The sequence below is a fragment of the Nocardia brevicatena NBRC 12119 genome (genome assembly GCF_000308495.1).
Classification (GTDB): domain Bacteria; phylum Actinomycetota; class Actinomycetes; order Mycobacteriales; family Mycobacteriaceae; genus Nocardia; species Nocardia brevicatena.
The window spans coordinates 1-57671 of record NZ_BAFU01000050.1; the positions used below are offsets into that span (position 1 = coordinate 1).

General features: G+C 68.1%; 53 protein-coding genes, 1 tRNA gene and 1 pseudogene (1 of these 55 running past the window's edge). 29 read left to right on the forward strand and 26 right to left on the reverse strand.

Going from position 1 to position 57671, the window contains the following annotated elements; genetic code table 11:
• Nucleotides 1-199: 199 nt before the first annotated feature.
• Together ON20_RS10915 and ON20_RS33020 are read right to left on the reverse strand one after the other, a co-directional pair.
• A complete protein-coding gene (locus tag ON20_RS10915) occupies nt 200-538 on the reverse strand; it encodes a hypothetical protein (protein ID WP_040835037.1) in 339 nt (112 codons plus the stop codon).
• 167 nt (nt 539-705) lie between these two features.
• Nucleotides 706-1629, reverse strand: a complete 924-nt coding sequence (locus ON20_RS33020) for a DUF2637 domain-containing protein (protein WP_051162171.1) — start codon at nt 1627-1629, stop codon at nt 706-708.
• A 500-nt stretch (nt 1630-2129) separates the two neighbouring features.
• Here ON20_RS33020 and ON20_RS34290 point away from each other — a divergent pair, with 500 nt between their 5' ends.
• The gene (locus tag ON20_RS34290; RefSeq protein WP_083864835.1) at nt 2130-2417 is read left to right on the forward strand and encodes a helix-turn-helix domain-containing protein; all 288 of its coding nucleotides are present in this window, start codon (nt 2130-2132) and stop codon (nt 2415-2417) included.
• 228 nt (nt 2418-2645) lie between these two features.
• Complete coding sequence (locus ON20_RS33025) at nt 2646-3923, forward strand: hypothetical protein (RefSeq protein ID WP_157228791.1); 1278 nt, start codon at nt 2646-2648, stop codon at nt 3921-3923.
• Nucleotides 3924-3997: 74 nt separating this feature from the next.
• On the opposite strand, the gene ON20_RS10930 is transcribed toward ON20_RS33025, so the two are convergent.
• Nucleotides 3998-4071 (reverse strand) — tRNA-Pro (locus ON20_RS10930).
• A 166-nt stretch (nt 4072-4237) separates the two neighbouring features.
• Between ON20_RS10930 and ON20_RS10935 the strand changes: the two genes are divergently transcribed.
• Complete coding sequence (locus ON20_RS10935; protein WP_245547169.1) at nt 4238-4660, forward strand: SgcJ/EcaC family oxidoreductase; 423 nt, start codon at nt 4238-4240, stop codon at nt 4658-4660.
• 7 nt (nt 4661-4667) lie between these two features.
• On the opposite strand, the gene ON20_RS35685 is transcribed toward ON20_RS10935, so the two are convergent.
• On the reverse strand, nt 4668-4853 hold the full coding sequence (locus ON20_RS35685) for a dihydrofolate reductase family protein (protein ID WP_051162175.1): 186 nt from the start codon (nt 4851-4853) through the stop codon (nt 4668-4670).
• Nucleotides 4854-5238: 385 nt separating this feature from the next.
• Between ON20_RS35685 and ON20_RS10945 the strand changes: the two genes are divergently transcribed.
• Nucleotides 5239-7095: a Na+/H+ antiporter gene (locus ON20_RS10945; protein ID WP_040835039.1), complete on the forward strand. Its 1857-nt coding sequence runs from the start codon at nt 5239-5241 to the stop codon at nt 7093-7095.
• 101 nt (nt 7096-7196) lie between these two features.
• Here ON20_RS10945 and ON20_RS10950 read toward each other — a convergent pair whose 3' ends face one another.
• Nucleotides 7197-8099, reverse strand: coding sequence for a universal stress protein (locus tag ON20_RS10950; RefSeq protein ID WP_040835040.1), 903 nt, complete (start codon nt 8097-8099; stop codon nt 7197-7199).
• 165 nt (nt 8100-8264) lie between these two features.
• On the opposite strand from ON20_RS10950, the gene ON20_RS10955 reads away from it, so the two are divergent.
• Nucleotides 8265-8768 carry a GNAT family N-acetyltransferase gene (locus tag ON20_RS10955; protein ID WP_040835041.1) on the forward strand — a complete coding sequence of 168 codons (504 nt, stop codon included), beginning with the start codon at nt 8265-8267 and terminating at the stop codon, nt 8766-8768.
• On the opposite strand, the gene ON20_RS10960 is transcribed toward ON20_RS10955, so the two are convergent.
• From ON20_RS10960 to ON20_RS10970, 3 genes are all read right to left on the reverse strand, one after another.
• On the reverse strand, nt 8756-9844 hold the full coding sequence (locus tag ON20_RS10960) for a lycopene cyclase family protein (protein ID WP_051162177.1): 1089 nt from the start codon (nt 9842-9844) through the stop codon (nt 8756-8758). The two genes, ON20_RS10955 and ON20_RS10960, sit on opposite strands and share 13 nt — an antisense overlap.
• 180 nt (nt 9845-10024) lie before the next feature.
• Entirely contained in the window at nt 10025-10987 is a 963-nt protein-coding gene (locus ON20_RS33030) for a hypothetical protein (RefSeq protein WP_157228793.1), read from the reverse strand.
• 78 nt (nt 10988-11065) lie between these two features.
• Nucleotides 11066-12523 carry an NAD(P)/FAD-dependent oxidoreductase gene (locus tag ON20_RS10970; protein WP_051162181.1) on the reverse strand — a complete coding sequence of 486 codons (1458 nt, stop codon included), beginning with the start codon at nt 12521-12523 and terminating at the stop codon, nt 11066-11068.
• Between the two features lie 229 nt (nt 12524-12752).
• On the opposite strand from ON20_RS10970, the gene ON20_RS10975 reads away from it, so the two are divergent.
• Nucleotides 12753-14234, forward strand: coding sequence for a cytochrome P450 (locus ON20_RS10975; protein ID WP_040835042.1), 1482 nt, complete (start codon nt 12753-12755; stop codon nt 14232-14234).
• A 96-nt stretch (nt 14235-14330) separates the two neighbouring features.
• Here ON20_RS10975 and ON20_RS10980 read toward each other — a convergent pair whose 3' ends face one another.
• On the reverse strand, nt 14331-15224 hold the full coding sequence (locus ON20_RS10980) for a serine hydrolase (protein ID WP_040835043.1): 894 nt from the start codon (nt 15222-15224) through the stop codon (nt 14331-14333).
• A 55-nt stretch (nt 15225-15279) separates the two neighbouring features.
• Nucleotides 15280-15477, reverse strand: coding sequence for a hypothetical protein (locus tag ON20_RS10985; protein ID WP_245547170.1), 198 nt, complete (start codon nt 15475-15477; stop codon nt 15280-15282).
• A 302-nt stretch (nt 15478-15779) separates the two neighbouring features.
• Between ON20_RS10985 and recC the strand changes: the two genes are divergently transcribed.
• The 4 genes from recC (at nt 15780) to ON20_RS11005 (ending at nt 25732) form a co-directional block, all read left to right on the forward strand.
• A complete protein-coding gene (recC, locus tag ON20_RS10990; protein WP_040835045.1) occupies nt 15780-19214 on the forward strand; it encodes an exodeoxyribonuclease V subunit gamma in 3435 nt (1144 codons plus the stop codon).
• Nucleotides 19172-22702, forward strand: a complete 3531-nt coding sequence (locus ON20_RS10995; RefSeq protein ID WP_438803401.1) for a UvrD-helicase domain-containing protein — start codon at nt 19172-19174, stop codon at nt 22700-22702. The genes recC and ON20_RS10995 overlap by 43 nt, the downstream gene beginning before the upstream one ends.
• Nucleotides 22703-22775: 73 nt before the next feature.
• Nucleotides 22776-24668, forward strand: coding sequence for an exodeoxyribonuclease V subunit alpha (recD, locus tag ON20_RS11000; protein WP_040835124.1), 1893 nt, complete (start codon nt 22776-22778; stop codon nt 24666-24668).
• Nucleotides 24669-24760: 92 nt separating this feature from the next.
• Entirely contained in the window at nt 24761-25732 is a 972-nt protein-coding gene (locus ON20_RS11005; RefSeq protein ID WP_040835047.1) for a VOC family protein, read from the forward strand.
• Nucleotides 25733-25756: 24 nt separating this feature from the next.
• Here the strand turns inward: ON20_RS11005 and ON20_RS11010 are convergent, their stop codons facing one another.
• The gene (locus ON20_RS11010) at nt 25757-26431 is read right to left on the reverse strand and encodes a TetR/AcrR family transcriptional regulator (RefSeq protein WP_306306843.1); all 675 of its coding nucleotides are present in this window, start codon (nt 26429-26431) and stop codon (nt 25757-25759) included.
• 187 nt (nt 26432-26618) lie between these two features.
• On the opposite strand from ON20_RS11010, the gene ON20_RS11015 reads away from it, so the two are divergent.
• On the forward strand, nt 26619-28190 hold the full coding sequence (locus ON20_RS11015; protein WP_040835049.1) for a succinic semialdehyde dehydrogenase: 1572 nt from the start codon (nt 26619-26621) through the stop codon (nt 28188-28190).
• A 41-nt stretch (nt 28191-28231) separates the two neighbouring features.
• Complete coding sequence (locus ON20_RS11020) at nt 28232-29059, forward strand: SDR family NAD(P)-dependent oxidoreductase (RefSeq protein WP_040835050.1); 828 nt, start codon at nt 28232-28234, stop codon at nt 29057-29059.
• On the opposite strand, the gene ON20_RS11025 is transcribed toward ON20_RS11020, so the two are convergent.
• Complete coding sequence (locus ON20_RS11025; protein ID WP_051162183.1) at nt 29043-29891, reverse strand: putative protein N(5)-glutamine methyltransferase; 849 nt, start codon at nt 29889-29891, stop codon at nt 29043-29045. The genes ON20_RS11020 and ON20_RS11025 overlap by 17 nt on opposite strands.
• Before the next feature lie 82 nt (nt 29892-29973).
• Nucleotides 29974-30834, reverse strand: coding sequence for a YdcF family protein (locus ON20_RS11030; RefSeq protein WP_051162196.1), 861 nt, complete (start codon nt 30832-30834; stop codon nt 29974-29976).
• Nucleotides 30835-31011: 177 nt separating this feature from the next.
• Here ON20_RS11030 and ON20_RS11035 point away from each other — a divergent pair, with 177 nt between their 5' ends.
• Nucleotides 31012-31863 (forward strand): bifunctional 5,10-methylenetetrahydrofolate dehydrogenase/5,10-methenyltetrahydrofolate cyclohydrolase, encoded by an 852-nt coding sequence (locus ON20_RS11035; RefSeq protein WP_040835052.1) that lies wholly within the window; start codon nt 31012-31014, stop codon nt 31861-31863.
• A 66-nt stretch (nt 31864-31929) separates the two neighbouring features.
• On the opposite strand, the gene ON20_RS40960 is transcribed toward ON20_RS11035, so the two are convergent.
• Complete coding sequence (locus tag ON20_RS40960) at nt 31930-32511, reverse strand: phage tail tip lysozyme (RefSeq protein WP_438803403.1); 582 nt, start codon at nt 32509-32511, stop codon at nt 31930-31932.
• 96 nt (nt 32512-32607) lie between these two features.
• Between ON20_RS40960 and ON20_RS40965 the strand changes: the two are divergent.
• The 6 genes and pseudogenes from ON20_RS40965 to ON20_RS11065 all read left to right on the forward strand — a co-directional run.
• Nucleotides 32608-32997 (forward strand): annotated as a pseudogene (locus tag ON20_RS40965) (hypothetical protein); the annotation flags it as partial.
• 621 nt (nt 32998-33618) lie between these two features.
• Nucleotides 33619-34101 carry a cation:proton antiporter regulatory subunit gene (locus ON20_RS11045; protein WP_040835126.1) on the forward strand — a complete coding sequence of 161 codons (483 nt, stop codon included), beginning with the start codon at nt 33619-33621 and terminating at the stop codon, nt 34099-34101.
• 7 nt (nt 34102-34108) lie between these two features.
• Entirely contained in the window at nt 34109-35299 is a 1191-nt protein-coding gene (locus tag ON20_RS11050) for a cation:proton antiporter (protein ID WP_040835054.1), read from the forward strand.
• A gap of 183 nt (nt 35300-35482) precedes the next feature.
• Complete coding sequence (locus ON20_RS11055; protein ID WP_040835055.1) at nt 35483-35854, forward strand: hypothetical protein; 372 nt, start codon at nt 35483-35485, stop codon at nt 35852-35854.
• A complete protein-coding gene (locus tag ON20_RS11060) occupies nt 35854-37392 on the forward strand; it encodes a hypothetical protein (protein WP_040835056.1) in 1539 nt (512 codons plus the stop codon). Before ON20_RS11055 ends, ON20_RS11060 begins: the two co-directional genes overlap by 1 nt.
• Nucleotides 37393-37396: 4 nt before the next feature.
• Nucleotides 37397-38191, forward strand: a complete 795-nt coding sequence (locus tag ON20_RS11065; RefSeq protein WP_040835057.1) for an ESX secretion-associated protein EspG — start codon at nt 37397-37399, stop codon at nt 38189-38191.
• A 172-nt stretch (nt 38192-38363) separates the two neighbouring features.
• Here the strand turns inward: ON20_RS11065 and ON20_RS39845 are convergent, their stop codons facing one another.
• From ON20_RS39845 to ON20_RS11075, 3 genes are all read right to left on the reverse strand, one after another.
• Complete coding sequence (locus ON20_RS39845) at nt 38364-38606, reverse strand: SDR family oxidoreductase (RefSeq protein ID WP_051162185.1); 243 nt, start codon at nt 38604-38606, stop codon at nt 38364-38366.
• Complete coding sequence (locus ON20_RS39850) at nt 38522-38773, reverse strand: SDR family oxidoreductase (protein ID WP_083864837.1); 252 nt, start codon at nt 38771-38773, stop codon at nt 38522-38524. The genes ON20_RS39845 and ON20_RS39850 overlap by 85 nt, the downstream gene beginning before the upstream one ends.
• Before the next feature lie 187 nt (nt 38774-38960).
• Nucleotides 38961-39536 carry a TetR/AcrR family transcriptional regulator gene (locus ON20_RS11075; RefSeq protein ID WP_040835058.1) on the reverse strand — a complete coding sequence of 192 codons (576 nt, stop codon included), beginning with the start codon at nt 39534-39536 and terminating at the stop codon, nt 38961-38963.
• A 99-nt stretch (nt 39537-39635) separates the two neighbouring features.
• Here ON20_RS11075 and ON20_RS11080 point away from each other — a divergent pair, with 99 nt between their 5' ends.
• Nucleotides 39636-39974, forward strand: a complete 339-nt coding sequence (locus tag ON20_RS11080; RefSeq protein ID WP_218002498.1) for a hypothetical protein — start codon at nt 39636-39638, stop codon at nt 39972-39974.
• A 157-nt stretch (nt 39975-40131) separates the two neighbouring features.
• Entirely contained in the window at nt 40132-40512 is a 381-nt protein-coding gene (locus ON20_RS40510; protein WP_438803404.1) for a nitroreductase/quinone reductase family protein, read from the forward strand.
• On the opposite strand, the gene ON20_RS11085 is transcribed toward ON20_RS40510, so the two are convergent.
• On the reverse strand, nt 40424-40774 hold the full coding sequence (locus ON20_RS11085; RefSeq protein WP_040835059.1) for a hypothetical protein: 351 nt from the start codon (nt 40772-40774) through the stop codon (nt 40424-40426). The two genes, ON20_RS40510 and ON20_RS11085, sit on opposite strands and share 89 nt — an antisense overlap.
• Nucleotides 40775-41010: 236 nt before the next feature.
• Between ON20_RS11085 and ON20_RS11090 the strand changes: the two genes are divergently transcribed.
• The 3 genes from ON20_RS11090 to ON20_RS11100 all read left to right on the forward strand — a co-directional run bounded on the left by ON20_RS11090 (nt 41011) and on the right by ON20_RS11100 (nt 46198).
• Nucleotides 41011-42630, forward strand: coding sequence for an AIM24 family protein (locus ON20_RS11090; protein WP_040835060.1), 1620 nt, complete (start codon nt 41011-41013; stop codon nt 42628-42630).
• Nucleotides 42631-43063: 433 nt separating this feature from the next.
• Nucleotides 43064-44620, forward strand: coding sequence for a phytoene desaturase family protein (locus ON20_RS11095; protein WP_040835061.1), 1557 nt, complete (start codon nt 43064-43066; stop codon nt 44618-44620).
• Between the two features lie 129 nt (nt 44621-44749).
• The gene (locus ON20_RS11100) at nt 44750-46198 is read left to right on the forward strand and encodes a three-helix bundle dimerization domain-containing protein (RefSeq protein WP_086008965.1); all 1449 of its coding nucleotides are present in this window, start codon (nt 44750-44752) and stop codon (nt 46196-46198) included.
• Nucleotides 46199-46226: 28 nt separating this feature from the next.
• Here the strand turns inward: ON20_RS11100 and ON20_RS11105 are convergent, their stop codons facing one another.
• Both ON20_RS11105 and ON20_RS11110 read right to left on the reverse strand, forming a co-directional pair.
• The gene (locus ON20_RS11105) at nt 46227-47147 is read right to left on the reverse strand and encodes an LLM class F420-dependent oxidoreductase (RefSeq protein WP_040835129.1); all 921 of its coding nucleotides are present in this window, start codon (nt 47145-47147) and stop codon (nt 46227-46229) included.
• Between the two features lie 212 nt (nt 47148-47359).
• Nucleotides 47360-47566 carry a hypothetical protein gene (locus tag ON20_RS11110; protein WP_040835062.1) on the reverse strand — a complete coding sequence of 69 codons (207 nt, stop codon included), beginning with the start codon at nt 47564-47566 and terminating at the stop codon, nt 47360-47362.
• A 410-nt stretch (nt 47567-47976) separates the two neighbouring features.
• On the opposite strand from ON20_RS11110, the gene ON20_RS11115 reads away from it, so the two are divergent.
• Nucleotides 47977-49371: a metallophosphoesterase gene (locus ON20_RS11115; protein WP_245547173.1), complete on the forward strand. Its 1395-nt coding sequence runs from the start codon at nt 47977-47979 to the stop codon at nt 49369-49371.
• Here the strand turns inward: ON20_RS11115 and ON20_RS11120 are convergent.
• A complete protein-coding gene (locus tag ON20_RS11120; protein ID WP_040835064.1) occupies nt 49334-50611 on the reverse strand; it encodes a phthiocerol/phthiodiolone dimycocerosyl transferase family protein in 1278 nt (425 codons plus the stop codon). The genes ON20_RS11115 and ON20_RS11120 overlap by 38 nt on opposite strands.
• Nucleotides 50612-50761: 150 nt before the next feature.
• Here ON20_RS11120 and ON20_RS11125 point away from each other — a divergent pair, with 150 nt between their 5' ends.
• Nucleotides 50762-51544 (forward strand): siderophore-interacting protein, encoded by a 783-nt coding sequence (locus tag ON20_RS11125; RefSeq protein WP_040835065.1) that lies wholly within the window; start codon nt 50762-50764, stop codon nt 51542-51544.
• A 63-nt stretch (nt 51545-51607) separates the two neighbouring features.
• Here the strand turns inward: ON20_RS11125 and ON20_RS11130 are convergent, their stop codons facing one another.
• Both ON20_RS11130 and ON20_RS38735 read right to left on the reverse strand, forming a co-directional pair.
• On the reverse strand, nt 51608-52384 hold the full coding sequence (locus tag ON20_RS11130) for a M50 family metallopeptidase (RefSeq protein ID WP_051162186.1): 777 nt from the start codon (nt 52382-52384) through the stop codon (nt 51608-51610).
• Nucleotides 52385-52911: 527 nt separating this feature from the next.
• Complete coding sequence (locus ON20_RS38735; protein WP_245547174.1) at nt 52912-53175, reverse strand: hypothetical protein; 264 nt, start codon at nt 53173-53175, stop codon at nt 52912-52914.
• Here ON20_RS38735 and ON20_RS38740 point away from each other — a divergent pair.
• On the forward strand, nt 53156-53572 hold the full coding sequence (locus ON20_RS38740) for a hypothetical protein (RefSeq protein WP_245547175.1): 417 nt from the start codon (nt 53156-53158) through the stop codon (nt 53570-53572). The genes ON20_RS38735 and ON20_RS38740 overlap by 20 nt on opposite strands.
• A 292-nt stretch (nt 53573-53864) precedes the next feature.
• The gene (locus tag ON20_RS11140; protein ID WP_040835066.1) at nt 53865-54845 is read left to right on the forward strand and encodes a hypothetical protein; all 981 of its coding nucleotides are present in this window, start codon (nt 53865-53867) and stop codon (nt 54843-54845) included.
• A gap of 54 nt (nt 54846-54899) precedes the next feature.
• Here ON20_RS11140 and ON20_RS11145 read toward each other — a convergent pair whose 3' ends face one another.
• The 3 genes from ON20_RS11145 to ON20_RS36280 form a co-directional block, all read right to left on the reverse strand.
• Nucleotides 54900-55994, reverse strand: a complete 1095-nt coding sequence (locus ON20_RS11145) for a DoxX family protein (protein ID WP_040835067.1) — start codon at nt 55992-55994, stop codon at nt 54900-54902.
• A 14-nt stretch (nt 55995-56008) separates the two neighbouring features.
• Nucleotides 56009-56620, reverse strand: coding sequence for an MFS transporter (locus ON20_RS40970; RefSeq protein WP_438803402.1), 612 nt, complete (start codon nt 56618-56620; stop codon nt 56009-56011).
• 166 nt (nt 56621-56786) lie between these two features.
• Nucleotides 56787-56939 carry a hypothetical protein gene (locus ON20_RS36280; protein ID WP_157228796.1) on the reverse strand — a complete coding sequence of 51 codons (153 nt, stop codon included), beginning with the start codon at nt 56937-56939 and terminating at the stop codon, nt 56787-56789.
• A 415-nt stretch (nt 56940-57354) separates the two neighbouring features.
• Between ON20_RS36280 and ON20_RS11155 the strand changes: the two genes are divergently transcribed.
• Nucleotides 57355-57671 carry the 5' end (the start) of an NAD-dependent epimerase/dehydratase family protein gene (locus tag ON20_RS11155; protein WP_040835069.1) on the forward strand. Its footprint extends 661 nt past the window's final position, so only the first 317 of its 978 coding nucleotides appear in the window; the start codon lies at nt 57355-57357; its stop codon lies off the right edge, out of view.

Sequence of the window (57671 nt, forward strand, 5' to 3'; positions counted from 1 at the left end):
CTAATGAACCTGTGCTCACACCCCATGGTGGGTGGGCACGACATCCCAGCAGCGATCCGTCCTCCCGGCCGACCGACAGGGGCACGATCTCAGTCTGGGACTCGAAGTCCTGGTCCAACGTGTGCTCACCTGCCGGCCGCTACCAGTAGCGAGTCTGCCCGACCGAGAAGCGGTGGGACGGGCTACCCGCTAGATCTCATTAGGTCCAGCGGCTCACCTCGGGGTCTTCGACTACCACCGTGAGAATGGCGGGGATGAGCGCGAGCACGGCGGGGATCAGCAGTAGCAATCCGACGACGGTGAGTCGGCCACTGGGTTTCCGGGCGGGTCTCGTGCAAGGCTTTGGGCCAGTGCGGTCGTGTGGGTGCGTTCGATACTTGGCGGTACCGAAGACGGGCACCAACCCTGCGGTGGTGACCCCCACTCCTGAGTACTCGTGGGTGTCGTAGCTGGTTGACACGCCGTCCGCGTGCAGGGCGGACACGCTCTGGACGAAGTCGATGTGGCCGCAGTGCGGGCAGGTGATGTCGAGGTCCATGCCGGGGTTCCCCTCCCACGCCGCACGATGGCAGCGCGCGTGTGGTGCCGATACCTGCAACGAAGACTCTCAACGGTATCCAACACCCTGAGGCGCCGACTGTCGAGCGGTTGCGGTGTTTCGGCACACCTCACAGCATCTCTAGCGTGCTTGCGCACGAGGTCATCTCACCTGCGCGCACCAGGGGTGGGTGCAGCTTCGCCTGCGTCCGTTGTGGGCGCGGGGGCGAGGACCTGCTCTGTGATGGGCTCCGCGTCGGTCGCGACGGTGCGCAGCAGATCGACCGCGTTCGTGTACTCGGCTGCGTCCCTGAGAATTCGACTGATCGTCGAGCGATTCTTGTTCAATTCTTTGGCGATCCGTGTGCGGGTCCAACCGTCGATGTGGTGATGTATCAGCACTTGCGCGACAACGGTCGGGTCGCGGCGTCGTACGGGATCGCGCGCACACAGCATCCGTGCGAACGCGGTGAACTCATCATGTTGGGCCTCGGGGTCGGAGGCCGGGGTGTGCACGCTGGTGGATGCGCGCACCGGCGCAGCCGATACCGCGTGCGCACGGGCGGTGACGGTGTGGGTGGCCGATGGTTCGGTGGATGGTGTCGTGCCGGTGTGCGCACCACGCCCGCGTGGGGTTCTCGAGTGCGCCAAGGCCAAGAGCGCGATGGTGGATTGGGCCATGGAGCCTTCGATGATCAGAGGCCACAGCCACGCCTCACCGTGGGGGACTCCGGCCATGACGGCCAGCGAGCGTAGCGCGGTGAATGAAAGCCAGAACGCGCCCGCAGCGATCACCACGGTCATGGCGGTCGCCACGAGATGGGTGGCGCGAGCGGAAGCGTGCGCACACAGCAACACCGTGACTCCGTGCACGGCGGCCAGCAGCGCCAACGGTGGGACCACCGCGACCGCCGCCGAGAGGGCGGGGAGTGCGTTGCTGTGCAGGATGGCCTGGGTGGCGTTGCCAGTGATACTGACCGCGGCCGCCGTACCGAGCACGGTCCAGAAGAAAGCATGCGCACGGCCTCCGACCGTGCGGACTGTAACTGGTGCGGGCACGTCGGTGACCGACGCGGTGCTATCGATGGTCATAGATGTCCTCTGGAGAACGCATGGATCGAATGAGCCTGTAGCGGTGGGTTTATGGGAGGCGGTGGGAGTGTTGACAGTGCATGCGCTGAGGCCCTGGAGCAGCGCGTACGAGACGGAGGGGAAATGTCGAACCACTCTTCAGGGGAGTTCGGGTGCGGTACGCTGGAGTACGGGACGATCAGCAGACGGGCAAGAGGAGTCCGTCATGTCGAAATCTGATTGCCCACCTCTTCTTTCTGCTGCAGCCCGCTTCGAAGCGGATGAACGGCGAGGCCATTTTTTCGAACGACCGTCGACGCGTATCCGGTGCAGCGAGCGGTGCGAGCCAAGAAGCACGGTCGGCGTCCTGAAGAGCCTCGTGGCACGAGCCGTGCTCGCCCGCAGATGGCTACCACGGTTCGTGGTGGCAATGTGTGCGCGTGACGGAGCGATCGGTGGCGGCATGCTCCGCCAGGCTCTGTTACGCCCGCGATCGGAAGCTCGTACCGAGGTGTGCCGGTATGCGGCGTGATACTTCCTCGGTGCCCCCTACCTCCCTGCCCGGTCGTGCTACGGGTGAATCCCACGAGGGCTCCGGTAGGAGTGCAGCAGCCGACAATGTGTGGCTGAGCAGCGAGGAAGTGGCTCAGCGTCTGAAACTTCCGGTGAAGACATTGGCCTCCTGGGCTGCCGCCGGGCGAGGCCCCCGCTATGCGCGGATGGGCAGATACCGGCGGTATCGGCTGGAGGACCTGCTCGCTTGGGAACAGGAGCAACTCGATCGCAGCAGCGGTGCTACCGACCGTTAGGTCATATCGCGTGAGGCGGGCATGGGCGACCGCACCATGTCGAGCTACAGCTAACCATTGGCAAATAAAAAGTGTTTGAGATCGTGCTCAAGGCCTGCTTCACTCTGGTCTCGCCATATCGAAGACGCTGGGGATTTTGCGGCGAACGGGGAGTTTTCTGTGTCGAAGCCCGGCGGATCCGGGGATATAGCGAATTTCTGGCAACAAATGGTTGAGTGGAGGTTGGTGATGGGCGGCAGGCTGCCGAAGCCAGTGGGCACCTTCGGGGTGCCGACCAAGCCCAAGAGGCAGAAGAACGGGCGCTGGCGCACCACGGTGCGTTTCTACAGCGCGTGGGGACCTCGCCAGATCGAACGCATGGGCTCCAGCGCCGACGAGGCACGTAACCGGCTCGCTGAAGCGATGCGGAACTACAGCGAGCAGCACGGTCATGCGCGCATCACATGCACCACCAAGCTGATCGATCTTGCTGCCGAACTGCTCGCGGAGATGGAACGCGACGACGCCTACACCGCCGGCAACATCGAGGACTACCGCCGCGAGATCTACGTCTCACACGACAAGCGCGCCGACCCAACCACCGTCAAGGTCGAGAATTCGGTGGGACGGCTCCAGATCTGGCAGGCCGGCGCCGGTGAACTCGACCGGCACCTCAAACGCCTGGTGGCGATGGGGCTTCGCCGCAAGGCCAAACAACACAAGATCATCCTGCGTGCGATGATGGGCATCGCCGTGCGCCACGGCGTCATCGATACCAACCCCATCGACGACGTCGCCCCCTTCACCCGGCGCAGAAGCCCGGCCCGCGGCAAGATCCGCGATCACAGCGCCCTGCCGGCCTTCCGTGCCCAGGTCCGCGCCTGGGCGAGCGGGGAAGCGATTCCCGGCACCCCCGCCTACACCCGGGGTCCGTCCCGCGACTGGACGGTGGTGTGGATCGTCGACGTCATCACCGGAACCGGGATGCGCCCCCATGAGGTGTTCGCCCTCTTGCTCGCCGACATCAACCTCGACGCCGTCGACCCCTACCTCGACGTCACGGGCACCCTCGTCGAGGTCAAGGGCGCGGGCACCGGCGGATGGCTCCGCAAACCCACCCCGAAATCCGACAATGGGTGGCGGCGCATCCTGCTGCCCGATCGCACTGTCGAGGCGATCCGAGAAGCGATGAAAGACCTCGAGGTCACCGCACGGCCCGACCCGAGGGGCTGCTGTTCCCGGCCCGTAACGGCGCGCCGCGCAACCCGAACAACTTCGGTCGGACCTGGCGTGCCGCCCGCGGGGACAACTTCGCCTGGGTCACCCCGCGCACCTTCCGCAAAGGCGCGGCCACCGCGGTCGACCACGCCTACGGCGACCCCGAACGCGCCGCCCGCCAACTCGGCAACACCCGCGAGGTCGCCAAGACCCACTACATCGACACACCCGAGGTCGTTCCCGACAACCGCGAGGTCCTTGAGCGCTGGGCGCGGGGCCGGTAGGGGTGAAAACGTGAGATTTTTGTGAGATCGTGCTGGAAACGCTCAGATCACTACAACGAGAAAACCCCTCCGACCGCAGGTCAGGAGGGGTTTTCGTTGTCGGGCTGACAGGATTTGAACCTGCGACCACTTGACCCCCAGTCAAGTGCGCTACCAAACTGCGCCACAGCCCGTTGTGTCCCTCTCGGGACGCTCGAAGAGATTACCGCAGTGTGGTTCCAGAGAGCTAATCGCCTGGTAGAAGTGGGTGTTTTGGAGTGCCCGCCGCCAACTCCTTGACGTGAAGTTATATTGAGGTTGCAGAGTCGGTGCATGGAATCGAAGACGGTTACACCGCTAATGCTCGCGAACACCACCGAGGATCATGCCGAGGACATCGCCGCGATCGAGCAGATCATCCGCAATGTCGAGACCGCGTACAACACCAACGACGCCGAGTTGATGGTCGCGGACTTCGCCGCCGACGCGTCGGCTGTCAACGCGGCTGGTGTGCTGATCACGGGCCGGGAGGCGTTGCTCGAGGCGAGCCGGCGCGGGGTGGCCGGGTTCTTGAAGGATCAGTTCGTCCGATACGAACTCGCCGATATCACCTTTCTGCGGTCCGATGTCGCGATCGCGCACAAGGTCGCCCGGGCCGTGACGGCCTCGGGTGACCCCATTGATATCGATCATTCGATGATCGCGCTGTATGTGCTGGTCAAGAAGAATGGTCGGTGGTGGACGGCGGCTCGACAGAACACACTGGTCCCGGCGCCCGAGTGAGTCGGGTTCAGAGGCGGCGGACGTGGTAGTGGAGGTGGGTGACCCGCAGGTCGGGGATGATTGCCGGGTCGTCGAGGACGATGGGTGCGTTGGCGAGTTCGCCGGCGAAGGGGGTGTCGGAGGCGAGGAAGATCGGGACGAGGTCGATCCGCAGTTCGTCGATCAGGTCGGCTTCCAGGCATTGCCGGGTCATGGTGCCATCGTTGACGCCGACCGCCTTGTCGCCGCCGATTCCGCGGGCGAGTCCGACGGCGGCGAGGACACCGTCGGTGACGAAAGTGAAGGGGGCGTCGGGGTTGGCGCTGGGGTGTTGTACCGGGTCGGCGTCGTATCAGGCGAACAGTTCGTCGAAGCCGGTTTCGTCGGGTCCGGCGATGAAGCCGTCCAGTGACATGCGCGCGTCCGCGAATACTGTGCCCATGGTGTGCCTCCGTTGTCGGTGAGTTATCGGCAGAGACGACGGAGAAATAGTGAACTAATCGATTCAGTAAAAAGTATTCGGGCCGGATTCCGGCGGGACGGCTCGCTGGGCGGAGTGCGGGCGTTTCCCTGAATATCCGTTCTGCGAGAATGCCACGGTGCATATCGCCGTCGGATTGGTCGTACTCGTCGCGTCGGCGGCCGCGGTGGCAGCGCTGGCGCGACGGTTCGGTGTCTCCGAACCCCTGGCGCTGACCCTGGTCGGGGTGGCGGCCTCATATTTGCCGTTCGTACCGGCGGTGCATCTCGAACCGGAGATCGTGCTGCTGGGGCTACTGCCGCCGCTGCTGTATACCGCGGCGATCCGGACATCGCTGGTCGACTTCCGGACCAATCTCGAATGTATCGCGCTGCTGTCGGTGGGGCTGGTGCTGTTCAGCACCTTCGCGGTGGCCGCGGTGGTGTGGTGGCTGCTGCCCGTGCCGTTCGCCGCGGCGGTGGCGCTGGGGGCGGTGGTCGCACCGCCGGACGCGGTGGCGGCGACGGCGGTCGCGCGCCGGATCGGGATGCCACGCCGGATTGTCTCCATTCTGGAGGCGGAATCGCTGTTCAACGACGCCACCGCGCTGGTGGCGTTGCGCACCGCGATCGCCGCATCGGCGGGAGCGGTGTCGGTGTGGTCGGCGGGGGCGGATTTCCTGATGGCTGCCGGTGGGGGTGCGCTGGTCGGGATCACGGTGGCGTGGCTGCTCGGGATGTTGCGGCGGCGGATCACCGACCCGGTACTCGACACCACCTTGTCGTTCCTCGCCCCGTTCGCGGCGTATCTGCCCGCCGAGGAGGTCCACGCCTCGGGTGTGATCGCGGTGGTCGTCTGCGGGATGATCCTCGGCCACCGTGCACCGGTGTGGCAGAGTGCGGCCTCGCGGCTCGCCGAACATACCAACTGGCGCACCGTCCAGTTCATCTTGGAAAGCGCGGTGTTCCTGGTTATCGGGCTGCAGGTGCGCGGCATCGTCGACGACGCGTGGAGCAGCGGGCTGGACCATACAACGCTGGTGATCACCGTGATCGCGGTATTGCTCGCCGTCGCGGTGTCGCGGCCGATATGGGTTTTCGGGTGGATGCTGGTGCGGCGCGCCATCGGCCGGCCCGGAGAGCCGGTGGCCTATTCGACGGTGGTGTCGTGGGCGGGGATGCGCGGTGTGGTGACGCTGGCGGCGGTGCTGCTGCTGCCGCAGGATACTCCGCAGCTGCCGGTGTTGAAACTGCTCGCGCTGGTGGTGGTCGCGGGCACCCTGTTACTGCAGGGGCCGTCGCTGTCGTGGTTGGTACGACTGTTGGAGTTGCGGGGGCCGAGCCGCGCCGAGGACGCGCTGCGGGAGGCCACCCTGTTCAGTCAGGCCGCCACCGCGGGACTGGAGGCGCTCGATCGGGCCGTTGGTTCGGGTACGCCCCCTGAGGTGGTGCGGTCGCTGCGTGACCGGTCGGCCATGCGCACCAACGCCGTTTGGGAACAACTGGGCCGTCCGGAATCCGAGCAGGCGACCCCGACCGCGGAATATCGGCGGTTGCGGTTGGAGATGTTGCGCGCGGAACGGGAAGCGGTGTTGCAGGTGCGGGATTCCGGGGAAGTGGACTACGAGATCCTGCAGCATGTGCTGTCCCGGTTCGATCTGGAGGAGTCCATGATCGACCGGTTCGACGATATCGAGGAACCGGACCGCGCCGAACCGCTGGTCGGCGACGCGTCCGTCGCCGACTGCGCGCATCTGCGGGCCGCGCCGCTGCTCCGTGAAACCGTCGCGCCCGAGCAGTGCGCCGAATGTGTGGTCGAAGGGCAGCGCTGGGTGCATCTGCGTATGTGTCTGACCTGCGGGAATATCGCATGTTGCGATTCCTCACCCGGACGTCACGCGAGTCGGCACGCCGCGACCACGGGCCACCCGGTTATCCGCAGTGTGGAGCCGGGGGAGGCGTGGCGCTGGTGTTACGTGGACGAATTGTTGGGTTGATGCGGGTGTGCACCCGACCGGCCGTCGTCGGCCGCCGGCCCACGCCGAAATGTAGTCGGGAGGTTCGGCAGGGCCGTCGGTTCGGTTTCGGGCCGGTGGAGTCAGCGGGTGTGAGTGACCATCACCGGGCAGCGGGCACGTTGGACGAGGGCATGGCTGGTGGAGCCGAGCAGCAGACTGCGGAACCCGCCGCGGCCCCGGCTGCCCACGACCACGAGTTGCGCGGTCTCCGACCATTCGAGCAGATGCTGTCGCGGCGACGACGGATATACCCGCCGATGCACCGTGACCTCCGGGTACCGCTCCTGCCAGCCCGCCAGACGTTCGGCCAGGACCGCCTGCTCGGCGGAGGTGAGGTCCGCGACCGGGATTTCGATCATGGCGGTGCTCGCGTATTCGGCGAAGATGAGATCGCTCCAAGCGTGCACCGCCACCAGGTCGGCCTTGCGTTCGGCGGCCTCGGCGAAGGCGGACGCCACTGCGGCGTCGCTGACCCGGCTGCCGTCGACACCGACCACCACGGGGCCGTTGTGCCGGCCATCGGTTTCCCGTACGGCGACGATATTGCCGCTACCGTGGGCGGCGACCGACAGCGTCGTCGAGCCCATATGCGCGAGCGTGCCGCCGGGGCGGGAGCCCAGCGCCACCAGATACGCGTCTTCGGACAAACCGATCAGCAGCGCCGCCGGGCTGTCTTCCGAGAGTTGGGTCTCCACCGGCAGATCCGGGGCGACCTCCCGTGCGGTCCGACGCGCGCCGGTCAGGACCGCCTCCCCGTGAGCACGCAGCGTTTCGATCGCTTCGGGCACCATCGGTTGGTAGGCGACGAGCATGGATCTGGCGGGGGCCGCATTCATCCCGTGGGCGAGCAGAAGCCTGCGCCCCCGCTGGGCGGCCACCTCGGCGGCCCAGCGAACCGCCAGGTCCGAGGCGGGAGAACCGTCGACACCTACCACGACCGCGGCGGATACCAGCTGAGGCGGACCCTCGACGTGTTCGCTCATGCCACGAGTATCCCCCTGGCACTCTTTTCGAAACGTTCCGCGAAGTTCACGGGCCGCGTATCAGGCGATTCGCATATCTACCGCATGGGGTGTCACCGGGGACCTTCCCTGCGGCGCGCCGGGAGGACACTTGTCCGACAGGGCTTCTGTGTCGATCATGATCACGTGTTGATATCGGATGGGGTAATCGGTCTACGTCCGATCGAGGTCGCCGACGCCTCGGTGCATATGGCCGAGGAAGACGGTGAAATACTGCGGCGGTTCTACGGGGGAGCGAATCCGGCGACGAAAGTGGCGACCTGTTTCCGGCAGTGCGCGGACGAATGGGCGTCCGATGGGCCGAACAAGGTGTTCATGGTAGTGAATACGGCCGGGCAGCCGGTCGGGACCATGGCCATCGAACTCGCCCGGGAATTCCTGGCCGTGCGGCAGGCCAATGTGTGCTACGGGATATACCCGGCCCGGCGGCATCAGGGGATGGGCGTGCGGACGCTGGTGCTGGCCTGCCGTTACCTCGCCGGACACGATATGGCGGACGAGGCGGTATTGCGAGTCCATCCGGACAACAAATTGGCGGTGGCGGTGGCGCACCGGGTGGGTTTCACCTACCACCACAGCAGTGAGGACCCGGTGTACGGGAGGTTGGACTGGTTCCTTCAGGCTCTCTGACCGGGTGGGGTCGGTGAGAGAGTCGGTAATGCGAGTGTCGCGACGGCCAACCGGGTCCGGGTCGAGGTGGGGAGCGCGGCGAACAGGTGCGTCATGGCGGTGAGTGTGCCGGTGAGGTCGGTGCGGCCGGACAGGTAGGCACGCTGATCGGGGAGTGGGAGATCGAAGAAGGCGTCGAAGAAGGCCGGTATCTCGGCGGGTGGTAGGGCGAGCAAGGTCCGGAGGCCGGCCAGCCGGAGTCGGTGCACCGTGCGCGCCGCGGTAGGCCACGCGGAGCGGCCCGCGGCGACCGTGTCGGCAGCGGACAGGGCGGCGGCGACGCTGTATCCGGTGGCCGGATGGAGGAACGCGCCGGCCGCGCCGAAGCGGGACCGACCCGGACGCCCGCCGGTCATCGGGAAACGGACTCGTTCGACGCGTTCGTCACCGCGTACCGGGATACCGCGTGCCCGTAACCGGTGGTGTAATCGTCGCGCGAGCGTGGCGGGAGGCGGCGCCGGGCGCCCGACCAGGCAGGTTTCCTCGAACAGGGTGGTGCCGTCGCCCAGCGGGATCACGTAGAGGAACGACGGCGGAGCGGTCGAGGAGGCGCCGTTGTCGGCGCGCCAGTCCATGAACAGTGATTCCCCGGAGCGGTCGAGGGCCAGACCGTAGGCGGTTTGTTCGGCCCGGTTCGGGGCGCGGGTGATACCGCGGGCGTCGACGACGCGGTCGCCTCGGACGGCGGCGCCCGAGGCCAGTGTCACCGTATGCCGACCGACCGCGGCCGCGCGGGCGGTGATCAGCCTCGCGCCTGTGATATACAGGGATTCCTGGAGCCGGCCGGTGTCGAATACCGTGTAGGGGCGCGGGATTCGATGCGCCCGCCGGCCGTGGGCCACGGGCTCGGGCACCGTCGCGGCGGTGGTTGTGGGGTCGAGCCAGCCCGGCAGCTCGTCCGACCACGCCGCATAGGTGGCGGTCCAGCGGCGGCGCGGATTCGGATCGACCACAGTGACCGTTAGTCCCCGGACCAGACAGCGATGGGCGAGCGCGCGGCCGGCCGGGCCCAGTCCGCAAATGACGATATCGCTCACCGCACCCCTCCGGCCAGCGGATGGTGTCCGTGACGCAGCTGTTCATCGACCACTCTCGGATCGAACCATGTGGTGCGGCGGTAGGAGGGAGCGGCACGCGCGGCCGGGGACCGGGCGCAGCCATCGTTCGGCGAGAACCGATGTGTCGCCGAACGACGGCTGACGGGTGGAGCGTGTGCGTTACGGTGCCGCGGGGGTGGGCACGGCCGGTGTTTCGGCGGGCGGGGCTCCGTACGGCGCGGCGGCCAGGCCGTCGGCCGCGCCGACAGCGCCGCCGACCGCCGCACCGACGGCCATGGCGGGGGCGGCAATGACCGCATAGCCGATGGCCCCGCCCAGGATCGGGCCGATGAGAAGGCCGATCGGCAGGAACGGTATGCCCGAGATGAACCCGGCGACCGCCCCGACCATCGCGGAGGTGGCCGCCAAGGGAGAGGCCACCGTGGAACCGACCGACGCCCCGATGGCGGCCGAACCGAGGGTCTGGGCGGCGATACGGTCGGAGCGGCTGCGTTCCATACCGACCGAATCCAGGAATGTGGCGAGACCGGCCTCGACTTGGGCCGCGCCCTCATTGATCGGCGTCGGATCGATGCCGGGGGAATCCATGACGATATTGCCGACGCGGAGCTTGCCCGGGGGCGCTTGGATCGGTTCGACCGCCGGCACCCGGACCGGCGCGTGGAGTCGGCCGAGTGGTGCCAGGTAGCTCTGGTCCGATCCGGGGCGCGCCACGGGGGTGGCGGTGGGAGCAACGGCCGTAGCGGTTTGCGCTACAGGGGCCGCGGCGAGGGGAGCGGCGAGCGTGTCGGCCGGCGTTATGGGCTGTGTACCGACAGGAATGTGCAGCGCGGGGGTGGGCTTGCGGTGCCGCGGGCCGATGGTGCCCTCGGGGGCGGTGAGGGGGAGCGGTGCCGGTACCGGCTCGAGGCCGAGGTGCGTCACCGCGTCGACGACGGCCCTGGTGACCGCGTCGGAGACGATCCGCGCCGGGTCGGGTTGTTCGACGCCGAGGGGGTCGGGTTGGGGCGCGGCGTTGGCGGTGCCGTTACCGACCAACGCCATGACGAGCGGGAAAGCGCCCGCTACGACGATCGACCCCACCGTGCGCCGCGGCGGAGCGACAACGCTGTGTTTGCCCATGTTGGCCTTTCCTCCGGAGGAAGTCCCGTGTTTGTACGGCATTCGGATCCGGATGGGCCTGCGGATGGGCCGATTCGCTCAGCCGGCCTTATCGCTTATCTCTGTAGCCCCGGTTCCGGTCGGTTCGCCGGCACCGGATTTCGGCCGGGGGCGGTAGCCGAGGGTTCTGCGCAGGGCCGCCTGTTCGTCGGCGTCGTTGCCGGTGCCGTTTATCGCCTCCAAGGCCAGGCGGGCGAACACCCACTGTTCGGTGGCCGCCATCTGGCCGCGGCCGTGGCCCAGGAAGGTGACGAACCATTGGATCACCGTGACGATCCGGCTGCGGTAGCCGATCAGGTAGTACAGGTGCAGCCCCAGCCAGACCAGCCAGGCCAGGAAGCCACCGAACTCCAGTTTGCCCACCTGGCAGACGGCGCTGAACCGGGAGACCGTCGCCATACTGCCTTTGTCGAAGTACTGGAACGGTTTGCGTTCTTCCGGTGTGTGGCCTTTCAGTCCGGCCTTGATCTGCTTGGCGGCGTAGGTGGCGCCCTGGATGGCGCCCTGGGCCTGGCCGGGGACGCCGGGCACCAACATCAGATCGCCCACCACGAAGACGTTCGGGTGACCCTTGATGGTGAGATCCGGTTCCACGATCACACGGCCCGCCCGGTCGACCTCGGTGCCGTCGGAGCGCTCGGCCAGCATCTTGCCCAGCGGGCCGGCCTGCACACCGGCCGACCACACCTTGCAGGCCGCTTCGATCCGGCGGACGGTGCCGTCGGCGTCCTTCACCGTGACCCCGCGCGCGTCGACATCGGTGACCAGGGCGTTGAGCTGGATCTCCACGCCCATTCGTTCGAGCCGGCGTTGGGCCTTTCCGCCGAGGTTGGGGCCCATGGGCGCGAGTACCGCGCCCGCGCCCTCCACCAGGATCACCCGTGCCTCCCGTGGATCGATGTTGTGGAAGGTGCCTTCCAGGGTGCGGTCGGACAGTTCGGCGATCTGGCCGGCCAGTTCCACGCCGGTGGGGCCCGCGCCGACCACCACGAAGGTGAGGAATCGGTCGCGTTCTTCCTGGGTGGTGGCCAGTTCCGCCTGTTCGAACGAGCCGAGGATGCGACCGCGCAACTCCAGGGCGTCGTCGATGGTCTTCATACCGGGGGCGAAGGTGGCGAAATGGTCGTTGCCGAAGTACGACTGCTGTGCGCCGGTGGCCACGATGAGGCTGTCGAACGGGGTGACGGTGTCCCGGTTGAGCAGCCACGAGGTGACCGTGCGGGCCTGTAGGTCGATATCGGTGACCTCACCGAGCAGTACCCGGGCGTTCTTCTGTTTGCGCAGCACCAGCCGGGTGGCCGGGGCGATTTCGCCGACCGACAGGATGCCGGTGGCCACCTGGTAGAGCAGCGGCTGGAACAGGTGGGTGGAGGTCTTGGAGATGAGGGTGACGTCGACGTCGGCGTGTTTGAGGTGTTCGGTCCCGAACAGGCCGCCGAAACCAGAGCCGATCACCACCACCTGGTGCCGGGCGTTTCCGACAGGTTCAGTGCTCATCGTCGCTCCTCGCCAGACCGGGCGGTGTCCCGGTGATCTCTGCGGACACCGCTCACGGTAGTCGTCCTGCCGGTGAGCGTCATGGTCGGACGGGGGTCACGCCGGGGTTCCGGTGGGACATCACGGCCGAGCGGGTGTCGGCTGCGCGGCGTCATGGCGATTCGATGGAATTTCCGAGATGCGTGACACAGAGAGAATACGATGGACTCTATATCTCAGGAGGTTCGTCATGGTCACCGTGGCCCGTGCCACGTCCGCGTCGCGCGCGCATATCGATACCGAGAATTCGTCGCTCATCGAGCCGCCCCGGAAGAGTGTGATCGACCGGGTCCTCGCCCGGGTGCCGGAAAGACCGCGAACCCTGGCCACTCCGCCGCAGGGCAGTACCGCCCGCCCGATCGGCGGCGACGCGGGTCTGCCGTATGTGGGGCGCAGCCTGCACTACATGCGGTGGGGTCCGGCGGAGATGATGGATCGCTACCGCCGCTACGGACCGGTGACCCTCAACAGTGGTATGGGGCTGGATCGGGTCTTGGCCGCGGGCCCGGAGGCGCTCGACGAGGTGCTGGGCCGGCGCCGCCGCGATTTCGGGCAGGGGTGGGACTATTTCATCGGTCCGTTCTTCCGACGCGGGCTGCTCCTGCTCGAATTCGATGAGCACATGTTCCACCGCCGGATCATGCAGCAGGCGTTCACCCGGGAACGCCTCGAGGCGCATCTGGCCGAGCTCACCCCGGTTGTCCGCTCGACGATCGAACGCTGGGTACCGCCCGGCCGCGGCGCGAGCGCTACGGTGCGGCTGTTCCCCGCGATCAAGGAGATGGCCCTCGATATCGCCGGAGAGACCTTCATGGCCGTCGAGGTCGGTGACCAGCGGCGCGCCCTCACCAAGGCGTTCGTGGCGTGCACCCACGCCGGACTGGCGATAGTCCGGTATCCGCTGCCCGTCGGGAAATGGGGAGCCGGGATCCGCGGGCGCAGAGTTCTGGAAGACTACTTCTACTCGATGCTCCCGGAGAAGCGGCGCAGCGATGCTCCCGACTTCTTCTCCGGGCTGTGCCACGCGCGCACCGAGGACGGCGAGGTGTTCAGCGACGCCGATGTGGTAAACCATATGATCTTCCTGATCATGGCGGCCCACGACACCAGCACCACCACGGCCACCGCTGTCGCCTACTACCTGGGCAAACACCCCCAATGGCAGGAGAAGGTGCGCGAAGAGGTGCGGGCACTGGACTCCGCGGGCGGTATCCCGACCATCGCCGACCTGGACCGACTGCACAACCTGGATCTGGTCCTGAAGGAGAGTCTGCGGTTGATGCCGCCGGTACCGGGAATGGTGCGCCGCGCCGTCCGCGATACCGAGATCCTCGGCCACTATATACCCGCGGGCACCCCGGTCGACCTCGCCTATCAGGTCAACCACCTGCTGCCCGAATACTGGACCGATCCCGAGATTTTCGACCCGGAGCGGTTCGGTGAGGCACGCCGCGAGGACAAATCGCATCGCCTGGCGTGGATGCCGTTCGGCGCGGGGTCACACAAATGTATCGGCATGCACTTCGGCAGTTTCGAGGTGAAGACCATCATCTCCGCCATGGTGCGCGACTACCGCTGGCATATCCCGGACACCTACCGGATGCCCTGGGGGTTCAGCACCATTCCGTATCCGCGCGACAACGCCCCACTGCATCTGCAGCGGCTCGCCTGAACGGCAGGTCTTTCGCCGAATACGCGGCCGGGCCTGTTCCACGAGTTCGGGGAAACAGGCCCGGTGTCTGCCTCGTAGGTGGGTTGTACCCGGGAATCAGCGTCCGGCGAGCAGGATCTCGGCGACCCTGGTGTCGGTGGCGGAACCCTCCGTGTAGCCGCCCTCTCTGCCCATGGCGGTCATGATCGCGAGCGTGTAGCGCTCACCGGGACCGGCGAAACCGACCGAGTTGACCACCCAACCGTCCTGTTCTTCCGACCACCCGTTCTTCAGGCCGGGCCGCATGCTCGCGCCCGCGCCCCATACACCCCAGTGCTGGTTGTGGTCGACCGACCGCATCCGGTCCAGTAGATAGTTGCGGTCATCGGGATGCATCCGGTCCAATACATGCGACATCAGCCGATCCAGGTCGGCGGCGGTGCACTTCTGGAACGCCCAGTGCGGGCCGGGACCGGTCGGATTGGGCTGCGGGGCCAGACCGGTCATCCCGTTGGCGCGGAAGGCGTTGTTGAACGCCATCCGGTCGATGCCCGCGTATTTGTTCCAGAGCATGTCGGTGGCCTGGTCATTGGAGGTGGCCAGCATCGACTCCAGGAGACCGCGGTCTTCCGGCGACAGGTTGATCGCGCCGACCCGGGCCCGGTTCAACAGGTCGGAGGCGATGGCGAGTTTGATGGTGGAGGCGGTCCACACCATGTCCTCGGCATGATCGCCGGCGTAGACGGCGCCGGTCTGGCGATCGCGCAGCACATAGCCGGTGACGCCGGGACGGGACGCTATGTAGGCGTTGGCGTTCTCGATTCGCGCGGCCATATCGCAGTCGAAGCCGTTCGCGCAGCCCTGGGTGAGCGCGGGCGGTGCGGCGGCGGCATGGGGATGGGCGACTGGGGCGCCGGTGACGGCCATCGCGGCGGCCGCGACAACGCATGCGGACGCGGCGAGGCGGGGAGCAGCCTCGGTGACAGACAGATAACGCACGAGCGTACACATTGGCACACTGCCGTCTGCCGCGCATGTTTTCGAGGTGAACGGGAGTGTCGCGCGCTCAGCGATGTGCCGCGGAGACCCCCGCCACGGTGCGCCCGTTGAGTCGATGGCAGTGTTCGAATGCCTCGGTGTGCCGATCGCGCGGCCACCAGTGCAATACCACCAGACGGCCGTAGTGGCGCGAGTTGACCAACTCCCACCGGTCGCCGATCCGACGGACGGTGAATCCATCTTTCGGGACCAGGGGAATCACCATCGCATCCATGAGTGTGAACCAGCCTTTCGTGCAGACCCCGACTTCCTCCTCCCGGGCAGCACTGTGGCACAGCGGCCGAGCGGAACCGCCGCGACACGACCGAGTATCGGCGTCGCATGTGGGACACGTCACGTGCGGACGGGTCGATTCCGGGTACAAGGGCCTCGGCGACAGCGGCCGGTGGGGGCGCGATGGTGTCCGTCGGGTGTCGGGCGTATAACGGGTGGACGATGCGCCCGCACCGAGACGAGCGGGCCGGGCGCGGAGGGTGGTGATCGCCGGGACCGGACGAAAGGGCACACATGCCGCTGCACATCCACCGCGCCGAGCGCGCGGACGTGCTCGCGGCGGCGCTGGCCGAACTGTTCACCGCCCCGCTGCCGGATCCATTCGCCACGGAGGTGGTCGCGGTACCCGCCAAGGGGGTGGAACGGTGGCTGGCGCAACAGCTTTCGTCGGCGCTCGGTGTCACGGCAGCCGGGTTCGGCGACGGGGTCGCAGCGAATATCGCCTTCCCGTCCCCGGGCGCGCTGGTGGCCGAGGTGCTCGCAGCAGCGGCCGGTATCGCACCGGACGACGATCCGTGGGCACCCGATCGTATGGTGTGGACGCTGCTGCGGATCATCGACGAATCGGCGGGGGAGCCGTGGTGCGCGGTGCCGGCACGGCATCTCGGTGTCGCACGGCCGGACGCCGGCGCGGAGCACCGTCGGAGCCGCCGCTACGCCACAGCCCGGCGGCTGGCGGCGCTGTTCGACGGCTACGCGAGTCGGCGCCCGTCGGTGCTCACCGAGTGGGCGACGGGCGCCGATACCGACGGCGCGGGGCGGCAACTCCCGGACGATCTGCGTTGGCAGGCGACCCTCTGGCGCCGCCTGCGCGCGGCCATCGATATCCCCGGGCCGGCGGAACGGCTGACCCTCGCCTGTGATCGGCTGCGGGCCGAGCCCGACGTGGTGGATCTGCCGGTGCGGCTGTCCCTCTTCGGGGTGACCCGGGCGGCGGCCGATCAGCTCACGGTCGTCTCCGCCCTGGCGGCGCACCGCGACGTGCATCTGTGGTTGACGCATCCGAGTCCGGTCCTGTGGGACCGATTGTCGCGGTGGGTATCCGGGAACGCCTCCGGGAATGCCGAGAGCGCGGGCCACGCGGACGGCGGAGGAACGGATCCGGGTGCCGGGGCCGGTGCCGTCGCGCCGGTGCGGCATCCGCTGTTGTCCGCGCTGGGGCGGGATATTCGCGAACTCCAGCAGCGACTTCCCGATATCGCGAGCGATACCCATCACGGCACCGCGGCGAAGTACGCGCCGGACGGGTCGGGGAACGATTCGGGGTGCGAACCGCCAACTCTGTTGCAGACCCTGCAGGAGCATATTCGCGACGATCGGTGGCCGCCGGAGATTCACGGCGGCGACGGCACAATAGCGGTGCATGTGTGCCACGGGCCCGCGCGGCAGGTGGAAGTGCTGCGGGAATGTCTGCTCGGGCTGTTCGCCGCCGATCCCGCCCTGCAACCGCGGGATGTGCTCGTCATGTGTCCCGATGTGGAGGCGTACGCGCCGTTGGTGCGGGCCGCGTTCGGCCCGCGGTCCGCGGAAGCGGTGGACGCCCCCGAGGATTCGGAGCACCCGGCCCACCGGTTGCGGGTGCGGTTGGCCGACCGCGGTCGCGCGGCGGCCAATCCGCTCTTGGTGGTGGTCGGACAGCTGCTGGATATGGCGGACGGTCGGGTCACCGTGACCGAGGTCCTGGATCTGGCGGCAACCGAAACGGTGTGCCGCCGCTGCGAATTCGACGACGACGATATCGAGCGGCTGCGGGAATGGGCGGTCGAGGCCGGGGCGCGGTGGGGAATCGGGCAGCGGCAGCGGCAGGCGTTCGGACTGGCCGAATTCGCGCAGAACACCCTCAACAGCGCCGTGGACCGAATACTGCTGGGGGTGACCGCGGGCGAAACCTCCGCGGACTGGCTCGATCTGGCGTTGCCGCTCGGCGATGTCGACAGCAACGACGTGGACCTGGCCGGCCGGTTCGCGGAATACGTGGACCGGTTGGCGGTGGTATTACGGGATCTGCGCGGTCCGCGCCCGGCCGCGCAGTGGTCGGCGATCCTGGCCCGCGCGCTCGACCTGCTCACCGATGTGCCCGAACCACAGGCCTGGCTGCGCACCGAGGCGCATCGAGAACTGGCCGCCGCCACCGCGCACGCCGGCGATATCGAGTTGCGGCTCGACGATATCGCGGCACTGCTACGGAACCGGCTCGCCACCCGGCCCACCCGCACCAACTTCCGCACCGGCGAGCTGACCGTATGCACCTTGGTGCCGATGCGATCGGTACCGCATCGGGTGGTAGTGCTGCTCGGGGTGGACGACGAGGTGTTCCCGCGCGCCACCACGGTGGACGGTGACGATGTGCTGGCGCGGAATCCGCAGCCCGGCGAGCGGGACGCGCGGGTCGAGGACCGGCAGCTGCTGCTGGACGCGATCCTGGCCGCGCGGGAGAAGCTGCTGCTGCTCTACACCGGCGCCGATCCGGTGACCGGCGCCCACCGGCCGCCCGCCATCCCGGTGGCCGAACTGTTGGACGTTCTGCGTGCCCATGTCGGGCCGGACGGTATGGCACGGGTGGTGACCCGACATCCGCTGCAGGCCCATGACCCTCGCAACTTCCGGCCGGAGCGGCCCTTCAGTTTCGACGCGGTGGCGTTGGCCGGGGCGGTGGCATACGGGCAACCGCCCGCACCGCGCCCGCGTCTGTCGGACACACCGCTGCCTGCGATGGAACCGGCCGATATCGGACTGGCCGAACTGATCTCGTTCATCGAACACCCGATACGCGGCTTCCTGGGGCAGCGGTTGGGGCTGCGGGTCCCGGACCGGGACGCCGAGGTCGACGACCGGCTTCCCATCGAACTCGACGGACTGGCCGGCTGGCAGCTCGGCGAGCGCCTGCTCTCGGCTCGGCTCACCGGCGCCGATCCGGCCGACCTACGTGCCGCGGAGTGGCGGCGCGGAACCCTGCCCCCGGCCGGACTCGGCGGTGCTGTACTCGACGAGGTGGAGCGCACCGTCGAAACCCTGGTGCGGGCGGCGCGCAACGATTACGAACCGCCGCCGCGGGCGGTGGACATCACCGTGGACCTCGGCGGTGGACGCCGGCTCACCGGCACCGTTCCCGAAGTCCACGGCGACCTCCTGGTGCGCACCACGTATTCGCGGGTGTCGGCCAAACACCGGATCGGCGCATGGGTGGCGCTGCTGGCGTTGGCCGTCGGCGACGACACCCGGGGCCGGCCTTGGCGGGCGGTGATCACCGGCCGCGGCAGATTCGGCCGCCCGGCCTGGCGCTGCGAGTTCACCGCGCCCGCCGTCCCGGAGGCTCGCGAGATCCTGCGCGACCTGGTGGCATTGCGTGATTCGGGTCTCACCGAACCGTTGCCGATCGTCACCGCGGCGACCGCCACCTATGCCGAGCGTCGATTCCGCGGCGCCGGGCCGGACGAGGCACTGGAGGCGGCCGAACACGAATTCCTCGGCAGCCCCGACGGTCCCACCCGCTACGGCGAACACACCGACCACCACCTGCGCTACCTCTGGGGCCCGACGCCCCGCTTGGGTGATCTCGCCGCCGCCCCCGCGCCACCGGGCGAACCCGCCGAACCCACCCGTTTCGGTTCTCTCGCGCGTCGGCTGTGGGTGCCGGTCCTGCGCGCCGAACAGCAGGGGGCGCCATGACCGCGACCCGTCCACCCGGGTCAGCGCCCCCGACGGTGAGGGGAGCGGTGACCGCGACGAGCCCACCGCCGGCCCGGAACATCCCCTCCGGTACGGCCTTCGACCTGTACGGCCCGCTGCCCACCGGCACCACCGTGCTCGAGGCGAGCGCGGGAACCGGGAAGACCTTCGCCATCGTCGGCCTCGCCGTGCGGTATGTCGCCGAACTGGGTGTCGACATCTCGGAACTGCTGCTGGTCACCTTCAGCCGGGCAGCCACCCAGGAGCTGCGAGAACGCGCCCGGGACCGGTTCGTCGCGGTGACCGCGGCATTGGCGGACCCGGACACGGCCCGCATCGGACCGGACGAGTTGGCGCGACACCTGGCCGCCGCGGACCCCGACGAGGTGTGGCGCCGACGGGCTCGGCTACTGACAGCGTTGTCGGACTTCGATGCCGGCACTATCGCCACCACCCACGGTTTCTGCCGGCGTATGCTCGACGAGTTGGGGTTGGCCGGCGAACAGGACCCGGATGTCCGGCTGGTGGACAATATCGACGATCTGGTGCGCACCGTCGCCGACGACCTGTACCTGAGCCGGTATGCCCGAACCCGCCCGCCGTTCAAGATGCGGGTGGCCCACGAGTTGGCACTGGCCGCGGTCGCCGACCGGCAGGCGCGCCTGGCGCCGGAGGCCGCCGGCGTAGCCGGGGAGCGAGTGGCTTTCGCCGCCGCGGTCCGCGTCGAGACCGATCGGCGCAAACGATTGTCCGGGATCCGCGATTTCGACGATCTGCCGGCGCTGTTGCACGAGGCACTGGCCGATCCGCGACACGGTGCGGACGCCTGCCGTCGGATCGGTGATCGGTACCGGGTGGTGCTGGTCGACGAATTCCAGGACACCGATCCGCTCCAGTGGCAGATCCTGCGCCGTGCGTTCCACGGCCGCACCACCCTGGTCCTGGTGGGTGATCCGAAACAGGCCATCTACGCGTTCCGTGGCGCGGAGGTGCTCAGCTATCTCGACGCCGTCACCCATGCCGGCGATCGCCGCGAGCTCACCACCAACCGGCGCAGCGACGCCGGTCTGCTGGCGGCGCTCGATCATCTGCTCGGTGGCGCGGCCCTGGGACACGCCGAGATCACCGTCGGGTCGATCACCCCCACCCGCCCGTGGTCCCGGCTGTCCGGGCCCGCCGATCTGCTCACCCCACTGCGCCTGCGCTGTCTGCCGCGCACCGGGGCCGGGCCGTTGAACAAGTCCGGGTTTCCGAGCATCGGCCGGATGCGGGCGAAGGTCGCCGAGGATGTGGCCGCCGATATCGTGCGCCTGCTGGAATCAGGGACGCGGATCGCCGTCGAACACCGGGCGGTGAACGACGCGGCAGCGGATCCGCCACGGGATCCGGTCGGCGCCATCCCGGAAAGTTCCGTGGGGATTTCGGCCGGCTCTGGTAGGGGCGAGGTGGACGGCCGGGTTCATCGTCTGCTCGGCCCGGGCGATATCGCCGTCCTGGTCCGCACCCGCTCGCAGATCGAAGTGGTGCGCAGCGCACTGGACCGGGCCGGGGTGCCGTCGGTATTGGCGGGCGGCACCAGCGTATTCGCCACCGCGAGCGCCACGGACTGGCTGTGGGTGCTGCGCGCCCTGGAACAACCGCATCGCGCCGACCGGGTGCGGTTGGCGGCCGGTACCCCGCTGCTCGGTCACACCATCGCCGAGATCGATGAGCAGGGAGCGGATCTGGTGGGCCGGGAGAGCGCCCGGCTGCGGGACGCGGCTCGGTTGTTCGCTCGGGCCGGATTCGCCGCGCTCTTCGAGAAACTGTCGGCCGATACCCGCTTGGCGCCACGCCTGCTGGCCGTGGAGAACGGCGAGCGGGAACTCACCGATCTGCGGCATATCGCCCAATTGCTCGACCGGGTCGCGGTGACCGAAGGGCTCGGGCTCACGGCCCTCACCCGTTGGCTGTCCGACCGAATCCGGGATCCGGCCTCCGGCGCGGTCACCGACCGCAACCGTCGCCTGGACCGTGACGCGGCGGCGGTGCAGATCGCCACCGTGCACGCCAGCAAGGGACTCGAATTCCCAGTCGTCTACCTGCCGTTCGCGTGGGACAGCGCGAAGAACCCGAATGCCGAGACCCTGCTGTTGCACGTCGATGGTGTCCGGGTGCTCGATGTGGGGGGCCAGGAGGCCCCCGGCAGTGCCGATCGGAGACGTCGCGCCGAGCAGGAAGAGGGCGGGGAGGAACTGCGGCTCTGCTATGTCGCCCTGACCAGGGCGAAATGCCAGGTCGTCGCCTGGTGGGCACCCACTTTCACCACCGCGGTCTCCCCGCTGCACCGGCTTCTGCTGGGGCGGGACGCCGGTGCGGCCGAGATCGCTCAGCGGGTGGCGGTCCCCGCGGACGCGGTCGCGTTGCGGCGGATCTCGGAGCGGGCGGCCGCGGCCGGAGACACGATATCGGTGACCGCGGTGGACGGTGTCGGTGCGGTGCCCCCACGCCGCCCACCCGCCGACACCGTTTCCGTCGAGCTCACCGCCGCGACCTTCGACCGTGTCCTGGATCACCACTGGCGGCGCACATCGTATTCGGCGCTCACCGCCGCGGCGCATGCCATGGTTCCGAACACCGAACCGGAGGACGGTCCCGGTCCCGCCGACGAACCCGACGGTCCGTCGCTCGTCACGGCCGAACCCGAACCCGGCGCACCCTCTCCGATGAACGGTCTGCCCTTCGGCGCCGAATTCGGCACCCTGGTCCACGGCGTGCTGGAGCGGATCGATACCGATGCCTCCGATCTCGCCGCCGAGGTGCGGACACGGTGTACCGACCTGGTGACCGAGACGATGTCCGAGGCCGACCCCGATCTGCTGGCAACCGCCCTGCTCGCCGTCCTGCGGACCCCGCTCGGTTTCGGCGCCCTCGCCGATATCCGAACCCGGAACCGCCTGTGTGAGCTGGAATTCGAACTCCCCCTCGCCGGAGGCGACCTTCCCGGCGCCGATTCGGCCGGTCCGCACCGCATCGCCGAGTTGCTCCGCACGCACCTGGCACCGGGTGACGATTTCCACGACTACGCCGACCAGCTGGCCACCCTCGACGATATCCCGCTGCGGGGCTACCTCACCGGCAGTATCGACGCCGTCCTGCGGATCGCGGGTGAGCGTTTCGTGGTGGTCGACTACAAGACCAACCGGCTCGGTACCGGCGAGCTCACCGTCGCGCACTACACCCGCGACCGGATGGCCGCCGAGATGCGACGTGCGCACTATCCGCTGCAGGCGCTGTTGTACACCGTGGCCCTGCACCGGTACCTGCGCTGGCGCCTGCCCGATTACGATCCGGCCCGTCATCTCGGCGGTGTCCGCTATCTGTTCGTCCGCGGCATGGTCGGGCCCGAAACCCCACCGGGCGTGGGCGTTTTCGATTGGAGCCCGCCCGTCGCGCTGATCACCGAACTCTCGGATCTGCTGGCCGGAGGTGGGCCGTGTCGAGAATGACCGACACCGGCCGGCCCGGGCAGGCGGCAATCGGTTCCCCTCCGCCCCGAGGGCCGCGGGCGAGGGGGTCGGCGTGATACCCATCCAGGTGGCGCAGCGGGGGACCGGGCTGCTGCGGGAATTCAACGAGGCCGGGGTGCTGTCGGCGGCGGATGTTCACGTGGCGCTGCGGTTGGGGCGGCTCGGCGGGGAACAGGACGAATCGGTACTGTTCGCGGCCGCGCTGGCGGTGCGGGCGGTGCGGTCCGCATCCGTGTGTCTGGACCTGTCCCGGATACGGGATATCGGCGTGGATATCGAAGAGGACCGGGAAACGCCCCTGGACCCCGACGCGCTGCCGTGGCCAGACGAGCGGGCCGTTATCGGCGCGCTGCGGGCCAGTCCCCTCGTGCGCGGGGGTTCGGCGGGACCGCTGCGGCCGCTGCGGCTGGTCGAGTCCACCCGACCGGGGGTTGGGCCGCTGCTCTATCTGGACCGGTACTACCGGCAGGAACAGACCGTCCGCCGCGTCCTCACCGAACGGGCCGGCGGACACCCGCATATCGATCCCGCCCTGGTCCGCCGCGAACTGGACCGTCTGTTCGGTCCGCCCACCGAGACCCCGGATCGGCAGCGGATAGCGGCAGCGCTGGCGGCCACCCACTGGACCACGGTCGTCGCGGGCGGTCCCGGCACCGGGAAAACCCACACTATCGCGCGGATTCTGGCGCTGCTCGTCGCGCACCGCGCCGCGGAACCGGACAGGCCCGCACTGCGTATCGCGCTGGCGGCGCCCACCGGGAAGGCCGCGGCCCGCCTGCAGGAGGCGGTCCGCGACCAGGCCGCCGAACTCGGCCTCGGGGAGCTCACCGCGGCGACCCTGCACCGGTTGCTGGGCTGGCAGCGCGGCCGCGACACCCGTTTCCGCTACCATGAACACAACCGGCTGCCCTACGACGTGGTCGTCGTCGACGAAACCTCCATGGTCTCGCTGACATTGATGAGTCGGTTGTTCGCGGCGCTGCGCCCCGATACCCGACTGGTACTCGTCGGCGACCCCGACCAGTTGGCGTCCGTGGACGCGGGCGCGGTGCTCGCCGATCTGGTCGCCGCCCCGGTCACCGATGCCCCCAACCCGCTCTTCGACGAAATCCTCGGCACAGCGGCCGGTCCGGCGGACGATCCGGAGGCCCTGACCGAACTGGAGCGCACCAGGCTCCGCGGTGGGATCGTCCGGCTCACCCGCGGCCGCCGTTTCGGCGGACGTATCGCCGACCTCGCCGTCGCGGTCCGCGCCGGTGACGGCGATACCGCACTGGACCTGCTGCGCGCAGGCGGTGAGGCCCTGGCCCTGTGTGCCCCGGAGGACATCGCCGCCGTGCGCGCCGACGTGGTGGAGGCGTCCCGACGGGTCACCGAGGCGGCCCTGGCCGGGGACGCGGCCGGAGCGTTGGCGGCCTTCGAATCCCATCGGCTGCTCTGCGCCCACCGGCAGGGCCCCTATGGTGTGGAGCGCTGGGACCGCCTCGCCGCCGAATGGTCCGTCGTGGCGGGTGTCGGGCCCGAGAACCCTCACGCCACCTGGTACCCCGGCCAGCCACTGCTGGTCACCGCCAACGACCACGAAGCCCGCATCTACAACGGCGATACCGGCGTGGTCCTGCGCCTTCCCGACGGTTCGCTGCGCGTGGCGCTGCAGCGCGGCGACGAACCCTATCTGGTGCACCCCACCCAGTTCCCGGCCGTCGTCACCGTCTACGCCATGACCATCCACCGCAGCCAGGGCAGCCAGTACGACGCGGTCAGCATCGTCCTCCCGGAAGCCGAATCCACCCTGCTCACCCGAGAACTGCTCTATACCGCCATCACCCGCGCCCATCGTCATGTCCGCGTCATCGGCACCGAGGAGGCCATCCGCGCCGCCGTAGACCGCCGGGTCTTGCGCGCGAGTGGACTCAGTATCGGCCCGGCCGTCCGATCGGAGTAGGGATTTCCCGACAGGCGCGCCGAACGGGCACCGATCTATGATCTCGGCGAGCAGACGCGTCACGGCGTCCGGGTGTTGAGGATTACAACAGAATGAACCTGCGCACAACCAGGAAGCTCGTCATCGCGGGGTTCGGCGCGCTGATGGCGTTGCTGCCTTTCGGTGTGGTTCCGGCCATCGACCCCGCGGGTTCGTCCCACGCGGAGAGCGGCACCCCGCTCGGGGTGCCGCGGCACATAGGATTTGTCGTGCCCCGGATCGAGACCGCCGCCGCGCCCTTCGAATCCGGTATCGGTACTCGCTTCATCTCCGCGGTGACCGAAACGGTGTCGGTCACCCTGGCGGGTGAGTCCCGGCCCCGCTCGGTCGTGCTGCGCCGGACGCGGTCGGTGGACGAAGCGCCGGTTCTCATCTTCGAACAGGCATCGCCCGCGGTGGGCCCCTGGGCCGAACCCGGTGCGGCGTTCCTGTCGTACGCGGTGGCCGATCTCGACGCGGTGGGGCGGCGGTTGGCGGCCAACGGGTTCCGGCTCGTCGCCGAGGCGGAGGACTTCACGTTCTGGCGCGGTGCCGGCGGTGTCCTGATTCGATTGATCGCCGGACCGTCGTTTCCTTGGGCGGAACCGGCCGAAGCGGGCGGTCTCGGCTCGGTGCGGTCGTTCACCCTGATTCCGTGCGATATCGCGGCGGTGCGCGACCAGTTGGGGTCGGCGCTGGGGATCCGCTGGAAGATACCCATGGCCGTGCCATTGCCGTGGGAGTACACCGACGGTGGGGTGCGCCCGCTCGTGCACCAGGTGCATTCATCGGATGAAAGGGCGCCGCACCTGAGTGTGGAGAGCCCGGACCCGGCGCCCGTCCAGGTCTGCGCACCGGACCGTACGCCGGTGCATCTGGTGTATTTCACCTCGGATGTGGCGGCGGCCGAGCGTCGTCTGCTCGCGGCGGGTATGACGCATATCGCGCGGGTTCCGGTGATGGTGACATATTTCCGCGCGGGTGAGATCGGCCCGTATATCGAGGTCGGCAGCACCGCGTTCGAACTGGCCGAATACCTGCCCTGAGCCGGGAGGCCGGCGGGGCGAGGTTCAGGACGGAGGGGCCGGGAAGATACCGGGCAGTTCGAGGGCATAGCGGACATCGTCGGTATTGCCCAATGTCGTCAGGACGACGCGGATCATGGTGAGCCGGGCGGCGGCGACGGTCTCCGGATCGGGTTCGGCGCCGGGGTGGGTATCCGCGGAGACGCGGTAGACGATGTATTCGCAGACGTGCAGCGCGGCGTCGAGGTCCAGCGGCGCCGGAACCGGCCGGTCGAGTTCGGCGAATTTGGTGCGGACGATCTGGCGGATATCGTCGAGCGCCCGGTTGCGGTAGCCGGAAACCGGCGAACCGGTGTCGTGGAGTTCGGCGAACAGCGGGCGCAGCATGGGGCCGTGGCCGCGTGCCCAGTCCAGGTAGGCGTCGATGAGACGGATGCCCAGTTCCACACTTTCCGTGGATACGTTCAGCGCATCCCGGATACCGCCCACCAGCCCGGTATTGGAGGCGTCCAGTACCGCGTGCAGGGGTTCGGTGGCGTTGGCGAAGTACCGGTAGAACGTGGGTCGCGCCAGCCCGGCCTGCTCGATGATCTGTGCGACGTTCAGCCCCCGTGACCCGCCGCGGGTGAACACCTCGGCGGTGGCCCGCACGATCCGGGCACGCACGTGATCGGCCTGCTCCCGCGTCTGTGGTGGTCGTCCCCGGCGTGCGGTGCCCATCCTTGTCATCGGCGTCGGCGGCGGTCGGTTGTGGTACCGCACAGTCCGGCCACGGCTCGGGTTATCGTCCGGAACGAAGTGCTTGACACCGTATACGGCACGGCCATTACTCTAACACCGCTGTTCAATGAATCCAGGAGATGTGGCTCCGCCCGCATAGCCGAGAACTCCCAGGAGTACGTCGCCCATGACGACCGCTTCCCGGCTCGCCGATACCGACGCGCTGCCCCCGGACCTGGTGAGGCCGCTACTCGACCGGGCCGCGGCCGGTGGCGCCGCGTCGGTGCAGGTGGTCGCCCCCGCCACCGGCCTCCCGATCGCCGAGTTGCCGCAGTCCTCGACCGCCGATATCGACGCTGCCTTCGAGCGCGCTCGCCGGGCACAGCAGGGCTGGGCGAAGGTCCCGGTACGCGAACGGGCCGCCGTCCTGCGCTGCTTCCACGACATCGTGCTGGCCGAACAGGACATCGTCCTCGACATCGTCCAGACCGAAACCGGCAAATCCCGGGCGCACGCCTTCGACGAGGTCGGCGATGTGGCGGTGAACTCGCGGTACTATGCCGCCACCGCCGCGCGCCTGTTGTCCGACCGTACTCCGCGCGGAGTGCTTCCCGGGCTCACCACGGTACGGGTGCGACATCGACCCAAAGGTGTGGTCGCTGTCATCTCGCCGTGGAACTATCCACTCGCGCTGGCCGTCTCCGACGCGCTGCCGGCGTTGGTCGCGGGCAATGCCGTCGTCGGCCGCCCCGACAACCAGACCGCGCTCACCGCGCTGTGGGCGGTGGACGCCGCCGAACGCGCCGGCCTGCCGAAGGATCTGTGGCAGATCGTGCTGGGGCGCGGTTCGGTGATCGGCGCCGAGGTGATCGACCGCGCCGACTACGTCGACTACACCGGCTCCAGCGCCACCGGCCGCACCATCGGCCGACAGGCCGGCGAACGCCTCATCGGCTGCTCCCTGGAACTGGGCGGCAAGAACCCCCTGCTGGTACTGGCCGACGCCAAGGTCACGGCCGCTGCCAAAGCCGCGGTCCGGGCCAGTTTCTCCTCCGCCGGGCAGCTGTGCGAATCGATGGAGCGGATCTATGTGCACGAGGCGGTCTACCACCGGTTCGTCGCCGAATTCGTGGAAAATGTGCAGAAGCTGAAGCTCGGCGCCGATCTCGACTACAGCAGCGATATGGGTTCGCTCACCTTCCGGCGTCAGCTCGACACCGTGCGAGCGCATGTCGACGACGCCGTCGCCAAGGGGGCCACCGTGCTCACCGGTGGGAGACATCGTCCCGATCTCGGCCCGTACTTCTACGAGCCGACCGTGCTCACCGATGTGACCCCCGCGATGGCCGTCCATCGCGAGGAAACCTTCGGTCCCGTTGTCTCGGTGTACAAGGTGAGCAGCGACGACGAGGCAGTGGAACAGGCCAACGACACCGCCTACGGCCTCAACGCCGGCGTATGGACCCGCAGCCTCGCGCGCGGGCGGGAGATCGCGGCACGGGTCAAGGCCGGATCGGTGAACGTCAACGAAGGTTTCATCGCGGCCTGGGGCAGCGCCGACGCCCCCTTGGGCGGCCTCGGAATCTCCGGCACCGGCCGACGGCACGGGCCCGAAGGTCTGCTCAAGTACATCGACACCCAGACCATCGCCGCACAGCGGCTGCTGCGGATCGCGCCGCTGCCGGGAATGTCGGAAGAACTGTGGGCCAAGACAATGACGCTCTACTTCTGGGTCATGAAAACCCTGCGACAGAAATAGGCCGCACCGAGCCTTGACTCCTCGGACAAGGATATGAACCCATGAAACTCGCTACCGTCGCCGGCAAGGAGGTGCTTGTCACCGGGGCCGCGATGGGCCTGGGCAAGTTGTTCGCCGAGCGGGCCGTGCGTGAGGGCGCTGCCGCGGTCGTGCTCTGGGACATCAACGAAACCGCGTTGAGGGACACCGCCGCCGAACTGTCGGGCAAGGGCGTACAGATCCACCGGCACATCGTGGACGTCTCCGACGCCGAGGCCATCCGCGCGGCCGCGGAAACGGTGCGCGGCGAGGTCGGCGATATCGATGTCCTGGTCAACAATGCCGGAATCGTGCGCGGCAACACATATTTCTGGGATACCGCCGATCGCTCCGATATCGAGAAGACCATGGCGATCAATTCCCTGGCACCGATGTATACCACTCTCGAATTCCTGCCCGCCATGGTCGCGAACGGATCCGAGGCGCGAATCCTCACCATCGCCTCGTCGGCGGCCCTGGTGCACAATCCCCGGATGAGCGTCTACGCCGCCTCGAAATGGGCGGCGCTGGGCTGGTCGGACTCGGTGCGGATCGAACTCCGACAGGCCGGACACCGGCATGTCCGCGTCACCACCGTCTGCCCCACCTACATCAATACCGGAATGTTCGAGGGCGCCAAGGGTTTCTGGCTCACCCCGATCCTGGACCGGTACAAGGTCGTCGAGACCTCATGGAAGGCGATGAAAAAAGGCACTCCGGTGGTGATCCTGCCGTGGACCTCCCGTCTCAACGAGGTGCTGTCGGGATTCCTGCCCATCCGGATCCGCGACTTCTTCCTCGACACGGTGGGCGTGTACCACTCGATGGACGAGTTCACCGGGCGGAAGTAGCGCCCCGGCCATCGAACCGGCCAATGGCGACGGTGGCGTCGCGTTCGGGGGAGTGCGCGATACGGGGGACCAGGCCGTGCTCGGTGAGGATCGCGGCGGCCGCGGCGGCCTGGTCCACGCCGATCTCGATCAGCAGATGGCCGCCGGGGCTCAACCAGGTGCCCGCCCCGGCGGCCACCCGCCGGAACACGTTCAGGCCGTCCGGTCCGCCGTCGAGCGCGGTAACGGGTTCGTGGTCGCGCGCCTCGGGCGGCAGTTGCGCGATCCGATGGGTGGGCACATACGGGGTGTTGGCGACCAGGATATCGACCCGGCCGCGCAGCTCGTCGGGAAGCGCGTCGAAGAGATCGCCCCGGTGCACGCGTGCGCCGATCGGCGTGAGATTGTCGCGGGCGCAGGCCACGGCGACCGGGTCGATATCGGAGGCGATCAACTCCACCGGTCGGACGAGCGCGTGCACCAGGGCCAGGCCCAGCGCACCCGATCCACAGCACAGGTCGACCACCGTGGGACGAGCGGATCGGGCACGGACGAGGGCCGCGGCCTCGTCGACGAGGAACACCGTGCGCTGTCGCGGCACGAAGACACCTGGACGCAGCCCGATCCGGATCCCACCGAACTCCACCCAACCGAGTAGATACTCCAACGGCTCCCCGGCGGCCCGTCGTGCCACCAGGTCGTCGAGTTCCCCGTCCGATCCCGCCGCTGCCAGCAGCAGCCGGGCCTCGTCCTCGGCGAATACACAGCCGGCCGCCCGCAGCAGGGCGGCCACCGTCGCCGTATCACGCGCATGCACCAGGTCAGTGTGTCGGTTCCGTACAGGTGGGCGCATCCGAATTATCTTTGTGCCGGACCGCCCCGGAAGAGCCCGGACGGTGAGACGGCGGTCCGGGCTCTTCCGGGCTTCGACGCGCTCAGCGGGCGGTGGTGAGTTGGAGTGTGCGACCGGCGTCCAGGTAGATTCCCCGCTGCGCCTGCTTGCTCGGGGGCGGCAGCTGGGAGACCAGTTGCTCGAGCGAGGTGGTCGCGCCCACCACGTGTGTGCCCGCGACGATGAAGTCGGCCACTGCGCGGCGGATATGGTTCGGCGATGTCACCACCACCGCGCCCGTCGCTCCGAGATCGCGCAGGATCCGGCTGCTGAACAGCGCGTTCTGCACCGTCGACCCGGCTCGGTTCTCCATGTGGATCCGCTGGGCCGGCACCCCGTGCCCCACCAGCCAGTTGCGCATGGCCTCCGCTTCGGTGATCCCATTGCTGGGGTTGGCGCCGGTGACGATGATCGGCGAGAACGGTGAGGCGATGGACTGGATCCATGCCGCGGTCAGCCGGTTCACCAGTTCCGGCCGCGGCGAACCGTCGGGCAGCAGACCGAAGCCGAGAACCACGATCCCGGTTTGCGGCCCCGCCAGCGCGGGCAGCGGATTCGGCAGGGTGGCCACCGCCGCGCCGACCGCGTGGATCACCCGGTCGGTGCCCGCCGCCAAGCCGCCGTCCACGGCGCGCAGGCGTGCCATGGTGTTGTGGAAGGCGAGCAGGTCGCCGGCGTAATGCGACCAGATGGCCTGCAGCGAGAGCGCCTCGGCGTCGACGGGATCGCGATCGATGAGGGCGCGCAGATCCGCGCGTCCAGCGGCGTCGTTACCGGCGGTGAAATGCCGCTGCGCCGAATTGTAGAGGGCATCCGTGTCCGGACCACTGGCCTGGGCGGGAGAGCTCGCGAAACCGGCTGCGAGGGCCACGGCCGTGGTGACGGCCGCCATCAGATGCCGCATATGCCTGGAGATCTTCACTACTGATGACGCCTTTCCACGAGGGATTGGGGTTTCGGTAGATGAACGGGCAGTGTGCTGAGATGGAGCTTACCTACGATAGGCCCGGTGGCCCCGCATCGGCGGGAAGCACGGCGGCCCGTCATGGGCGCGATTCGGACGACGATAGGCTGGACCCCCGTGGACACCGCATCGCTGCCCGGTAAGGACCTCGCCGCCGCCATCAACACCGACACCACGGCACGCGCCGCCGCGCTGACCCAGCGCTGGGGCCGCGCCCCGCGACTGGCGCTGGTCGTCGCCAATGACGACCCGGCCAGCGTCTGGTACGTCAATTCGCTGCGGAAATCGGCGGCACGCCTCGGAATCGACTGCGACACCGTGGACCTGGGTGCCGACGTCGGTGTCGACACCATTCGCGGCGAACTGTCCGCCCGCAGCGCGGACGCCGAGACCGACGCCATCATGCTGCAGACCCCGCTGCCCGCCGGGGTCACCCTCGACGACGTCTCCTCCGCCATCGCCGCGGACAAGGACGTCGATGGTGTGAGCCCGCTCTCACTCGGCCTGCTCGCCGCCGGCGTCGACGGTTTCGCCCCCGCCACCGCCGAGGCCGTGGTGGAACTGCTGAAACACCACGAGATCCTGTTGTCCGGCAGGCATGTCGCGGTCGTCGGCCGCTCCAATGTAGTCGGCAAACCGCTTGCCCAACTGTTGCTGGCCGAGAACGCCACGGTCACCATCTGCCATTCCCGCACCACCGATCTGCCCGCCGTGACCTCGGCCGCCGATGTGGTGGTCGCCGCCGCGGGCCGGATCGGTCTGGTCACCGGCGATCATGTACGCGACGGAGCGGTGGTGATCGATGTGGGCACCAACGAGGCGGCCGACGGCAGCATAGTGGGGGATGTCGACGCCGAATCGGTACGCGGCAAGGCGGCGGGCCTCAGCCCCGTTCCCGGTGGAGTGGGACCGGTGACCACGGCACTGCTCATGCGTCACGTGGTGCTCGCCGCCGAACAGGGACGCTGACAGATCGGGAAGCCGAGGTCGGCGGGCCCGCCGGGCTCATCGGACGAACCGACCAGGGGCCGTGGTTCACGCCATCTGAGAGACGTCCGGGGCCGGCCGTTCCGATTGGAAGCTGCTTCCCGGAGCGGGCAGACGCATGGTCTGGGAGAACTGGTTCGCATTGGCGATGCGTCGGCCGCGGTGTTCGCCGGAGCTCCGCTCGTAGAACTGGTCGAAAGCAGTCGCGGCCGCGGTGGGTGTCTGCGCGGTTTGCAGATGGGCGTAGGCGTTCGATTCGCTCGTATGCAGTTCGTGGACTATGTAATCGACCTGGACTTCCCAACTACTCGGATCCTTGAGCGGATGCTGCGCGGCGAACTCGTAGAGCCCCTCCAACCGTCCACCCCGCCATTGGGCCAGGCCGTAGGAGCTCTCCCTTCCGTTCCAGGCGCCCGTGTCGAACCCCGGTGCCTCGACCTGAAGGTTGCCGAGGATGCCCACGGCCTGTTCGTGGGTCAGCCCATGCTGTCGCAGGCGCTCGTAGATCTTCTCGGCCGCGGCCTTCTCTCCTCCGCCGAGAGGGTCGGCGTGTCCCACGGCGGTCGTGTACTGCACGCCGTGGCCTCTGGAATGGGAGGAACGCCTCGACGGCGAATGTGACATCGGCATAAGGGGCGGTATAAACGGCACGCTACCGCCTTTACTGCCGCTGTTGACGGGCGGAGGACTGCCGCTGTTGACGGGCGGAAGACTGCCGCTGTTGACGGGCGGAAGACTGCCGCTGTCGGTGGACAGAGGACTGCCGTCGTTGATGGACAGAGGACTGCTGCTGTCGGTGGACAGAGGACTGTCGCTGTTGAGGTACAGAGGACTGTCGCTGTTGGTGGATGGAAGGCTGCCGCCGTTGATGGACGGAGGTGCGGACGGTTCGGGCATATCGATGGGGTCGTGCAACTGGTTGTACGCCTCCGACACTGCCTTTTCTGCCGTGCCGAGCTTTTCATCGATGGCGGTGATGGCTTCGAACTGCTTCTTCGCCTTGACGTTGGCCTTGAGCCCGCTCATCGACGGAAATCCGTCCAAAATATCGCCGGCCTCGGCGAGGAAGGTTTCGGTTGCCCTGAAGGCGGAGTTGCTGGCCAAGGCGGCCTTTGAAGCTATAGTGCCGACCTTGCCGTCCGAGGCGTTCAATTCTCCCTGGTATTGCTGGAACCGGGAGGCCAGTGCCTGGTGTGCGGTCAATGTTTCCGACTCGCTCCTCAGGCCCGGATGTGGCTCGTGGGAAATGGGCGATATCGCGGGGTCGTCGGCGAGAGCCGACAGCATGGTGGGCTCGACCGGATTTGCCTTGCCATTGCCGAGCCTCTCCACCCACCGGCCGAGCACCCCTTCCACCTGCTGAACATAGGATTCCAGGATCGGGGCGCTTTTGTTCTCGACCTTTTCGCCGAGATTCACCACGAGAGGAGACATAGCGCACTCTCCATCGCGCACTGCGGTGGGCGTGTGTCCAATGGAGCCGGAAGGGCGCGGGACCGGACGCCTACATCGGTAGGACGGGCGGCATCAGTGTGTTGTCCCATGGTGTCCGCCTCGCCGCTTCGCTCCTGACTCGGACCGCTGTTTGCCGCCGAGTCCTGCCCGGCAGCGTAAACGGGGACGATATTCGCGCGCCACACCCTGTTCCCGTCGGTGGGAGTCCACCGGCCGGAGGCGTGATTGCGCTGTTCAGCGTGCTTGTAAACGGGCCCGATGGTTCCGGATAGGGTGGATGGTGTGAACGTGGATGTGACCCCCCTCCCGGGAATAGGTGTTCGTAAGGATTTTCCGCTCTCCGGTGTCCGGAGACGGATAGGGGTCGTGGACCACAAGGACGGCACCATCGATCTGATCTTCACCAAGGTCGGTGACCCGGACACCACCACGCAGATCCCGTTGACCGAGGCCGAGGCCGGGGCGTTGGCCAATCTGCTCGGCGCGCCGCAACTGGTCGCGCAGCTACGGGCCGAACACCAGGACATGGAGGGTGTCAATACCCGCCAGCTGCCCATTGCCGACGGCTCCCCCTACGACGGTCGGACCCTCGGCGACACCCGGATGCGGACTCGCACCAAGGCTTCTATCGTGGCCGTGATGCGGGCCGGGCAGGTCCATGCGGCACCGGGGCCGGAATTCCCCCTCACCGCCGGCGATATGCTCGTCGTGGTCGGAACCAGTGCGGGGCTGGACGCCGCCGCCGAGATCCTGACCGAGGGCTGATCGGCGGATGAGTTCAACCACGCTGGCAATGATCCAGCTGGGTGCGGTGTTCTTCGGGCTCGGTGTGCTCGGTCGGATCGCCGCCCGCATCGGTATGTCGCCCATTCCGCTCTACCTCGTCGGCGGCCTGGTGTTCGGCAAGGGCGGGTTCGTCGAACTGCACGAAGCCGATGAATTCATCCATATCGCCAGTGAAATCGGTGTCATCCTCCTGCTGCTGTTGCTGGGGTTGGAGTACTCCGCCGCCGAACTGTTCACCGGAATGCGGCGATCATGGCCCGCAGGTCTGCTCGACCTCGTGCTCAATGCGACACCCGGGGTGATCGTGGCACTGTTGCTCGGGCTCGGCCCCACCGGCGCACTGGCCATGGCCGGTGTCACCTACATCTCCTCGTCGGGCATCGTCGCCAAGGTGCTCAACGATCTGGGCCGGCTCGGTAACCGGGAGACCCCGGTGATTCTGTCGATCCTGGTGTTCGAGGATCTGGCCATGGCCGCCTACCTGCCGGTGCTCACCGCGGTCCTGGCCGGGCTCGGGTTCCTCTCCGGTCTGAAAACGCTGGGCATCGCGCTGCTCGCGGTCACCGTCGTGCTGATCGTGGCCCTGCGCTACGGCAGATATGTCTCCGCGCTCGTGGCCAGTGAGGACCGGGAGATCTTCCTGCTCAAGCTCTTGGGCTCGGCACTGCTGGTGGCCGGTTTCGCCTCCGCGCTCCAGGTCTCCGCGGCGGTCGGCGCATTCCTGCTGGGTATCGCGATCTCCGATTCCACCGCACACAATGCTCTCAAGATCCTGGAACCGCTGCGAGATCTGTTCGCCGCCCTGTTCTTCGTCCTGTTCGGGCTCTCCACCGATCCGCGCAGTATTCCGCCGGTGCTGGGATGGGTGGTGCTGCTGGCCGTGGTGACCACGGTGACCAAGGTGGCCACCGGCTGGTGGGCGGCGGGCCGCGCCGGCGCCGGGCCGCTGGGGCGGGCCCGCGCCGGGACGGCGCTGGTGGCTCGTGGTGAGTTCTCCATCGTCATCGCGGGTCTGGCCGTGGCGGCGGCGGCCGTGCCGGGCGAGTTCGCCGCGTTGGCGACCACCTACGTGCTGTTGATGGCGATTCTCGGGCCCATCGCAGCACGGATTGTCGAGCCGGTGACGGGGTGGCTCACCCGCCGGCCGAAACCTGCCGCGAACGTTCCGGAGGAATAATCCGCCGCAGTTGTCGGTGCCGGCATTCGCCGTCGTCGACGGCCGATATCGGTGTCACGGACCAGTGGCCCGTGGGCGAATTGTGAAATTTTGCTTGTCCACAGCACGGCTTCGGTGGCATTGTCCGGGGCTCCTGGTGGGCGATAGGGTCGCGGAAACGAGCGGACCAGGGGAGGAACGGATATGGCGGGGGCGAACTCGCGGGACCGGTATCGGTTGTCGGAGCGGGCCGAAACGAGGGAATTGATACTCGATCCGGAGGTCGGGACAGAGTTGGCGCGAGCGTGCGATGACTTCCTCGCCCATCTGGAATCCATCCACGACATGGTGGAGCGCATCGCCGTTGTCGACGGATTCGGCCCGTTTCCTTCCGGTCGGGCATTACAAGAGAAGTTCTCGCTCAAGGGAGCCGGTACACCGGGGTCGATCGATGCGGTTCTCCGAGAGCACATCGAAACGATACGCCTGGTCGCCCGTACGGTCGCGGCCTCGCTGGCGGATACATCGGAAGCCGACCGGTCGACCGAGCGGCGGATCATGGGCGTGGTCCGGTGATGATCGGCCGTGCGGGTTACCGGCAGCGAATCGTCGATGCCCAGCGGCGATGGGACGAGGAACGGTTCGCAGCCTTCGCGGACAGGACACCGGTCGGCTCGAACTTCCGGGGAGAAATGGAATCACCGAGTATTCCCGGCCCGGACGACTACGACACCCTGACTCTGGAGCAATTGGTTGCCGCTGTCGAGCAGATGGATCCGGCCGCCCTCCACGCCGCCGGTCGGGTATGGCGTGATATCGGAACCGAACTGCTGGAGGGTGCGCACGCGTTCGACGAGAGATTCCGAGAACCGGTGGAAGGCATGGCGGGGCGCGCGGGTTGGACCGGCTCGGCAGCGCAGGCCGCTGTCGATGGTATACGGCGCTGTACCGAGGCCGTCGCGGAGCTGGCACTGGCCGCGCACCTGATAGCGCTCGGACTGGAGGACATGGCAACCGGACTGGGTCTGACCCGTGCCCTGGTGCCCGCGCTCTGCGCCCGTCCCGACCCGCGCGACAGTGCCCTTCCGACCGAAGGAATCCTGAAGGAGGGCGATTACCTCCTCGAGGAGGCGGAGGACGAGGCGCGCAGAATTCTGCGCACCGTCTATGCCCCGGCTGCCCATCGAGCCGATCTCGGTGTTCCGGTTCTGCCCGGCCCGCCCATGGTGGTCGACCAGGCATCCTTCGAGGCGCCGCCCGGATCGGACGGCAGCGATACGGGCGGGCAGTCCGTAGCGCGTCGGCCGAACGGCGAAGGATCGTGGCCCGACGGCGGATGGCCGCGGTCAGGGGATGAGGGGCCGTGGCCGGGCGGCCGAGAACAGGGCCGACCGGGCGAGAGCGGCCATGGGCAGGACGGTCGAGAGAGTGGATACGAGCCCGGCCGGCCGGAACGGAGCGACCCGGAGAAGGGCGATGATCTCGGGCAGGATCGGGGCGTGGATGACGAGACATCCGGTGCGGCAACAGACACCACGGCACCCGAGGCAGTGGATGCTCCTTCACCCGTCGAGGGCGGCAAGCCGGCGGCTGGGTTTCCGCCCGGCGGTTCGTCGACCGTGCCCGCCCACTCCCTCGCCGACAGCGCTGGTTCACTCGCGCGCTCGAGTCCGCCACCTCCTTTCGTCGCACCGGACCTTCCCGGCATCCGGGACGACTCGGACATGCCGAGCGGTCCGAACGCCTCCGGTCGTGCCGGCGGTGCGACCGATTCCGCGGCCTCGTCCGCTCCCGGGATCCCCGGCCGTAGGAACCCGGGGTCCCCGATCGCGTCGGTTTCACCGCAGCCCGGCCGCGGGATCGCGGATACGCCGCCGCGAAGTGCCGGAACCGCCGGGGTGTCCCCCGCCGGGGCCGCCGGGACACCGCCGTCCCGAGCCGCAGTGGTGGGACTGCCATGGAGCGCTGTCCCGACGACGGCCCGCGGTACGGATGAGGAGAGGGAGAGCCGGTCGGTGGTCAAGGAGTATCTGGTCACCGAGGAGAACGGCGCGGAACTCATCGGCTCCAACTCCGGCGCGGTGACCGTGCAGCCCGTGTGGGCGAAGGAGTGATCCGATGCCCACTTGGCGTTTCACCGGGCTCGAGTTCGAAATCCTGTGGTCGGCGTTCGGCCACGACCGCCTGCCGTATCCCGTGCGTTTCCGCCCGTGCGCCATGGACTTCGACGATCTGCGTCGGCAGCGGGAAGCAGCGGTGGAGGGGCTGCCGGCGAAGTCCTACTCGCCCGATCTGATCGGCGTGCTCGATACCCTGCGCGAACCCGAGGTACGAGTGGAAATCGTCGGCTACAGCGGCGCGGATACGGACGGTGCCGAAATCTCCGACATCTGTCGTTTCCACGGCGCGATCGGCCACGGTCGTGCCGCGGTTCTCGTCCAACTGCCGGGTCCGGATTCGCGTACGGGTGGTGACGTGCTCGTCTCGGCCTGCATGCCCGAGGAGGTGCCTACCCGGGCGGTGGCCGTGCTGCCGGATGTCGCGGCGGGGACTCACGAGTCGGTGCGAGTCTGTCGTGCGGATATCGCCGCCGACCGGCGATATCATGTGCCGCGGTTGAACCGGATCTTCAAACGCCCCCGCCGGTCCATGGGCGAGATTCGTGTCCATCCCGGGCCGGCTGTCGATGCCCGTCCATCCTTCGGCCGCGGGTTCTGGTGGATGGACTATACCGACGGCCGCTACCGCGTCAGGACCGGCGATCCCATCATCGCCGAACCCGTATCCGCCCCGGACCTCGTCGCCGGAATAACACATCTGACCGCCTGCACCCTGCGCTTCCACCGTGAGGATCGCGAGCACGAGAACTTTCTGCGTACTCGCCGAATTCATCGGTCCACAGGTCTTGACTGAGCCCGGATACGGAGGAAACTTGTATACACACCGGAAACACCGAAGAATGCTGCCCGACCGGTGGAGACGTCCACCGACCGTGGTGACAGGATTCAGGATCCGGCCAGGCCCCCGGCAAGTCAGTCGAAAACGGGACCGTCGGTGACGACCGAGGTTCGGAATTCGACGTCGACTACCGGGGACTGTCTGTGTTCGGGAGAAGTTTCACCGCCGGAGCGGCCTGCCGTCGTGGTCCGAGTCGTCCGCGGGCGGCTCGGAGCGCGGTGTAGCCGCCGTCCACAAGGTAGCCGGCGCCGATGACGAACGAGGTGTCGTCGGAGAGCAGAAACGCTACGACCCCGGCGACCTCCGCGGGCCGGTCGAATCGTCTCGTCGCGTGTTTGCTTTCGAGGTATTCGCGGGCGTCGGCCGGCATCTCGGTGAGTGGGTGGCGATGACACCCGGTTGTACCGCGTTGATCCGTAGCCCGAGCGGACCGTATTCGACGGCCGCCGCCTTTGTCATTCCGAGGACGGCGTGTTTGGAGGAGGTGTACACGGAGCCGGGAGCGTCGGTGGCGACTTTCCCGTTGAACTCGGTCATATCTTTTCCGCGGGCCGTGGAAGTGGAGCCGGAAGAGCAGGTCCGTGCGAACGCGGTGCATCCCGCGATCCGGTACTGCCGTGAAGCCGATCGAGCATGTCGTGCCGGTGGTGACGCCGCCTGGAACCATACCCACCGTTCACCGGGCGGAGGCGAACACGACACCGGTTGTCGCCGGTCGCCGGAGTCAGGAGGCCGGCGGCGGGCCGTCGTGCGCGATCCGGTGGACGGCCGGGCGGAGCAGGTCGATGATCCGGTCGGGTGGGGCGTCGCTCAGCGAGTCGAGCCGAAGCAGGTGGCGGGCGATCACCACGCCGATGGTGAGCGCGCCGATCAGTCCGGCGCGGAGGTCGGCATCCGCGTCGGTGAGGTGCCGGGCGGCCTGGTGCTGCCGTTCCGACATGGCGGCGCGCACACTGTCGGCGGCGTCGGTGTGGGTGAGCATGGTGCGGATGGCGGCGAGCGTGGCGGCGTCGGGGGCGGCGAGCTTGTCGGCCAGAGCGACCAGCAGCTGTTCGGCCGCCTGTTCAGGGGAACCGCTCACCGGGGCGTCCGGTTCCGGTACCGCGACGCGGGCGAACAGCTGCTCCTTGGAGCCGAAATAGCGGATGACCAGGCTGGGATCGGTATCCGCGGCGGTGGCCACGGCGCGGATGGTGGTGCGCTCGTAGCCGGATTCGGCGAAGAGGCGGGTGGCCGCGCGGAGGATGCGCTCCTGGGTCTTGCGGCGTTGTTCGGCGCGGGTCGTCGACGGCTCGGACACCTACTCAGCCTAAACGGGTCTCTGCGCCTCCAATTTCGGACAACGAGTGTTGACCGAATGAGTCACTTCGACTAGTTTCGGTCTACAAGCGTTGGCCGAATGGAGGAGTTGATCGATATGGTGCAGACGGCACTGCTCGCCTTCGCGGCGGGTGTACTGGGAACGAACGCGATCCCGCATTTCGTCAAGGGCGTGGTGGGCGAGGAATTTCCGAATGTGATGGGCAACGGGCCGCTCCCCGATGCCGTGGCCGGAGCGCTCGGGCTCATGCAGGCCGTCCTGCTCGGCTATTGGGCGACCCTGCCCGCACACCCGTGGGCGGGATTCGCGGCGGCGGGCGCCGGCGCGCTGCTGATGACGGTCTTCCACGGGAGCCGAGGCGCCTTCCGGGTCAACCAGCGGCTCGGCAAGCCGAATCCGATCGCTGTCCACGGCTGATCCGTCGCCGGGAAGTATGATCGAAGTATGATCGTCGTGGCCGCATGGATAACGACATCATCGAAGAATTCCGGACCGGTCACGGTCGCGTCGGCGGACCGTTCACCGGATACGAGTTGCTCCTCACCGCGCGCGGTACGAAGACCCGGTCGGCTGCATACGAACCGGTGTCTACGGCCGTGGCGGCGACCGCTTCGCCGTGGTGGCGTCCAAGGCGAGCGCGCCCACTGACCCGGACCGGTACCACAATCTGTGCGCTCATCCCGGCGTCACCGTCGAGATCGGGACGACGAGATGTGAGGCACTCGCCGAGGTAGATCGCCCCCGTCCCGAAACGCGACCGCCTCTATCGGCCATGAGAGATCACGCCGCAGTTCGCCGATTACGCCCGGGTCACCGCACGGGTGATCCCGGTAGTGACGTTGACGCCCGTCATGAGGTGACCGGGCTCACGCCGCCGCGGCGCGGCGCAGGGTGCGCATGGTGCCCTCGAGGTCGTCGACGTCGACGACGAGGCGGGTGTAGTCGGTTCCGGTGAGTTCGATACGGATGCCCTTGCCGTCGAAGAAGGTATCCCAGAACTCTTTTCGTCCCTTACCGCGGAAGGTCCCGGCGGCGATCACGCCGGGGAAGAAGGTCCCGGGAGCGCGCACCCAGGGCGGGCGCCGGTCGATCTCGGCAGGGGCGACCGCGGTGATATTCGAGATATCGAAGGTCAGGTGGTCACGCAGCGCCAAGAGCCGGTGCGCACCCCGGACGTGAACCGTGACAGTGCTACCCGTGACTTCGACTTCAACCATCGTGCACCTCCCGATCGCGAGCTGTGAACCTGTTCCCAGGGTGGCCTTCGCGCCTGGCCATAGGCTGTGGCGTTCCTATGAGTTCTCTCAGGATTAACGGTCCGGGCGTTACAGTGCGGGATTTCCGGCCCCGCTGGCGCGTCGACAACGGTTCACGGCAAACTCGATGCCGTGGATCACATGTCATTCGCCCGGACGGTCGCCGCCCGGGCCGCTGTTCGTCGTGGCGGTGCGCGATGAGCACTCTCTCGCGCGGAGAGAACCGTCCCGCTCCCGGTCCGCGGATGACGGTCACCGTTACCTGTTCGGCGTCGGTCGATGTGTCGGCCCTGCTGCTGGCGGCCGACGACAGGGTCCGCTCCGACGCCGATTTCGTCTTCTTCAATCAGCCGGTGGGCCCCGGTGTCACCTACCGGCACGGTCAGGGCGGCGGGGATATGGTCGATGTGCAGACACCCGCTCTGCCCGGCGATATCCACAAGGTGGTGATCACCGCCAGCCTCGACGGCCGCGGACCCGCCACCTTCGGTGCGGTGGGATCGTTGGTCGCGACGATCGCCGGTGAGTCGGGCACCCTCACCTTCCCGGTCTCGGGGCTGACCACCGAGGTCGGTGTGGTGTGTGTGGAGATCTACCGCCGCGGCGGAGGCTGGAAGGTGCGGGCCGTCGGCCAGGGCTACGACAACGGGCTGGCCGGAATCGCGACCGCGTACGGGGTGAACATCGATGACGAGCCGGCGCCGGCCACCCCCGCGCGGCGGGCCGTTCCCGATCCGACCGTGGTGGCCAGGCCGACGAGTCCGCCGGGGCCCGAACAGTATTCACCACCGGTCCCGGGACCCTCCACCGGCGGCGCGTATTCGCCCCCGTCCGCCTATCCGCCCCCGACGGCCGGCGGATACCCGCCCCCGCCCGGTTATCCGCCGGCACCCGGGTATTCCCCCGCCCCCGGTCGGCCGCCCGCACCGGCACAACCCGGACCGGGCGGATATCCGCCACCCGCCGGCTATCCGGCAACGTACGGCAGCCCCTATCCGCAAGCCGGGCATCCGGGCTACCCGACGCCCGCCCACCCCCCGACCCCCGCCCCATCACCTCAGCAAGGAGCGCTGCCGATGCACAGCGAACTGTTCGATCCGAGCCACGCCGAAGTGAGCGGCCTCGGTATCCAGAAACAGGGCGGCAAGATGGTCAAGGTCGGTGTCAACGGAGAGGTGCTGGCCCGCGCCGGGTCCATGGTGGCCTACCAGGGTGATCTGCATTTTCAGGCGCTCGGTTCGGGTGGTATCCGCCGGGCCATCCAGGAGCGCCTCACCGGTGAGGGCGTTCCGCTGATGAAGGTATCCGGACGCGGTGATCTCTTCCTCGCCAATGGTGCCTCCGAAGTGCACCTCATCGACCTGGACGGTACCGACGGCCTCACCATCAACGGCTCGAACGTGCTCGCCTTCGACCCCACCCTCTCCTACGATGTCCGCATGGTGCAGGGCGCGGCCGGCCTCGCGAGCAATGCCGGCCTGTTCAACTGCGTGTTCACCGGTCGTGGCCGGATCGCCATCACCAGTCACGGCACCCCGGTGGTATTGAACGTGGACCAACCCACCTATGCCGACCCGCAGGCCGCGATCGCCTGGTCGTCGAGCCTGCGGACCGGGATCAAACGCAACGACTCCATGGGCTTCGGCCGCCTGTTCCTCGGTCGCAGTACCGGTGAGGGGATAACCCTGTCGTTCGCCGGGCAGGGGTTTGTCATCGTCCAGCCGTCGGAACTGCCGCCGGGCGGGTTCCTCGGCGGTACCGGCGGGGGACAGGAAGCCGGGCAGAGCGGCGGTGTACTCGGAGGGCTGTTCGGCTAGGAATTCCTCCTGGACCATGCTGCACCCCTCCATTCGAGTCGATCAATGACATGACCAACTGCTGCGCGTGCTCCTTATCGCGCGCCACAGCGCACCGGCCGCGGGTCAGGGAGCCTGTCAGGAGCAGACCGGTCCACGAGCCGATCCCGCGATAAAGCGAAGCTGCCTTCACCGCGAAACAGGCCTCACGGCCACAGGGTATTTCGGAGTGTGGGCGGTGAAGGTCGCTCCGGCCTGTGCGTCCGCGGAACCCGGGTGGTCGTTTCGGTCTCTGCTCTGCGGACCTCGGTCATCACCGCGCCGTGCCGCTGTTCCCGCTGCGTCCGTGCGCGGCGTTGTGGACGGGTCGGCGCGGTGGGATGGTCGGTGTCGGACGCTCCGGCCGGACAGGTGGATTCCTGGGGGACGGCGTCTCTTGTGATATCGATGACCGATGGTGACGCGCTCCCAATACGACGTGGTGATCGTGGGCGGTGGACACAACGGCCTGGTGGCCGCCGCCTATCTGGCCGGGGCCGGGAAATCGGTGCTGGTACTCGAACGGACCGGCGAACTCGGGGGAGCGGTGGTGTCGGAGCGGGTGTTCGCCGGGGTGGATGTGCGGCTGTCGCGCTACTCGTACCTGGTGAGCCTGCTCCCCGCCCGGATCGTGCGGGAGTTGGGGCTGCGGTTCGCTACGCGCCGGCGACGGATTTCCTCGTATACGCCGGTGGGTGACGGTGGTCTGCTCGTCAACAACGGGTCGCCCGAGCGGACGCGGGCGAGCTTCGCCCGCGTCACCGGCTCGGACACCGAATACGAGGCGTGGCGGCGGTTCTACGCGATGACCGGCGAGGTCGCGCGAAAGGTGTTCCCGACCCTGACCGAACCACTGCCCACCCGCGGCGAACTCCGGGACCTGGTGGGCGCGACGAGCTGGGACGCGCTGTTCGAACGCCCGCTCGGCGAAACCCTGGAGGGGTATTTCGCCGACGATATCGTGCGAGGTGTCGTCTTCACCGACGCTCTGATCGGGACGTTCACCCACGCCCACGATCCGTCGCTGGCACAGAACCGCTGTTTCCTCTATCACGTGATCGGCGGCGGTACCGGCGACTGGGATGTCCCGGTGGGCGGGATGGGCGCGCTTCGCGACGCCTTGGTCGACGCGGCGCGGGCCGTCGGGGCGGAGCTGGTCACCGACTGCGCGGTCACCAGGCTCGACACCGACGGCCGCACCGCGGAGGTGCGGTTCACCACGGGCGTGGTGGGCGCGCGATACGTCCTGGTGAATGCCTCGCCTGCTGAACTGGCCCGGCTCCTCGGGTCGGCGAACATCCCGAAACCCGAAGGCGCGCAACTGAAGATCAATATGGTGCTGCGCAGGCTGCCGCGGCTGCGGGACACCGCCGTCGACCCACGGGAAGCCTTCGCCGGCACCTTCCACATCGCCGAATCCTATGATCGGCTGGAACAGTCGTACCGGGAAGCGGCGAGTGGGCGGCTCCCCACGGCTCCGCCGTCGGAGATCTACTGCCATACGCTCACCGATCCCAGTATCCTCGGACCCCGAACGGATGCGGTTCACACCCTGACTCTGTTCGGATTACACACTCCCGCAAGGCTTTTCGAGGATAACCCGGATTCGGCGCGTGAATCGGCGGTCGATGCCGTCCTCGCGCAGCTGGACGCCGCCCTGGCCGAGCCCATCCGTGACTGCCTCGCCGTGGACGCCGAGGGGCGGCCCTGTTTGGAGGCAAGGACACCCCTCGATCTGGAACGCGAAATCGGACTTCCCGGGGGTCATATCTTCCACGGGGACCTGTCGTTCCCGTACCGGTCGGACACCGCCCATGATTCGGCCTCCCGTTGGGGCGTGGCCACGGGGCTGCGCAATGTGTTCCTGTGCGGGGCCGGCGCGGTGCGCGGCGGCGGGGTCAGCGGAATCGGCGGGCACAACGCCGCCATGGCCGTGCTGGAGGAAACCGCGCACCAGGGAAATGCGACATGAATTCTGGACCGGAATTGGTTCCACCGTCCAGAGCTGGGAGCACCGGAATCCCTTGGGGCGGTAAGGTTGTCGTTTGTGGTTCGGCCCGAGCCGTTCCGAAAGAGTATGTCCGGCGCCGAGGAGTAATAGGTGGAACTCGATACCGTCCGCGAAGAGAAGGCGATTCGTGAACTGGAAAATCGCCTGGTGAAGGACTATACGGAGATCTACTCGGCCGACCGTGTGGGCACCGTCGTCCACGACGTGCACAAGCGCTTCGAAGGCATGCCGGTTCGTGATTTCGTTCCCATTCTCGTGGAGCGCATCGTCCGCCGCGAACTGGCGCCGAACGACTATTCCGAAAATTTCGAAGACACCGTGGAATCAGCCGACGAGGCGATTGAACTCGCCGCCGCCGAGGTTTATTCGGATAACAATAACGGAAATGTCGAGAAGAATTCGCCCGCCCGTAACCTGCCGGACAACTTGCGGACAATGGTGAGCGACCGACGCGGTGTGCTCACTCTGGCCGGGGTGGGTGTGGTCGCGGCGGGCGCGGCGGTCTGGGCCGCCACCCGACCCGAGTCCAACCCGGCTCCCGCCCCCTTCGCCTCGGCGACAACCCCGCCGACCTTGGTATCGGGTGTGGTGGGCTCGGAGAAGGTCGATTTCTTCACCGATCCGCGCGTGGTGGACGTATTCGAGAGCCATGGCCTGCGGGTGGAGGTCCTGCCCGCCGGCTCGCGGGAGATCTCCACCTCCCTCGACCTGAACCGTTTCGCCTTCGCCTTTCCCTCCAGCCTGCCCGCCGCGCAACGGCTGAAGCAGAAGGTAGGCGTCGGCATCCAGTACTCGCCGTTCTATTCGCCGATGGCGATCGCCACCTTCGGGCCCATCGTGGACCTGCTCAACCGCGCCGACGCGGTGCGACACGACGGTCCGGTGCCGACCCTGGATATCGGAGCCTACCTCGATATGGTGGCTCGAGGCGCCCGATGGACGGACCTGGAGGGCAACACCGCCTATCCGGTACGCAAGGACATCCTGATCTCCACCACAGACGCGCGGACCTCCAACTCGGCGGCCATGTATGTGGCGATGGCGAGCTACGTGCTCAACGGGAACGCGGTGGTGCGTGGGCCCGCCGCCGAACAGCATGTGCTGCCGATGCTGCGGCGGCTGTTCCTCGCCCAGGGGTACACCGAGGGCTCCAGCCAGGGACCGTTCGAGGAGTACCTCACCGTCGGTATGGGTGCTACGCCGATGGCCTGGATCTACGAGGCCCAATACGTGGCGGCGACGGTTCAGGGCCGGATCATGCCGGATATGGTGCTGCTGTATCCGTCGCCGACGGTGCATTCCCGGCACACCCTCGTACCGCTGAACCCGGAAGGTGAGCAGGTCGGCAGCCTGTTGTCCGCCGATGGGACGCTGCAGGCACTGGCCGCCGAACACGGGTTCCGCACCGGCGATACCGCCCGGTTCGCCGAGGTCGTCTCCGAACACGATGTGCCGGTCTCTCGCGAGGTGTACGACATCGTCGACATTCCCGCCTACGACACCCTCGAGCATCTGCTCGACGGTGTGGGCGGCGTCTGACGGGCAGCCGGCCACGCCCGTCGGCGGGTTACAGTTGCGGCATGACCCGTTCGGCGACGAGCTCCAGGTGCGCGAGATCGGACAGGTCGAGGATCTGCAGGTAGATTCGCTCGGAGCCGGCCTCCCGGTACCGGCCGATCTTGTCGACCACCTCGTCCGGGGAGCCCGCGAGCCCGTTGGAGCGCAGTTCGTCGACCTCTCGGCCGATGGCGGCGGCGCGCCGTGCGACCTCGGCGTCGGTCGAGCCCACACATGCCACCAGCGCGTTGGAATAGACCAGGTTGCCCGGCTCGCGGCCCTGTTCCGCCGCGGCCGTGCGAACCCGCTCGAACTGGGCGGCGCTGTCCTCGATCGATGCGAACGGAATGTTGAACTCGCTCGCGTAGCGGGCCGCCAGTCGCGGGGTGCGGCGCGCCCCCAGACCGCCGATGAGCACCGGGATCGATTGCTGCACCGGTTTCGGCAGCGCGGGCGAGTCGCTCAGCCGGTAGTATTTACCGGCGAAGTCGAAGGTATCGCCGAGTTTCGTTTCCCACAGTCCGGTGATGATGGCCAGCTGTTCCTCGAAGCGGCCGAACCTGTCGTCCGGGAACGGGATTCCGTATGCGGTGTGCTCATCGGCGAACCATCCGGTACCCAACCCGAGCTCGACCCGCCCGCCGGACATCTGGTCCACCTGCGCCACCTGAATGGCCAGCGGCCCCGGCAGACGGAAGGTGGCGGCAGTGACCAGGGTGCCGAGCCGGATCCGGCTGGTTTCCCGGGCCAGGCCGGCCAGGGTTGTCCAGGCGTCGGTGGGGCCGGGCAGTCCGTCCGCATCGCCCATGCTCAGGTAGTGATCGGAGCGGAAGAAAGCACCGAAACCCAGGTCTTCGGTGACTTTGGCCACCCGGAGCAGCGTATCGTAGTCGGCGCCTTGCTGCGGTTCGGTGAAGATACGCAGTTCCATACCGACCATCGTGCCGCATCCCCGGCTCCCCGATACGGCCGGTCCCGGCACGGTGTGAGCCGCTTCTCGCCGGGCCGAGCACGATGTCGGCATCCGCTCCGGATTCCGGGGGCCTATGGGACCGGGGCAGGACAACCCGCCATTCCGCGTGTGCCCGCCCAAACGGATGGCGACGCGGTGGGACCAGATCTTTGCCGAGGATATCGCCGAGTTCAGCGAGAACGGACCGAGCGCTCCGTCATGGTGACGGGAACCACCCGATCCGACCAGCCGCACGGCAGGGCGCAGGTGGCGGTCACCGGACACTCTGTGTCTCCGTTGTCGTAGACGCGTGTGATGGCCGACGCATGCGCCGGATAGCCGCACGACGCGCATTTGCCGAAATAGTCGAGGATCTCGTCGGTATGGGTGATCACCACCCGTCGGCCGGTCTTCTGATCCGCCGACGAAACGCGGCAGTAGGCGACTGCGCGACCGTCCCGGTCAAGCGCGGGTTCGTCGACCAGCCAATTCCCCGAGGGAGTTTGGTGACCGGTACGGGCATCTTGCCCGCCGTGCCATTCCCACGCGGTCTGGTAGTGGATACCGTTCCGCCGCGCCCACTCCGAAAGCTTCGCCTACAGACGATACCTAGTGAACACTGATATTTATCTACATATCAACCAACAGCTGGAGACCCCATCCGATATGGGTCGATCACGGCACGGCCCGGCGGGCGTATCGGGTGACGCGCCGTAACGGTAGATTCAGCAGCCACAGGTGCAGTAAGTCAGGAAGAGGCAGTTCCACCGTGGCCATGGTTTCCGTACTCGCAGGGATCGTTCCACCGGTGGTGGTCGCAGTGCTGCACTGGTACCTGTGGCGGCGACTCGTCCGGGACACCATGCTGCCCCGGACCTTCGGTCGGTGGTTCGGCGGTGCACTCCTGACCTTGGGCGCCGTGCTCATGACCACCGCGCTGGGGCTGATGTTGGCCGGGGCGTCCTGGGGAGCGATCCGATTCCTGATGTGGCCGGGACTGCTGTGGACGGCGGTATTCCTGTACCTGCTCATCGGTGTACTGATCGGCGAGGTGGTCCGGCCACTGTTGTTGCGCTCGTTGTCGCGTCGTGACGCGGACACCGTGGCGGCGGCCGCCTCGCCGTCTGCGCCGGCAGCCGCCGCACCGGGCGCCGTGACTCCCGTTCCCGCCGCCGGGAGGGGGACGACCGTACCGGCGCCCACGGTGGAACCGGCCGGTGTGGCGGTGGCGGCCGGTGATCCCATGAGCGAAGCATCGGATTCCTCGGCGGCTCACGCGCCCGCCGGGACGGTGGGGGCCGGGGAGCAGTCGGACGAGATCGACGGTGGACAGCCGTCGTCGAACGTGCCCCGGTCGGATGAGTGGACGGGGATATCCCGGCGGATGTTCGTCTCCCGGTTGGCCGCTGGTGCGACGGTGGCGGCCGCGGTGGCGACGGTCGGCTTGGGAACACGCGGTGTCCTGAACGGCCCGCTGGTGCGGCGGGTCACCGTGCCGTTGACGAAACTGCCCGCCACCGCACACAGGTTCCGCATCACCCTGGTCAGCGACCTGCACCTGGGCCCGGTGCTGGGCGGTGAGTTCTGTGAGATGGTGGTGCGTGCCGTCAACGACACCGCCCCCGATCTCATTGCCGTTGTCGGGGACCTGACCGACGGTACGGTGGCCGATCTGCGCGACGAGGTGGCTCCGCTGGCCGGTCTGCGCGCCCGACTGGGCATCTTCGCGGTGCCGGGCAACCACGAGTACTACTCCGATGCCGATGCTTGGATGGCGTATATCGCCGACGAGCTGGGGATGCGTGTCCTGCTGAACAGTCGGGTCGAGCTCCCCGATTTCGACCTCGCCGGGGTGGACGATATCGAAGGCGAGAAGCTCGGCCGCGGACCGGATTTCACGGCGGCGCTGGCCGGCCGCGATACGAGCCGAGCCTGTGTGCTGCTGGCACATCAGCCCCGCCTGGTGCACGACGCCGTCGATCACGAAGTGGACCTGCAACTGTCCGGGCACACACACGGCGGGCAGCTGTGGCCCGGTAATTTCATTGCTGCCCTGGCGAATCCGACACTGGCGGGGTTGGAGCACTATGGTGCCACTCAGCTCTACGTCAGCCGCGGCGCGGGCGCGTGGGGACCGCCGGTCCGGGTGGCGGCGCCGTCGGACATCACCGTTCTCGAACTCGCCTCCCCGCAGGGGATCTGAGCCCATCGGGCCGGAAATGTCCCAGTAGCGCGTCGAGGCGGGCTATTCGGGGCAACTGCACCGGGGTGAACTCCGGTGGATGGTGGATTTCGATACTCAGCCTGCCATGGTAGGTGCTGATGATGCTGGTTCCGCCACCCGGCTGTTGTCGGCGACGTCCGGTGGGATCGGGCTTGGCGATCATGGTGGATCGGAAGTCGGTGAACCGCAGGCCCGGCGGCACCGGAAACGGTGGTATACGGCCCCAGTTCGTGGTCATGACCGCGCCGGTCCTGCCCGGCGCCGGGGCGGCGGTCGTCTCGGGGAGTTGGAGCGGAGTCTGCTGGATGAATCCGGACGCGAGCCCCTCGCGGAGCGCGTCGCAGATTCCGCGGGCCAGGCCGGCCAGGGTCGGTTCGGTATCGGCGGCGGGCCCGTAGCCGGTGAACCCGAGGACGTTCGTGCCCTCCATCCGGCCGATCGGTGGATGCACCCGTCGGCGCAGGTCCACCGAATACGAACATGTCAGGTCGTGTACCGGAAGGTGTCTCGCCTCCGCCTCGGTGAGCAGCAGTGCCGCGGACACCAGGCCGTGGATGGTCACACCCGTGCGGTGCCCGAAATCCACCAGGGCCGCGGTCGCCTCCCGGCTCAGCAGGCAGCGCGAGGTGACGAGGCGGGGATACGGCCCCACGGCGCACGGCGGCTCTCCGTCCCGTTCCGGCGGGGCGATGACGGGGTCGGGGGTGGGAAGCTTGCGAACTCCACGGGCGCGCAGCAGTTCCTCCACCGGAGTGGGGAAAGGCGCTGCCGGTGGTCGCGGCATCCCGCCCGCCGCCGCCACACCGTAACCGGCCCACAGCTGTTCGAACAGCGCCAGCGCGTGGATGGCGTCGGCGATACTGTGGTGGATCAGCAAGGTCACACTCGTGGTATCCATGCCGCGGACCACGCACACCGTGCACAGCGACCGTCGTTGGTCGGGATCGGCGCCGGTGAGCAGCAGTTCTGGATCCCCCTCCGCCACAGTGAGTTCGGTCTCGGGCGGTCCGGCGGCCACCAGCGCGTGTCCGAGAACGCGATCCGGCACCAGTTGCGCGGCGAGGGTCGGATGCGCGGCCACCAGAGCGTCGAACGCGGTGGTCAGCGCGGTGATATCCAGCCGCCCGGATACCCGGACGCAATATCCGACGAAGACTTCGCCGAAGGCGTAGATCTGTTCGCTCGGCGCCAGTGGACGAATGACGGTCGCTGCGGTCATAGCGGACCCCTCCCTGAGAGCTTGCTGAGAGATTAGCCCAAATCTGGGCCCTCACCTTATGTTTCGCAGAGCCTGGGGCGAGTGCTACCACCTGGCCGAATACGGCTGGTACGTTGAGTTAGGCATACCTAAATCCAGGGAGGAGGCCGGATGGCCAGGAAGCGCACCACCATGACCGTGATCCGGACCGAGCGGGTCGGCCCGCATATCGTCCGGGTGGTTCTCGGAGATCCCGGGTTCGACGACTTCACCCCGAACGAATTCACCGACGCATACGTGAAGCTGCTGTTCGACCGGCCCGCGGGCGAGATCATGCGCACCTATACGGTCCGTTCGGTGGATACCGCGGCCCGCGAGGTCGCCATCGATATCGTGGTACACGGTGACGAGGGCATCGCCGGACCCTGGGCGGTCTCGGTGCAGCCGGGGGAGCGGATCGACATGTACGGTCCCGGGGGTGCCTACGCTCCGCGCGTGGACGCCGATTGGCATCTGCTCGCCGGCGACGAATCGGCGCTGCCGGCCATCGCCGCGGCCCTGGAGGCCCTGCCCGAGGGCGCGCCTGCGAAGGTGTTCATCGAGGTCGCCGACGCCGCCGACGAACTCGCGCTCACCACCAAGGCTCTGGTGGAAGTGACCTGGGTGCATCGCGGCGGGGCCGCGCACGAGGTGGGCGAGGACCGGACCGGTGACAGTGCGCCGCTCATCGCGGTCGTGCGCAATGCCGCCTGGTTGCCCGGCCAGGTCGGAGTGTTCATCCACGGTGAGGCGCAGACGGTAATGCACAATCTGCGGCCCTATATCCGGAAGGAACGCGGGGTACCGGCCGAGTTCGCCTCGATCTCCGGCTATTGGCGCCGCGGACGCACCGAGGAAGGGTTCCGGGTCTGGAAGAAGGAACTCGTCGCCGCCGAGAGCGTCGGCCGGACATAACTTCCGCCTCCGCTGTCGGCCGTACGCGGTGTAGCTCCGGATCCGCCTTCGGTGTACGGGAAATCAGCTCGCGGGGCAGTCGGCGCCGTTCGGGATCGGCAGACAGATTCCCGCGGTGGCCGAGAGCAGCAGGCTCGCCCCCGCCACGAGCGCTGCCACCGCGACGGCGCCGAAGATCAGTACCCACAGCAGTGCCGGCAGCCGGGTCAACCGGGCCAGTTGGTCGGCGTCGGTGGTGCCGTCGCGCATCCGCCGGCGGGTGCGCTGCAGTTCGAGGACCGGCCGGCAGCCCGCGAACAGCAGCAGCCAGGTGGCCAGATAGGCGAATCCCGCCTGCAGGGTGTCGGAACCGAACCAGGAGACGCCGAAGACGAGCGCGCCGGTGCCGAGCACCGAGACCACCCCGTAGACATTGCGGATCATGATCAGCATAGCGGCCAGCGCGGCGATGGCGATCCACAGCATGAGCGTGATTCGGCCGGCGCCCAGCAGCGCGGCGAACCCGAGCCCCACCAGCGGCGGCGCCGGATAGCCCGCGAACGCGGTGAGGATCATGCCCGGCCCATAGGGCCTACCGCTGGAGACGGTGAGCCCGGAGGTATCCGAATGCAGGGTGATGGCATTGAGGCGGCGCCCGGTGAGCAGGGCCATCAGAGCGTGGCCGCCCTCGTGCGCGATGGTCACCACATTGCGGGTCAGTCGCCACAGCGGCCGGTACCCGACCAGTACCAGCGCCGCCGCGGCGGCGGCGAACACCAGCCAGGACGGTGGCGCCGCCTGCGTTGTCGTGAGTCGATCCGCGATGGACGTGCTGCGGTCGATCAATTCGGCTGTATCCACCGCCGCACCCTAACGGATACGGTCGGGCGCTCGCCTGCCCTCGAGCGCGCGCACGGACGCACGCCCCGGGGCCGGTGGGGTGCGCTCACGGCCGCGGATAGGTGTGAATAGGACGGTTCACAATTTTTTGTCGCTTCCATTCCGATATGTGCCGAAGTACGAGCGATGCGAACGAGTATTCCGCCGCGGAACTATACGTTCGTCCACAGGGGATCGTCGCCGGTGAGGGGAGTGCGCATAAACGCGGGCGGGTCGCACGACCCCGGTACGGGAGACTCCCCGCGGTTGCCAGAGCTCCCGGAACCGGTTGAACCGCTGGGTACCCGGTCTCTGTTCTCGTTGGACGAACCCGATCCCACCCACGGTGGCATCGACTTCGGGACGGCCCTGCGGATCGGCCTCGGATTGGCGCCGGCACTGCTGGACGATTCCGATCCGTCGGATAGGAGGGTATTGGCGCGGCTGGAGAATGCCGCGACTCGCTGGGCGCGGGAGGAGATACCACTGGAGGTTGTCCACCACGCGCTTCACGAGGGTGTGAAAAACGGTCTGGAACTGCGGGGTTCACCGTCGTCGCCCCTGGGCGCACGGTGCCGTCGACAGCTGTTGCTGTGCCCGCCCAACAGCGCGGAGGCGAGGGTGCGCACCGCGGTGTGGTGTTCGCTCACCACCGAACGCAGTTCCCGGACATAGGCCATGGAAATGCAGACCGACGTCTTGTCCAGCATCTCCACCACCAGTTCGGCGGCGTCCACCAGGCTGGAGTAGTCGGTGACCGTCGCGTTCGACATCCCAGGTCCAGCGCCCCGGTTTGAAACCCTCGTGCACCGCGTGGTGAATGGTGTCGATAGGGAGGCCCTCGCGCGCCCACCCCGCGGCGACGTTCTCCAGACGCCGCGTCTTCTCCGGGATGTCCTGGCCGTCGAGCATGCTGACCGCGAGCTCCGGACAGATCCGGGTGATGGTGACGATATCTCCGTGGATGGCATCGCCCGGCAGTGTGCCGCACGGCAGCCTGTTCTCGACGAATGGCCGACCATGCGGCGGGACAGTTTCCTGACGTCCTGGAGTGGTGCCGGCACCGGTTGTCCGGACACGGTCAGTTTCGTCCGGATAGCACTGCCAACGCTCATGCCGATCTCCTTCAACCCCCGGGTGGTGAGACTGCCGGATCACGGTAGCGAGTGACGAATAGGCTACGGGGAGGTTTGCGGCCCGCTGGACGAGCGCGAATCCGCACGCGGGGTTAGTTGCGATCGATCACAGTACGGTGATCGATCGCTCGCCGAGGGACCGGGAGCGCGTGAAAAGGTCGCCGGACACAGCGTTCCCGGCCCCTCTCGGGGCGCTTTCGGAGACCGTTTTCTGTCGTACCCTCCACGTATCCTGTCCTGGTAGGACAGTTCGGCGGGCGGTTTCCACAGCCTCGGTTCCATGGGCGCCGCGGTGCTCGCCGGCACATCGGAACGGGGGTTCTGTGATGAGTGCAATCGGACAGGAACGGCTGCTGCCGCCACGGCAGCACGGGACCTCATGGCGGGAATCGGAATACCGGGCGATCGCCGCCGACCTGCGCGCCGGTATCGGACTGGACGAGATCGCGGCCGAACTCGGGCGAACCTCCACCGCGGTACAGGCGGCGTTGCGCAATTTCATACCCCCGGCTGAACGGGTGCGCCGCGGCGAACGGGTGGACTGGATCCGCGACCGCCTGGCGGATCCGGAATGGGACTGGTGGTCGGTAGTGGTGGAACATCACCGGCACGGTTCGTCGTCCCTGTGGCTCACCGAACACGAGCATCTGGCCCGCACCGCGTGGCGGGAGCGTACCCCGATGCCGGTATTGGCGCAGCGGCTGGGTACCGCCGAGATCGCGGCGGCCGGCTTCCTGCGCGCGCTCGGACTGGCCGACAGCCTCGCCGAGGTTGCGGACCGGCTCGGCGCCACACCCGGGCAGGCGCTGGCAAAACGGGTCAGCGCCACCCGTGACCAGGACACCTCCAGCAGTTGGGTGCTCGTGGTCGACGGTGCGGAGGGAACCGCGAAGCCGCGCAGCGCGCCGGTGCAGCGCCACGTATCCATCCACGAGAGCCGGGCCGCCGCCGAGGCCCGGCGCGACCGAGTGTTGTACTGGCATCGCCGCAACGCGGGTGACAGCACCCGGCCGGTGTGGTGGACCATCGCGCAGCGCGGGCTCGGGGAGATGACCGGTCGCACCTACTGCGGGGTCTACACGCAGCGTGCCGTCGCGGGCGGGGTGCGGGCGGATGCGTTGGCCGTCGGCGACCGTATCCGGGTCGCCGGCACCGACGGAAACCCGCTGGAGGCGGTGGTCGAATCGGTCGTCCACCATGAGGGGGCGGTCGTCGTCGACCTCGGCCCGGTCGGGGAATCCCGGGTACGGCGGGTGATCGAATTCGAGGCCGCGGAACCGGTGGACGTGCTGTCCACCGAGGAGTAGGGGTCGTGCGGTGGGGCGTGGCCTCCTAACGCCCCACCGCACGCGGCACAGGGGTCAGCCGAACCACAACACGCCGCGCGTCCGTTTCCGGGGCGCGGCGTCTTCCTGTGCCTTGGCGGCGTCTGCGATTTCGGCGCCGCGATAACGGGCGCGGTCGGCGAGCTCGGCCGTGCGATACTTGGCGCGGCTCACCAGCTCCGGGCCCTGCTCCTGGGCGGTACCGACGATGCCGGCGCCGCGATGGCGGGCGGTCTCGGCCAGTTCCGCCCCTCGGTGTTTGGCGATATCGGCGATTTCGGCACTGCGCTGTTGGGCGAGCTCGGCCAAGGCGGCGCCGCGGTGTTTGGCGATATCGGCGATTTCGGCACTGCGGTATTTGGCGCGGTCGGCCCACTCCGGTCCGCGCTGTTGGGCGGTGTCGGCCAGTTCGGCGCCGCGGCTCTTGGCGATTTCCGCCAGTTCCGCGCCGCGATGGCGGGTCGCATCGGCCAGTTCGGCACTCCGGTGCTTGACGGCTTCGGCCCATACCGGCCCGCGCTGCTGCGCGGTCTCGGCCAGTTCGGCGCCCTTCTCGGCCGCCGCGCCCGCCAGTTCACGTCCGCGTTCGGCGGCCTGCTGCAACTGGTCGCGCAGCGTCTCCCCGGCGCCGTTCTTGGCGGACTCGCCGAGGGGAAGCGCACCGCCCACCGTCGCGGCCGCGGCCCGGGCGGCCCGGCGTCCCCGCCAGCCGAGCGACGGTTTGCCCTCGGTATCGGCCGCGACGATCATAAGCCCGCCGAGCAGACTCATATCCTTGAGAAAGGCGGTCCGCTTGGCGGCCCGGCGCTGCGGGTCGTTCTCGGCCCAGAAGTTCTGCTCGGTTACCGTCGCCGGGACCACCGTCGCAGCCAAGGCCAGCGCTGCCAGTCGCGGCGCCTTGCCCAATGCCAGCAGCGCTCCGCCCACGATCTGGGTAACGGCCGTGACCTGCACCAGGGCCCCCGGGTTCGACGGCAGTTTCGTCGCGATATCGGGCGGTAGCGATTCCTCGCCCTTGTGGACCAGCGCGGACGCCTCCTTGACCCGGGACTCCGGGTTCCGGAGCGTTTCGGCCCCGTCCACGATGAACGCACTCGCCAGGAGCGGGCGGGCCAGCCGACGTAGAAGCATGGAGACCCCTTTCCTCAGTTGGTATCGGCCCGCTGGCGGCAGGGCCGGACGCAGGCGAGATACCCGGTCCTCGACAGCGGAAACAGCAGCCCGCGAGACCGTCCTCGGCGTCCGGGCGGTCGGGGGAGCGACCCATCCGACCCTCGGTCTCCGCCATGTTCAGGCCGTCCGCGCGGTACGGCCGGGCATGAGCGCGGCGGCGAGCACCATGGTCGCCGCCATCGCGACGAACACCGGATGCACACCTTCGGCCGGCAGCTCGGGGGAAGGGGGTCGGCATCACCGACGCGGGAGTTGACCAGGGCGCCGAAAACGGCCACTCCCACCGCGCTGCCGAGGGACCGGGCAAACATATTCGCCGAGGTCACCACGCCGCGCTCGGTCCAATCGGCGCTGGTCTGGGCGGCGATGAGGGTCGGCGTGGAGATCAGGCCCAGGCCGAGGCCGATCAGGAAACGGGTCGCCGCGATCTGCCGCACCGTCGAACCCGTCCCGATGAACAGGGTGCCGACCGCGCCTATGACGGTGGAGTCCACTGCCACCAGCGCGGTGGCGAGCATCACTGACCCGAGAATCGGTCCCCGTTCGGAGCGTAGCCCGACGGAGGCCTGCGCGGCGGTGGTCACCACCGGCGTCCTCTTTCGTTCGTTCGACCAGAGATCACGAACGCTCGGGGTAGGGGAGCTGTTTTCGCTCGTCGGGCCCCGATGCGCCTGGCCGGACCGTCGGACGGGTCCCGAGACCGGCGTGCCCGGCGATCCGGGCCGCCGCGGGGCACGCCGGTCGAGTGGATCAGGGGGTGGAATAGCCGATGAGCGCCCCGGTCCCCGTGCCGCTCGGAACGGTCACCAGGGCGCCGACCCCGCCGAGGAAGAAGCCGAGGACCGCGCCGATGGAGAGCACCGCGGAGCGGCGATGTGCTTGATCCTCATTTCGATTCCCCACATATTTCTGTCGTCGTCTCCGTCTACGTTCCCCAAGAACCGGATATCGGCTCCGAACCTCATTCCGGCCGTGCGTCTTCGGGCAAAGCAGCCGTTTCGCCGATTCCGGGTGGGGACCACAGGAACGCGCACCGGTGTCCGCTGAGTGAGCCGAGCCGTGTTCCGGACCGCTCTGTCCGCTTACGATGCCCTCTGGTACCACGACACCGATGACGCGGATCGCGTCCCGTCATCGGCCGGTGGCGGATCTCGCAGCGCTATCTCTCTGTGGCGCTACCAAGAAGGTCGGGGGCCGCCTCGGGTCTGGACCGCCCGGAGCGACGTCGCGCAGCAACGGCGCGTAGAAAGGGGAGACCCGAGGTCACGAGGGCCTCGACCCGCGTCGCCGAAGGCGGCGCAATCGAACAAGGAGCAGTATGCGAATCGCGGTCACCGGCGGGACCGGCTATCTGGGCGCGCACAGCGTCGCGGCGCTGTTGGCGGACGGGCACGATGTTCGCCTCCTGGTCGCGCCGAACGATTCGGTGCCCGAGGCCCTTCGGGACGCGGCGCGCGAATCGATCGGAGACATCGAGACCTTCGCCGGCGATATCCGGGTTCCGGAGGTAGTGGACGCTCTGCTCGACGGTTGCGACGCGGTCTTGCACATGGCCGGCGTGGTCGGCACCGACAACCGGCGCGAGCGGCTGATGTGGGAGGTCAATGTCGATGCCACGAGCGCGGTCCTGGCCAA

Coding starts and splice junctions, on each gene's coding strand:
- ON20_RS10915 (WP_040835037.1), bottom strand. CDS start 538: ATGGACCTCGACATCACCTGCCCGCACTGCGGCCACATCGACTTCGTC.
- ON20_RS33020 (WP_051162171.1), bottom strand. CDS start 1,629: ATGACCATCGATAGCACCGCGTCGGTCACCGACGTGCCCGCACCAGTT.
- ON20_RS34290 (WP_083864835.1), top strand. CDS start 2,130: ATGCGGCGTGATACTTCCTCGGTGCCCCCTACCTCCCTGCCCGGTCGT.
- ON20_RS33025 (WP_157228791.1), top strand. CDS start 2,646: ATGGGCGGCAGGCTGCCGAAGCCAGTGGGCACCTTCGGGGTGCCGACC.
- ON20_RS10935 (WP_245547169.1), top strand. CDS start 4,238: ATGCTCGCGAACACCACCGAGGATCATGCCGAGGACATCGCCGCGATC.
- ON20_RS35685 (WP_051162175.1), bottom strand. CDS start 4,853: ATGACCCGGCAATGCCTGGAAGCCGACCTGATCGACGAACTGCGGATC.
- ON20_RS10950 (WP_040835040.1), bottom strand. CDS start 8,099: ATGAGCGAACACGTCGAGGGTCCGCCTCAGCTGGTATCCGCCGCGGTC.
- ON20_RS33030 (WP_157228793.1), bottom strand. CDS start 10,987: ATGGGCAAACACAGCGTTGTCGCTCCGCCGCGGCGCACGGTGGGGTCG.
- ON20_RS10970 (WP_051162181.1), bottom strand. CDS start 12,523: ATGAGCACTGAACCTGTCGGAAACGCCCGGCACCAGGTGGTGGTGATC.
- ON20_RS10975 (WP_040835042.1), top strand. CDS start 12,753: ATGGTCACCGTGGCCCGTGCCACGTCCGCGTCGCGCGCGCATATCGAT.
- ON20_RS10980 (WP_040835043.1), bottom strand. CDS start 15,224: ATGTGTACGCTCGTGCGTTATCTGTCTGTCACCGAGGCTGCTCCCCGC.
- ON20_RS10985 (WP_245547170.1), bottom strand. CDS start 15,477: ATGGTGATTCCCCTGGTCCCGAAAGATGGATTCACCGTCCGTCGGATC.
- recC (WP_040835045.1), top strand. CDS start 15,780: ATGCCGCTGCACATCCACCGCGCCGAGCGCGCGGACGTGCTCGCGGCG.
- ON20_RS11005 (WP_040835047.1), top strand. CDS start 24,761: ATGAACCTGCGCACAACCAGGAAGCTCGTCATCGCGGGGTTCGGCGCG.
- ON20_RS11010 (WP_306306843.1), bottom strand. CDS start 26,431: ATGGGCACCGCACGCCGGGGACGACCACCACAGACGCGGGAGCAGGCC.
- ON20_RS11015 (WP_040835049.1), top strand. CDS start 26,619: ATGACGACCGCTTCCCGGCTCGCCGATACCGACGCGCTGCCCCCGGAC.
- ON20_RS11020 (WP_040835050.1), top strand. CDS start 28,232: ATGAAACTCGCTACCGTCGCCGGCAAGGAGGTGCTTGTCACCGGGGCC.
- ON20_RS11025 (WP_051162183.1), bottom strand. CDS start 29,891: ATGCGCCCACCTGTACGGAACCGACACACTGACCTGGTGCATGCGCGT.
- ON20_RS11030 (WP_051162196.1), bottom strand. CDS start 30,834: ATGCGGCATCTGATGGCGGCCGTCACCACGGCCGTGGCCCTCGCAGCC.
- ON20_RS40960 (WP_438803403.1), bottom strand. CDS start 32,511: ATGCCGATGTCACATTCGCCGTCGAGGCGTTCCTCCCATTCCAGAGGC.
- ON20_RS11050 (WP_040835054.1), top strand. CDS start 34,109: ATGAGTTCAACCACGCTGGCAATGATCCAGCTGGGTGCGGTGTTCTTC.
- ON20_RS11055 (WP_040835055.1), top strand. CDS start 35,483: ATGGCGGGGGCGAACTCGCGGGACCGGTATCGGTTGTCGGAGCGGGCC.
- ON20_RS11060 (WP_040835056.1), top strand. CDS start 35,854: ATGATCGGCCGTGCGGGTTACCGGCAGCGAATCGTCGATGCCCAGCGG.
- ON20_RS11065 (WP_040835057.1), top strand. CDS start 37,397: ATGCCCACTTGGCGTTTCACCGGGCTCGAGTTCGAAATCCTGTGGTCG.
- ON20_RS39845 (WP_051162185.1), bottom strand. CDS start 38,606: ATGCCGGCCGACGCCCGCGAATACCTCGAAAGCAAACACGCGACGAGA.
- ON20_RS39850 (WP_083864837.1), bottom strand. CDS start 38,773: ATGACCGAGTTCAACGGGAAAGTCGCCACCGACGCTCCCGGCTCCGTG.
- ON20_RS11080 (WP_218002498.1), top strand. CDS start 39,636: ATGGAGGAGTTGATCGATATGGTGCAGACGGCACTGCTCGCCTTCGCG.
- ON20_RS11085 (WP_040835059.1), bottom strand. CDS start 40,774: ATGGTTGAAGTCGAAGTCACGGGTAGCACTGTCACGGTTCACGTCCGG.
- ON20_RS11090 (WP_040835060.1), top strand. CDS start 41,011: ATGAGCACTCTCTCGCGCGGAGAGAACCGTCCCGCTCCCGGTCCGCGG.
- ON20_RS11095 (WP_040835061.1), top strand. CDS start 43,064: ATGGTGACGCGCTCCCAATACGACGTGGTGATCGTGGGCGGTGGACAC.
- ON20_RS11105 (WP_040835129.1), bottom strand. CDS start 47,147: ATGGAACTGCGTATCTTCACCGAACCGCAGCAAGGCGCCGACTACGAT.
- ON20_RS11120 (WP_040835064.1), bottom strand. CDS start 50,611: ATGACCGCAGCGACCGTCATTCGTCCACTGGCGCCGAGCGAACAGATC.
- ON20_RS11125 (WP_040835065.1), top strand. CDS start 50,762: ATGGCCAGGAAGCGCACCACCATGACCGTGATCCGGACCGAGCGGGTC.
- ON20_RS38735 (WP_245547174.1), bottom strand. CDS start 53,175: ATGTCGAACGCGACGGTCACCGACTACTCCAGCCTGGTGGACGCCGCC.
- ON20_RS11140 (WP_040835066.1), top strand. CDS start 53,865: ATGAGTGCAATCGGACAGGAACGGCTGCTGCCGCCACGGCAGCACGGG.
- ON20_RS11145 (WP_040835067.1), bottom strand. CDS start 55,994: ATGCTTCTACGTCGGCTGGCCCGCCCGCTCCTGGCGAGTGCGTTCATC.